The sequence below is a fragment of the Caproicibacterium sp. NSD3 genome (assembly GCF_053613275.1).
Map to the genome: position 1 here is coordinate 686,826 of NZ_CM132119.1, position 57,123 is coordinate 743,948.

Genomic DNA, 57,123 nt, shown 5'->3' on the forward strand with positions numbered 1-57,123 from the left:
TTCTTCCATGGAAATGCTGGGATGATCCAAAAGTCCGATTACGGATTCTTTTAAATCAGAAAAATATTGTGAACAGGTCTCTTTGCGCTGAGGGGTAATTCTTAAGGGCAGGGAATGAATAAAAACACCCAGAACATTTTGAAGTGCGGGATCAGGCCGGTTCGAGACCGGAGTACCAACTAGAAAATCTTCTGTTCCGCTCCATTTTGAGAGCAGAATCCCATAAACTCCAATGAAAAAGGTGAAGAAAGAAAGATCGTTTTTCTGACAATATTTTTGACACTTCTCGCTGAGATCATGACTGAGCGAGAATTCGATAGAGTCTCCACAATAGTCAAACTGTTTTGGACGTGCAAAATCCAAAGGAATATCCAGAAAATCCGGTACGCCTGAAAGTGCTTTTTCCCAGTAGGAAAAATGTGCGGAGCTGGACGGCTTCTGATTTTCCAGCAGATAGGCATAGTCTTTATAGAAGATTCTCTGTGGCTCTTTTGGGTCCCCACAGTAGCGGGCGTTGAGACGCTGCAAAAGAAGCGGCGTGCTGAGGGCGTCTCCGATAATGTGATGCGAATCGATAAAGAGAATCCATTCGCTTTTTGGAGAATTCCAGAGTGCAGCACGGAGAAGAGGCGGTTTATCAAGCTCGAACGGATGGACAAAATGGTCGGCCGCCTTTTGGAAGGTTTCGTCCTCCAGATGCTGTAGACGGAAAGGAACATCTTCCAGGATCTTTTGACGCGGTTCTGACTCATTCATATAAAAAGCAGTTCGGAAGATCTCCTCGTCGGCAATTAGTTCGCAAAAAGCGTTTTCGAGCAAGGATTCATCCGGCTTTTCGAAGAAAAGAAAAGCACCCGGCATATTGTAAGAAATCTTCTGAGGATCGAGCTGAGACTGAAAATAGAGACTTTTCTGCGCCGGAGAAAGCGGATAACTCTCATAAAGCGGCGCCGGCTGAATCTTTTGAGAGACCGAAATCCCGCATTGGGAGCGCTCTTCCTGCACTTTCTTTTCCAGACGACGTACCGTGCGAAAAGCGTAAAGATCTGAAATCTTTAGAGAGACTCCCAGTTGATCGTGAATTTGACAAAGAGTTCCCATCGCGTTGAGAGAATCTCCGCCTGAAAGAAAATAGTCGCTGTCAATGTTTAAAGATTCCTGCTTCAGCACATGGCTGAAAATTTGCAGCAGCGTTTTTTGTACAGCAGTTTCTGCCAAAGCATCTCCCGCTTTTGCTTGCGGCTTTGGCAATCGCTTCTCATCTACTTTTCCATTTGTAGTGAGCGGAAGAGCGGACATTTTTATAAATACTGTGGGAATCATTGGAGCGGGCAGATAGGAAGCCATATAGGAGATCAGTTGCGTTTCAGATAAATCGGAATCCGAAGTGTAATAAGCCGCAAGATAAGAGGCTTCTCCCTGATGAAAAAGGCGCAGGGCGGCTTCCTTTATTTGTGGGTGAGAAGTTAGGCAGGAAATAATTTCTTGCGGTTCCATCCGATAGCCGCGAAGTTTAATTTGTTGATCTTTCCGGCCATCTAAGATGATTTTTCCATCGGCAGTAAAATGGGCAAGATCGCCTGTCTTATAAAGCCGTTCTCCCGGCACAAATGGATTTTTGCAGAAGGCGGATTCGGTCAGATCTTTTCTGCCGCGATAGCCTCTGCTTAGGCATACCCCTCCGATAAAAAGTTCTCCGGAAACGCCGATCGGTAAAGGCTGTAGATGGGAATTCAGAATATAGAGAGAACAGTTCTGCATGGGGGTTCCCGCAGTGAGAATGCTTTCTGAATTTAAGAGCTGCAGACTGACTCCGATAGTGGCTTCGGATGGACCATATTGATTGTAAATTTTGGCATGGGTTTTAGACTTTAGTGTTTCGATGAGTTCCCATGGAATCGATTCTCCGCCGCAGAGGATTCCTTCCAGCCCCGAAATAGAATCTGCAAATGTCTGATCTTGCAGATAGGCTGCCAGACGGGATGGAGTCGTTGAAAGAAACGATACGTTTTGAGTAAGAATCAATCGGGCGAGTTCATCTGGATTTTCCTGCTCTTTTTGCGTTGCCAGAACGACGGTGCATCCATTTAAAAGAGCACAGATGCTTTCGAGCAAAAAAGCGTCAAAGCCGATATTGCAGATTGATAAAACGGTTTTTCCCTCATAAATCGCTGCCATTCCAGATGCAAAATTAAGGAGGCTCTTCTGCTCGATTTCTACTCCTTTAGGGGTACCAGTGCTGCCGGAGGTATAAACCACATAGGCAAGCGAATCCTGAGAAACTGGTAAAGCGGAAAAGAAAGCTTCTTTTAAAGAAACTGCTTCTGCGGACAGAAAAGGGATTTTTGTCAGCATAGGGGCTTTTCCCAGATTTGTTTCGTCGCAGATCCAAAGAGCGGCTCCGCTTTCCTTTAAAAGAACTTTCAGACGTTCGGATGGAAATTCCTGAGGGAGCAGGACCCACGCATTTCCGGATTGAGCAATTCCAATCATGGCGGCAATTAAGAGGAATCCTTTCGGGAGGGTGACAGCAATCAATTCATGGCCATTTGGACAAAATGAATGAATTGCAGATGCAAAATTTTCTGCAATCGAAAATAACTGCCCAAAAGAAAGTTGGGTATTTTCACAGATCAGAGCGGCCTTTTGCGGAGTTCCTTCGGCTGCTTTCAAAAGATTTTCATAGAGACTGCCCGGCTTTATCGGTGCCTGATTTTTATTAAATTGAAAAAGAATTTTTTCCTGTTCCGCTTTTGAAAGAATCGGAAGCTGAGCGAGTACTTTTTGCGGCGATTCGATTGCTGCTTTTAAAATCTCTATCAAAGATTCATGAAGATTTGTGATTTCTTTTTCAGAAAAAAGCTGTACCCTGTAATCATAGTCGATAGAGAGGCGGCTCCCTACCTTTAAATTGCCTAAATGAATGACCAAAGCTTCTGCCTGACAGCCGCTGTAAAACCAGTACCCGGAAAAATTCAGAGAAGAAGATTCGGCAGAAATAAGATGAGTATCCTGGTAGGAGAGCGCCACTTGAAAAATTCGATCGGTTCCGGAAATTGATTTTCTGAAAAGTTCTGTGATTTTCTGAAAAGGATATTGTTGGTGACGCAGTAAATCATACCAGGATATGGCAAGATTTTGAATCAATTCTTCAAATGTCTCGGATTCGTCTATTTCAAAAACAAATGGGAGGGTGCTGACAAACATGCCGGTCATTTGTTTTTCCAGAAAGGTTGGGCGGTTTAAAATTGGGACTCCAATGCAGATATTTTGGGAGTCGGATATCTTTTGCTGATAAATTGCAAGTGCCGCGTAGAAAAGCAGAAATGGAGCAATATGATTTTGCTGACAAAATCCTTTTAAAGTTTTGTCTAATTCATCAGGGAGGACAAAAAATTTTCGGTTGCCCACAGTGCTTTTTGCAGAAAGAGTCTGCTTTTTTAAAAAGTTGCTTCCTTTAAAAAGAGAAGCTTGCTTTTTCCAGAAAACTTCATCCGATTTCTGTATTTCAGAATCCAGATACATCTGTTCCCGCTTTAAATGTTCCGAATAGTCTGGAAAAGAGGTTTTGGGGAGGGCTTTTCCATTTAAAAGTGCCTGATAAATGGAAGCGATACGGTTGGCGATCAGCGTTTGAGACCACCCATCCGAAATCAGATGATGAATTTTAAAAAGCACACCACCGCTTGTCTCTCCGGTTTTAAAAACAGAAAAATAAAAAAGCGGGTGGTCATTGATCGGAAATGCTTCATGAGCCACTGCTTTTTCCCAGGATAAAAGTCCCTCTTTTCCCGTTTGTGAAAAATCAAATACTGGGATCAATGGCTTTGTATATGGAGAGACTCTTTGAATAGGAGTTTCGTTTTTTTGATGAATTTGAATGCGTAGAGCAGAATCACTTTTTAAAACAAGTTGAATTGCCTCTATCAAAAAAGGAATTTTAAAAGATCCATTAATGGAAAGAGAAGTCGTAATAACGTTCATTGGAGTGCCAGAATAAAGTTGCTCTAAGTTCCAGATGTTTTTCTGACTCGAGGAGAGAGCAAAAATAGGATAGGATTGCAAAGTGGAAAATTCATTTTCGGGGGAATTCATTTAATTGCCGCCTTCCTTAAAAAGAATTTTACAGAAAAAGAAAAGGCCTCTTTCTAGCTAGAGCAATTCAACAGTTCAAAATGCAACTTTTCCTTTTTTATACATATGTACTCATTATAAAAGTCATTTTTACAAAATTCAATGAAAAGATACATTTTTTTACACTTTAATTTAGAAGCTTTTTACAGATTAAGAAACACAATATTAAAATCTGGAGCATAAGTTTAAGCATTTATTCTCGACGGATTAATAGAAAAAATGGAACATTTTGACGTTACAAAACGTTCATTTTATAAGTCTTGCATTTGAAATTCATTTTGTATATACTTAATAAGACTGTAAATATTGGTTGAATTATGTGAATTATGAAGTTTAAGATAAAATTTTCACACGAATTTCAGGACCTGCTTCCGATGAAGAATCAGGGGAAGGGTGTTTTCATGTACCGATATTCCGTTGGGATTGTCACTTATAACAGTAAAAATGAAATTGGACGGCTGCTTTCTCAGCTGACTTCTTTTTTTTCACCGGAAGAATGTCAAGTGGTCATTTTGGACAACTGTTCCACAGATGGCACGGCAGAGTGGATTGAGCAGCATTATCCAACTGTAACGGTTTTGCGTTCCAAAGAAAATAAAGGCTTCGGCCACGGACATAATCAGATTATCGAGAAAATTGATTCTCAGTATCATGCGATTGTCAATCCCGATATCAGCGTTCGGGAAGATTCGATTCCAAAGCTTTGTGAATATCTGGACAACCATCCGGAGGCAGTTATGGTAACGCCGCAGATTTTAAATGAGGATGGGTCGGAGCAGTTTCTGCCCAAACGCCGCCCGAAAATCCGCTATTTATTGGGCGGTAGACTGGAAAGACTCGGGGGGCCATTTCCCAAGTGGCGTGCAGAATACACCATGAAAAATGAAAAGCTGACAGAGCCGACCCCGATTGATTTTTGTACGGGGTGTTTTTCTGTGATCCGTACGGATATTCTAAAAAAGCTCGGCGGTTTTGACGATGATTTCTTTATGTATTTTGAGGATGCCGATCTTACCAGAAGAGCCCAAAAGTACGGAGAAGTTTTGTTTTGCCCGTTTACCAGTGTAACACATCTCTGGGAGCGTGCCAGTTCCAAAAGCTTTCATTTTTTGAAGATTCAGATTTCTTCGATGCTTTTGTATTTTAAAAAATGGAGAAATGATCCGCAAAGGGCATCGCTTCCATCAAACAAGGATTCGTAAAATAAGCACTTTTATAAAATTTAAAGCTCAGAGAAAAAATAAGAAAGGGGCTTTTTTCTGATGAAAGGAATTATTCTTGCAGGGGGTTCCGGTACGCGGCTTTATCCGCTTACGATGGTTACTTCCAAACAGCTGCTTCCAATCTATGATAAACCAATGATTTATTATCCGCTTTCCACCTTAATGTTGGCGGGAATTCGTGATATCCTTATTATTTCTACGCCGCAAGATCTGCCGAATTTTGAACGGCTTTTAGGGGACGGCTCCAAATACGGGGTCCATCTTTCTTATAAAGAACAGCCCTCTCCCGATGGACTTGCCCAGGCATTTCTTTTGGGAGAAGAATTCATTAATGGGGACTCTTGCGCAATGGTGCTGGGAGATAATATCTTTTATGGAAGCGGACTGGGAGACCATCTGCGCAAAGCAGCCGCTCAGAAATCCGGCGCGACGGTTTTCGGCTATTATGTGGAGGATCCGGAGCGGTTTGGAATCGTTGAATTTGATGAGGAAGGACGGGCTGTCTCTCTGGAAGAAAAGCCAAGCCATCCAAAGTCCAACTATGCGGTAACTGGGCTCTATTTTTATGACAGCCATGTTTGCGAATACGCGCACCGCGTAAAGCCTTCTGCAAGGGGCGAACTGGAAATTACTGATTTAAATAAAATATATCTGGAAGAGGGAACTCTGAATGTGGTAACACTTGGGCGCGGATATGCCTGGCTTGATACCGGCACAATGGACGCGCTCAATGAAGCTTCTGAGTTTGTCAAAGTGATTGAGACTCGTCAGGGCATTCAAATTTCCGCTCCGGAAGAAATTGCTTTCCGTAACGGCTGGATCAGTCCGAAAGAACTTTTGGACTCTGCCAATCTTTACGGAAAGTCTACGTATGGGGTGCATTTAAAAAAAGTGCTAGAAGGAAAAATTCGGTATTGATTTTGGAAAGGAACCGATTATGAAAGTATTGGTAACAGGCGTAAAAGGTCAACTTGGCTATGATGTGATGAAAGTGCTCAAGAGCAGAAAGATGGACTGCATCGGTGCTGATCTGGAGCAGTTTGATATTACAGACTTAGAGGCAACAGAAAAGTTTATCAAAGAATATCATCCGGATACCGTGATTCATTGTTCCGCGTTTACGGCGGTGGACCGTGCGGAAGAACAGCTTGATCTTTGCCGCAAAGTCAATGAAGAAGGGCCGCGAAATATCGCAAAGGTCTGTAAAGAACTCAATGCAAAAATGATTTATATCAGTACGGATTATGTCTTTCCGGGCGTGGGAGATCATGCTTATGAGCCAGACGATCCTACCGGTCCGCTGAGTGTTTACGGCGAAACAAAACTGGAAGGTGAAAAAGCGGTACAAGCGCTGCTTAATCGCTATTTTATCGTCCGAATTTCGTGGGTGTTCGGCAAAAATGGGAACAACTTTATCAAGACAATGCTGCGCTTGTCCGAAACACATGATGAAGTTTCGGTCGTTTGCGATCAGATTGGTTCTCCTACTTATACAGCGGACTTGGCGCCGCTTCTCTGCGATATGGCCGAAACGGAAAAATACGGCGTTTACCATGCAACCAATGAGGGTTATTGCAGCTGGTCGGATTTTGCCAAAGAGATTTTTCGTCAGGCCGGACGTTCTACAAAGGTGAATGCAATTCCAAGTGATCAGTACCCGGCAAAAGCACATCGTCCGGAAAACTCCAGAATGTCCAAAGATAAACTGGTGGAAAATGGGTTTCATAGGCTGCCAGCATGGCAGGATGCCCTGAGCCGCTATTTGACTGAAATCAACGAAAAAGCTTAAAAGAAATGAGAGGGATATGAATGAAAAAAACCTATTTGGTAACCGGCGGCGCCGGATTTATCGGTTCGAACTTTATTCATTATATGCTAAAAAAATATGACGATATTTCGATCATTAATCTGGATAAATTAACGTATGCAGGAAATCTGGAAAACCTCAGAGAGATTGAAAATGATCCGAGATATTCTTTTGTGCAGGCCGATATTCGTGATAAAGAAGCAGTAACAAATGTTTTCAAAGAGCATCAGATCGATTATGTCGTCAACTTTGCGGCAGAAAGCCATGTGGACCGCAGCATTTCCAATCCGGAAATTTTTGTGGAGACCAATGTGCTCGGTACGGTTAATCTTTTGAACTGCGCAAAAAATGCATGGCTGATCGGAGACGATCAGTATCGTGAAGGGGTCAAATATCTGCAGGTTTCGACAGATGAGGTATACGGTGCTCTGGGCAAAGAAGGCTTCTTTATGGAGACGACACCGCTTTGCCCGCACAGCCCGTATTCTTCCAGTAAAGCTTCAGCAGACCTTTTTGTGAAGGCCTATTTTGATACCTACCATTTCCCGATTAATATTACCCGCTGTTCTAATAACTACGGGCCTTATCAGTTCCCGGAAAAATTGATTCCGTTGATTATGAATAATACCCTCAGCCATAAAGAGCTTCCAATTTACGGAGACGGCATGCAAGTTCGTGACTGGCTTTATGTAGAAGATCACTGCAAGGCGATTGATATGGTCATCAACGGCGGCGTTTTGGGTGAGGTTTATAATATTGGCGGCCATAATGAGCGGCCGAATATCTTCATTGTTAAGACCATTATTGGGTATATTAAAGAACATGTCGACGATACAGTAAGCGAAGACCTGATTCGCCATGTGACGGATCGTAAAGGGCACGACCGCCGCTACGGAATTGACCCGACCAAGATTAAAAATGCACTTGGCTGGTATCCGGAGACGACGTTTGAGGTCGGCATTAAAAAGACGCTTCAGTGGTATCTTGATCATGAAGACTGGATGAAAAATGTGACTTCCGGTGACTATCAGAATTATTATAAAAGGATGTACGCAAATCGATGAATCCCAAAATTGCCGCGGGAATTGTTCTCTATAATTCGGAACTTTCCCGTTTGGAACAGAATCTGAAGCATATTTCTCCACAGGTGGAGCATTTATATCTTGCGGATAACGGTTCTGAAAATTTATCTGCTGTACAAGACTTTTTATCTTCTTTTAAGAAAGTCTCGCTGATTCCATTGGGAGAAAATAAAGGAATCGCCGCAGCGCTCAATGCTTGTATGGAGATGGCCGAAAAAGATGGTTTTGAGTGGGTCATAACGTTGGATCAGGATTCTGTCTGTGAGGAAAATTTGGTCGGTGCTTATCTTTCGCAGATCGAGCAGAAAAATGTCGCAATTTTCACGCCGGTGATTCTCTATGAAAAAAAAGGAGAATCTCTTTCCTTACCGGAATTGAAAGAACCTTTTACAGAAGTAGAACGCTGTATTACTTCTGCCGGGATGACTTCAATAAAAGCATGGAAAGAAATCGGTGGATTTGATGAGCGCCTTTTTATCGATTATGTGGATTACGATTTTTGTATTCGCCTGAAAAAGCGCGGCTATCGAATTTTGCGTGTCAATTCCGTTTGCCTTCACCAACAGCTCGGCAGGGCGGATGAAGTTGATTTTTTAGAGAATCTCGGAAAGCTTCTGCATATCAAAAGATTGCAGAAGAAAATTTATGTTTATAATCATTCTCCGATGCGAACCTATTACTATGCAAGAAATTCCGCTTATTATATTCGGAAGTATGCAGAGGATCTTTCCGATCTTTCGCAGGAAAAGCATGAGGTAAAGCATTGGCTGATGATGAAAGTCCTGTTTGAAAAGCAAAAATGCGCAAAGATTCGCGCGATTGTGCGCGGACGGCGGGACAGTAAAAAGCTTTAATTTTTGGAGGCAGAGTCAAAATGGGAAAATTTCGTTTTACAGAGACTGACATTTCAGGTGTTTATATTATTGAGCCGACTGTTTTTGGCGATTCACGCGGCTATTTCATGGAGACCTATGAATATGAAGAGTTTAAAGCAGCAGGCCTTGGTATGACTTTTGTGCAGGACAATCAGTCCAAATCCACAAAGGGAGTTTTACGCGGGCTTCATTTTCAAAAGAATCATCCGCAGGGAAAGCTGGTCCGAGTCGTTTCCGGAGAAGTTTTTGACGTAGCGGTCGATCTGCGTGCAGGTAGTGATACTTACGGCAAGTGGACCGGAGTGATCCTGTCGGCTGAAAATAAACGTCAGTTTTATATTCCGCGTGGCTTTGCTCACGGATTTTTGGTGCTCTCTGATGAAGCGGAATTCACCTATAAATGTGATGAATATTATCACCCTGAAGATGAGGGCGGCCTTAAATGGGATGACCCCGCTGTTGGAGTGAAATGGCCGATCTCTAAAGATATGAAGCTTCTTTTGAGCGATAAAGATCAAAAACATCCTGATTTTAAACATTTAGGAGTTCAATTTCATGTCTGAAAAACGTTCCGGCATTAAGGCCGTGATGCACAATCTGATTTATGCGTTTGCGGTTCAAGGAATTTCTCTTTTGCTGAGCATGATGATGTCTCTGGTCGTTCCAAAGATTCTCGGGGAAGAACAGTTTAGCTATTGGCAGCTCTTTCTGTTTTATGTTTCCTATGTGGGCTTCTTTTCGTTCGGCTTTATCGATGGCATCTATCTGCGTTACGGAGGGAAACGCTATGAAGATCTAGACGATTCTTTGCTTTGCACAGAATTTTGGATTTCAGCAGTGTTTCAGATCATTCTGACAATTTTCGGTGTTATCTATACGATGACGCAGATTTCTGATCCGAATCGTCAGTTTGTCCTTTATATTACGTTTGCCTATATGGTCGTAGGCAATGTAGGCGGAATGCTTTGCTATGTCTTTCAGGCAACGAATCGGGTAAATGTTTATTCCACCTCCGTCCTGATCGATAAGATGTCCTTTATTGTTGCAGTTTTAGTGCTGCTCTTTTATAAAGAACGCAGTTTTGTTCCTTTTATTTTGCTGTATTTGACCGGTAAGACCATCAGCTTTATTTATACCGTGATCAAGGGCAGAGATATGGTTTTCCATAAAGGAGTTCCGATTGCTCAGGCAATGCCGGAAGTGAAGATCAATGTATTTACCGGCATTACGCTCATGCTTTCCAATATTGCAAGCATGCTGATTTTAGGCAGCGGGCGTTTTGTTGTGGATAATCTCTGGGGAATTAATGCTTTCGGAAAATTTTCTTTTTCGGTTTCTTTGGCAAACTTTTTTCTGCTCTTCATTTCACAGGCCAGTATGGTGCTGTTTCCGGTTTTGCGGCAGGCAAATGACAAGAACCTAAAAAAGTTTTATTCGTTGGTTCGGGACCTTCTGGATTTGGTTTTGCCGGGGGCATTCTTATTCTACATTCCGGTGAAAGTGATTCTGAGCAGATGGTTACCGCAGTATGAAGAGAGCCTCACCTATCTGGTTCTGCTTTTGCCGCTGTGTACCTTTGACAGCAAGATGAATTTGCTCTGCACCACTTATATGAAAGTGCTTCGTCTCGAGCGGACACTTTTATGGATCAATGGAATCAGCTTTGGAGTGAGCATTGGATTGAGCTTGTTGGGAGGATATGTTTTCCACAATATTTACCTGATTATTGTATTTATGGTGGTTTCAGTGGCATTCCGTGAGATCCTCTCTGAATTGGTACTGTCCCGTTTCTTGGAATTGTCGTTTTTGCGCAGCGTTCTCACCGAAAGTATTCTTTCAGTGGGATTTGTCTGTTTTACATGGCTTTTGCCTTCAGCGGTGGGATTTGCTTGTTATGCAGCACTTTATGGCGGCTATCTGCTCATCTTCCGCAAGAGTATCCGTTCTGTCCTGCACGAGAGCCGACGGGTATTCCGCGGCAAATAAAATTTTAGGGGGATTTTATGGCTCAGGTAGATGTGGTCGTGCCGGTTTATAATGTAGAAAAATTTTTGCCGGCTTGTGTGGATTCTATTTTGCAGCAGACATTTTCCGATTTTTCTTTGTTGCTGGTAGACGACGGTTCCACCGACAAAAGCGGGAGCTTGTGCGACCAATATGCAAAAAAAGATTCTCGTATTTCGGTGATTCATAAAGAAAACAGAGGCCTTTCTCATACGAGAAATGTTGGGATTGATCATGCAGACGCGCAATATCTTTTGTTTGTGGATTCTGATGATTTTCTGGAACTGGATACACTGGAACAGACCGTTTCGGCAGCACAGGAAAGCGGAGCGGATCTAATCCTTTTCGGGTATTATGTCGATGTGGTGAAAGACGGAAAACTGGAAGACCGTACCTGCAATCTTCCGGAAAAAGCGTTTTTGTCGGATCCAATTCAGATTGCGGAACGAATGGTTTCCCTCAAGCGGAATTTTTTGTTTGATCCGGCGTGGAATAAATTATATCGGACAGAGATTCTGAAAAACAGTCAAGTCAGAATGCCTGAGGGCGAAATATTCGAGGATACGGCATTTAATCTGTCGCTGCTTCCTTTTTTGTCATCGGTTGACTTTTTAAATAAATGCTTTTATCATTATATGCAGCGTGACGCAAAGCGAATTACGAATTCTTACCATCCGGAGAAACCGGTATTTCTGAAAAAAAGGCATTTGAGCCTGATGAAGTATCTGGAAAGATTCCCGCAGATCGGAAAAGAAACGGTCGCAACGGCGAATTTTATTTACATTAAATATGTCTTTTCGGGATGGATTGACCTGTTTTTGCCGGAATGCCACCTGACAGCCGAAAAACGGCTGCAGCTCATTCAAAAAGATTTGGAAGAGCCGGTCTTTCAAAAAGCTTTGGCAGATGCAGGCGGTACTTCTAAGATGGAGAATTTAGTATTAAAAATTGCGAAATCTAAAAATCCGAAAAGGATTGCGTTGTTTGCAAAGATTTTGTATCGGATGAAATATCAAAATAAGAAGTTATTTTTCTTTTTAAAGCGGAAAAATATGGGAGAATAAGAGGGGAATTTTTTTGACAGAAAAGACCGACCATTTACAGCGCACATGGAATATCAGCCGAGCAGTTACAAACTTTATGCTGGTATTTTTCGTTATTTATTATGTCCTGCAATGTACAGCAATTAGCTTTCGCTTATCTAATCTGTTTATCATTGCGGCGTTTTTTGTAGTGCTGTGTATTCATATTTTTATTACATTGAAATACAAAAACATTCAATTTTCTTTGAGAAATCGTCATGACCCTAAAAGTCTGGGACATTATATCGGAAAATTGGACCTCGTTTTATTTATCTTTTTGTTAATTAACAGTATTTGGCTGCTGATTATTCCAAAAATGAATGGAGGTTCCATTTCTCAAGCGGTTTCAGAAGCGGGCATGCTTTTGGTATTCGTTTTGTATTTTCCACTGGCAGTTTTGATTCGTATCAAAGAAATTCAATTTGAGACGATCTTAAAAATCTTTTTCCGCACCATCGTTGTTTTGGCTGTGATCCATATTGGTCTTTGGATTTTTGAGACCGGCCATAAAAATGGCGTGCAGGGGATTTTGAATTACATAGGCGTTCATTTTGGCAAGATTTTTCGGACGGCAGATTTGATCTCCGGATGGGGAATTGTACGGATTGTATTTTCTAATTCTTTGCTTTTGGGAATTGGACTTTTAATGCTTTTCCTTAAGGCAGGCAGCTTTAAGCCGTTAGATTATGTTCTTGGAGCGGTTTTGACCTTTGGCGTTATTTGCCCGGGCCTTCGTTCCCTTTGGGGAGGAACTGCCGCAGGATTCGGGATTATGGCAATTTATTTTGTTTTTGCTGTCTATAAAGGCCGCAAGAAAGTTTGGAGACAAATGCTCGCATTTGTTGTGGTAGTGGCGGCTACGATTTTGCTGCTCAACGGAACTCTCTTTCATGGAACAATTTTAAATCGCCTCATGAATACGTTTAATGGAAATGCGGTGACTTCTTCGGATCTTTCTGCATCGCCGAAGAGTGCTTTCGATGAAGATATTGATACGATCGGAACCGCAGTTTCTAACACCTATAAGAAGGAAGAATCTGAAAAACTGATTCATGCTTGGCTGCAAAAGCCGATTTTAGGCAGTGGTTATGGCGGGAGTATCGAAGGATATCCCGGAAAATCTGCTCCTTATGCTTATGAGATGACCTCTCTTTCCCTGCTCTTTAAAATGGGAGTGGTAGGGTTTGCTGTATGGGTGCTGTTAGTAGTCAGTATAATGATTCATGCAATTCGAAATTGGAAAAAGAAGCCGTGGAGATTGGCGGTTTGGTTCGCAACTTTCACATGCTTTTTCCTGACGATTCAGACAAATCCATTGCTCTTTACGGCGAATGCCCTGAGCTTTATTATGTATCTTGCTTTGGCAACGGTTGGCGCCGAGCAACCCGAACAAGAAAGGCTGGAAAAATAAAAATGATTTCTGTTGCAATGGCAACTTATTGCGGAGAAAAATATATTTTACAGCAGCTGAATTCTATTTTGCATCAGACACGTCCTGTTGATGAAGTAGTGATCAGCGATGATGCTTCGAAAGATCAAACCGCACAAATCGTCACGCGGTTTATTAAAGAAAATCATCTGGAAGAAACCTGGCATCTGATTGTGAATGAACACAATCTAGGATTTAATGGAAACTTCTTTTCTGCATTGGATCATACGCACGGAGAGATCGTGTTTTTGAGTGATCAAGATGATGTATGGCTTTCGAACAAAGTGAAAATCATGACAGAATATATGGAGCACCATGCGGAATGTATGGCGCTTTCTTCCGCATATACGCTGATTGACGGCAATGGAGATCCGTTTTCCGAAGAAAATAAAGTTTTAAATGCGATTACAGATCAGAGCGGCAACATAGAGCCGGTTTCAGTTGACAGCCAGATCGTTTGCTCTCGTATTCGAGGGTGTGCGATGTGTTTGCGGCGCCCGGTAATCCAGAAAGCAGATCGGGAGCATTTAAGCCCTATTTTAGGGCATGACTGGACACTTAATATGATGGCTGCCCTTTTGGGAGAAAATCAAATTTTACATCAGCCTCTTTTTCAGTATCGCTTTCACGGAGATAACACTTCTCTTTCTGCAGTTTCCCGTAAGACCCTAATCGATGATACGGAAAAAAGAAAAGCTGCTCTCCAAAAATCGATAGAAGCGCATGAATGGATTTTAAAAACAAGAGACCAATATCCATGCCTTACCGACCGGGATACCGAAGAAATTCGAAAAGCAATTGCATTCGAAAAAAAGAGACTGGCCTTTCTTTCTAAAAAACATTTTTCTTCCTGGCTTTCTTTGATAGGAAGCTTAAAAGAATATGAGCGATATTACCATACCACAAAGGGAGCATGGAAAGTGTATTTTGGAGATCTGTGCTATGCTTATCAAATTAATTTTAAAATTCGTTAAGGAGGTATCCCCCCTTGAAACACAAACAATTTGGAATGATGTTGATAACGGCATTATTGGGAATTGGGACTGCTTTGACTCCGATATATGCTGCAGAACCGACTTCATCATCTGAAAATGCACTTTCTTCTTTTTCGCAGGAGCAAGCAGAATCCCAACCTGTTTCAGAGAGTAATAGTCAAGTATCCTCGACATCTTCAACATCATCGGAATCAGCGATAACATCTGATTCCAGCTCTTCTGTTTCCTCGGCTCCTTCGAGCGAGGCGGGAAATCCCGCATCAGATTTAGGGGGGACTACCTCTTCAACAGCATCGCTGCAGACAGTGACACCGCCTGTTTCCGATGGCTGGGTAACGGAAAATGGAGCTGTCTATTACTACAAGAATGGAGAAAAGCAAAAGGGTTGGCTGCAGCTGGATGGAAAGCAGTATTATCTGGATTCTGAGACGGGGGTCAGAAAGACAAGCAAACTGTTTCAGACAGAAAAAGGGTTTAGCTATGCCCAGGCAGATGGGACGATTCTGAGCGGGGGCAAGCAAAAGGGGGACGACGGGAATCTCTACTTAGCAAGTAGCGATGGTATTTTGCGAGATCCCGGTTTTCTGGTAACCCCGGATTATGACGGCTATTGGGCACCGTATTATATTGACCCTAACACCCATGCAGTCAAGACAGGACTTTTCAGCGTAAACGGTACCTACTATTACGGTCGAGAAGATAAAGGCTATCTTGCCTGCGGAAAGTATAAAGCGCCGGACGGAAAAACTTACTTAGCCAATAGCGATGGCACTTTAAGAGATTCCGGCTTTCTGGTAACGCCAGATTATGACGGCTATTGGGCGCCGTATTATATTGACCCTAATACCCACGCTGTTAAGACTGGGCTTTTTAGCGTAAACGGAACTTATTATTACGGCCGGGAAGATAAAGACTATCTTGCCTGTGGAAAGTACAAAGCACCGAATGGGCAGACTTACTTAGCCAACAGCGACGGTACTTTACGAGCCCCTGGCTTTCTAGTGACCCCAGATTATGATGGTTATTGGGCGCCGTATTATATTGACCCTAACACCCATGCAGTTAAGACAGGACTTTTCAGCGTAAACGGTACTTATTATTATGGTCGGGAAGATAAAGGCTATCTTGCCTGCGGAAAGTACAAAGCGCAGGATGGAAAAACCTATTTAGCGAATAGTGACGGCACTCTAAGAGATCCCGGCTTTCTGGTAACGCCAGATTATGACGGTTACTGGGCGCCGTATTATATTGACCCTGAAACCCACGCTGTCAAGACAGGACTTTTCAGCGTAAACGGTACCTACTATTACGGTCGGGAAGATCAAGGCTATTTTGCCTGCGGAAAGTACAAAGCACCGAATGGGCAGACCTACTTAGCAAACAGTGACGGTACTTTGCGAGATTCTGGCTTCCTAGTGACCCCAGATTATGACGGTTATTGGGCACCGTATTATATCGACCCTGAAACTCATGCAGTTAAGACAGGCCTTTTCAGCGTAAACGGTACATATTATTACGGCCGGGAAGATCAAGGCTATTTTGCCTGTGGAAAGTACAAAGCACCGGATGGAAAGACATACTTAGCAAATAGTGACGGTACTTTAAGAAACCCTGGCTTCTTAATCACACCAGACTATGACGGTTACTGGGCACCGTATTATATTGATGCGCAGACTCATGCGGTTAAGACAGGACTTTTCAGCATAAACGGTACTTACTATTATGGCCGAGAAGATGAAGGGTATCTTGTCTGCGCAAAATATCAAGCCCCGGATGGAACTTTCTATCTTGCAAATAGCGATGGAACCTTGCTCACTCAAACCGGATGGCTTGAAACGAGCCAATATGATGGGGTTACAGAGCGCTATTATCTGAAAAATCCAACCGGAAACTATTCGATTGTTAAAACAGGAAAATTTAGTGTGGACGGCTATGACTATTATGGCCGGGAAGATAATGGATCTCTTGTGGTTGGCATCTATTATGCTCCGGATGGAACCCGTTATTATGGAGATCAAAATGGAATTTTGGGAGCAATTCCCGATACGGCATGGATTAATGTTCCATATTTGAGCCAGGAGGGAAATCTTCCCACTGGATGCGAATTAGTGAGTGCATATATGGTGCTGCAGTATTATGGAGTCCCTATTTCTGAGGACGAATGGGTTTCTCGTATCCCATGTACAGATTTGAGTTCTATTGATTCGTGGACGGGGCTTGCTGGTCCTAGCCCAGACGAATGCTTTGTTGGGAATCCATATCTTCCAGACGGATTTGGGTGCTTTCCACCTGTCATTGTAAATGCAATGAATCAGGTTTTGCCGGAAGGGCATAGAGCAGTGATCACAACTGGAACTTCTTTACAGGAGTTGGCAGAATCGTATGTATCGGTTGGAAAACCCGTTCTTGTTTGGGCAACAATTAATATGCTTCCTAGTTATCCCTCCCAGACATGGATGATTACAGATCCCGGAATTCAATCTGTAGATTATTATGATTACGGGGATTCTGTTACCGGCGAAATCTTTACATGGCCTGCTAACGAGCATTGTTTGGTTTTAGTCGGGTATGACTCAGACTATTATTATTTCAATGACCCCTATGATGGGAATGGAGTAAAAGCTTATGACCGCGCCCTTGTGGAAAGCCGTTTTCTGGGCCTTGGGTGTCGAAGCGCAGTCGTTTTATAAAAAGAATTTTTTTAGAAAGGAGATCAATTACTTTGGTCGTACATAAAAGAAAGCTTAGCTTTTTAGGAACAATTTTGTTTGGACTTGCCTTGTGTACATTCCCTGTTAATGCACAAGAAGTCAGCAGTTCGGAACAACCTTTTCAAAATCAAGTGTCAAGTGTGCAGTCGGCTTCTGCTTCTTCTGCAAATGTTACATCAAGTGCAGTAGAAAGTTCAGCATCAAGTTTATCTTCCTCTTCTGAGAGCACAAGTGAACAAAATACGGTTTCCTCGGCTCCTTCGAGCGAGGCGGGAAATCCCGCATCAGATATAGGAGGGACGACCTCTTCAACAGCATCGCTGCAGACAGTGGCGCCTTCAGTTTCCGATGGCTGGGTGACGGAAAATGGAGCTGTCTATTACTACAAGAACGGAGAAAAGCAAAAGGGCTGGCTGCAGCTGGATGGAAAGCAGTATTATCTGGATTCTGAAACAGGAGTTAGAAAGACAAGCGAACTGTTTCAGACGGAAAAAGGGTTTAGCTATGCCCAGGCAGATGGAACGATTCTGAGTGGGGGCAAGCAAAAGGGGGACAATGGGAACCTCTATTTAGTAAGCAGCGACGGGATTTTGCGAGATCCCGGTTTTCTGGTAACGCCAGATTATGACGGCTATTGGGCACCGTATTATATTGACCCTAATACCCATGCAGTCAAGACCGGACTTTTCAGCGTAAACGGTACTTATTATTATGGTCGGGAAGATAAAGGCTATCTTGCCTGCGGAAAGTATAAAGCGCCGGACGGAAAAACCTACTTAGCCAATAGCGATGGCACTTTGAGAGATCCCGGCTTTCTGGTAACGCCAGATTATGACGGCTATTGGGCGCCGTATTATATCGACCCTGAAACCCACGCAGTTAAGACAGGACTTTTCAACGTAAACGGGACTTATTATTACGGCCGGGAAGATAAAGACTATCTTGCCTGCGGAAAGTACAAAGCACCGGATGGAAAAATCTATTTAGCGAATAGTGATGGAGCCTTGCGAGATCCTGGCTTAGTTGTAACGAATCAATATGATGGCTATTGGGCGCCGTATTATATTGACCCTAACACCCATGCAGTCAAGACAGGACTTTTCAACGTAAACGGTACCTACTATTACGGTCGGGAAGATCAAGGTTATCTTGCCTGCGGAAAGTACAAAGCGCCGGACGGGAAAACCTATTTAGCCAATAGCGACGGAACTTTACGAGGCACTGGCTTTCTAGTAACCCCGGACTATGACGGTTACTGGGCACCGTATTATATTGACCCTGACACCCATGCAGTCAAGACAGGACTTTTCAGTGTAAACGGGACTTATTATTACGGCCGGGAAGATAAAGACTATCTTGCCTGCGGAAAGTACAAAGCACCGAATGGGCAGACCTATTTAGCGAATAGTGATGGTACTTTGCGAGATCCTGGTTTCCTGGTGACCCCAGATTATGACGGTTATTGGGCACCTTACTATATCGACCCTGAAACTCATGCAGTTAAGACAGGACTTTTCAGTGTAAACGGGACTTATTATTACGGCCGGGAAGATAAAGGTTATCTTGCCTGCGGAAAGTACAAAGCACCGGATGAAAATTTTTATCTTGCTCAGAGCGATGGAACTTTAAAAGCTTCCGGATGGGTTTCTACATCTGATTATGATGGCAGTTTGCAGATGTACTATGTTGACGCAAATACTCATGCAGTCAAGACGGGAATTTTTATGGTGGATGAGAAAAACTACTATGGTCGAGAGGACTATGGCTATATTGTTCGAGGCACCTATACCAATCCGAACGGAGATGTTTATACTTCTGGGGATGATGGCGTTTTGAATGATAAAATGCTTGGAGTTGATGTTTCCAAATATCAGGGAGTTATTGATTGGAACAAGGTCAAAAATGCCGGAATTTCCTTTGCAATTATACAAGCGGGTCATGGGGATGTCTCTGACCAAATTGATCCGTATTTTATTCAAAATATTGAAGGGGCTCTGGCAGCGGGAATTAAAGTTGGTTCCTACTGGTTTAGTTATGCCACAAGTGTTGAGGATGCTAAACTGGAAGCTTCTATTTTTGCAAACACATTGGCTCCTTATAAAGATCGTTTAACTTTCCCAGCATTTTACGATTTTGAATATGCTTCTTACAGTTATTATCAAAAAATCAACAAAGTTGAACCGACCAAAGAAAATATTACCGATATGGCGGTTGCGTTTATCGAAGCGATGAAATCCGCGGGATATATTGCTGGAAATTACACGAACTTGGATTATTATCGGAATTATTTTGATTATTCTAAACTGGAGCAGTATCCAATTTGGTATGCTCAATATGAAGTTGCTTCGCCAGATGTAAAGACTTCTCTTTGGCAGTACAGTTCTAAGGGAGCGATAGACGGGATTAACGGAAATGCAGATTTGGACCGGTATAACACAGCCGGAATCCCTGAATCGACGAAGACAGGAATTTGTACGGCAACTGATGGATCTGTAAATGTCAGACAGACGGCTCCGAATGGAGATCCAATTGGTCAAATGTTCCCCAATGAAGAGGTTGTTGTTTTGAACCAACAGCTTGTAAATGGTGCTGTTTGGTATCAGATTCAGAAAACAGATGGGACAGTTGGCTGGGTCTATGGAGAATTCCTGAGAGTTCAATAAAATTCATAATGAAACAAAAAAAGATTGCAAACCTAGAAAATAGTGGGTTTGCAATCTTTTTTTATATTGTATAAAAATAAAAAGGAAAACATATAAATGAACTTGGCTATCTATACAAATTTTAGAAATTTTTATAAAATGATTTTGTAAAATTTTTAAATATATGCTAAAATATTTATATTATAAAAGAGAAGTAGGGAAAAGTGATGAAAGCATTCAAAAAAATGCTGTGCGTAGTTAGCATAGCTACCTTTACCGTTGCAGCGGTGCTTCCTTTCGCTTATGCACAGGAAGAAGGAAGCTCTAAAGTAGAAACTACAGTTTTACAACCGGTATCTTCCATATCGAGTACAGTAGAAAGTTCAGCATCAAGTTTATCTTCATCCTCTGAGAGCACAAGTGAACAAAATACGGTTTCCTCGGCTCCTTCGAGCGATACAGGAAATCCCGCATCAGATATAGGAGGGACTACCTCTTCAACAGCATCGCTGCAGACAGTGACACCGCCTGTTTCTGATGGCTGGGTAACAGAAAACGGAGCTGTCTATTACTACAAGAGCGGAGAAAAGCAAAAGGGCTGGCTGCAGCTGGATGGAAAGCAGTATTATCTGGATTGTGAGACAGGGGTCAGAAAGACAAGTGAACTGTTTCAGACAGAAAAAGGGTTTAGCTATGCCCAGACAGATGGAACGATTCTCAGTGGGGGCAAGCAAAAGGGGGACAATGGGGACCTCTATTTAGTAAGCAGCGACGGGATTTTGCGAAATCCCGGTTTTTTAGTGACCCCGGATTATGATGGTTACTGGGCACCTTACTATATTGACCCTGTAACCCACGCAGTCAAGACAGGACTTTTCAGCGTAAACGGTACTTATTATTATGGTCGGGAAGATAAAGGCTATCTTGCCTGTGGAAAGTACAGAGCACCAGATGGGAAAACCTACTTAGCCAATAGCGATGGCACTTTGAGAGATCCCGGCTTTCTGGTAACGCCAGATTATGACGGCTATTGGGCGCCGTATTATATCGACCCTGAAACCCACGCAGTTAAGACAGGACTTTTCAACGTAAACGGGACTTATTATTACGGCCGGGAAGATAAAGACTATCTTGCCTGCGGAAAGTACAAAGCACCGGATGGAAAAATCTATTTAGCGAATAGTGATGGAGCCTTGCGAGATCCTGGCTTAGTTGTAACGAATCAATATGATGGCTATTGGGCGCCGTATTATATTGACCCTAACACCCATGCAGTCAAGACAGGACTTTTCAGCGTAAACGGTACTTATTATTACGGCCGGGAAGATAAAGGCTATCTTGCCTGCGGAAAATATAAAGCATCGGATGGAAAAACCTATTTAGCGAATAGTGACGGAGCCTTGCGAGATCCTGGCTTAGTTGTAACGAATCAATATGATGGTTATTGGGCGCCGTATTATATCGATCCTAACACCTATGCAGTCAAGACAGGACTTTTCAGCGTAAACGGTACTTATTATTACGGTCGGGAAGATCAGGGCTATCTTGCCTGTGGAAAGTACAAAGCGCAGGATGGAAAAACCTACTTAGCGAATAGTGACGGTACTTTACGAGGCACTGGTTTTCTAGTAACCCCAGATTATGATGGCTATTGGGCACCGTATTATATCGACCCTGAAACTCATGCAGTTAAGACAGGGCTTTTCAGCGTAAACGGTACATACTATTACGGCCGGGAAGATAAAGGTTATCTTGCCTGCGGAAAGTACAAAGCACCCGACGGAAAGACATACTTAGCAAATAGTGACGGTACTTTAAGAAACCCTGGCTTCTTAATCACACCAGACTATGACGGTTACTGGGCACCGTATTATATTGACCCTGAAACTCATGCAGTTAAGACAGGCCTTTTCAGCGTAAATGGAACTTATTATTATGGCCGCGAAGATGAAGGGTATCTTGTCTGCGGAAAGTACAAAGCACCAAACGGGCATTTCTATCTTGCAAATAGCGATGGTACTTTAAGAAACGCAGGTATGGTTGTAACGAATCAATATGATGGCTATTGGGCACCATATTATATTGATTCTGAGACCCACGCAGTCAAGACAGGCGTTTTCAGCATAAACGGGACTTATTATTACGGCCGAGAAGATGAAGGGTATCTTGTCTGCGCAAAATATCAAGCCCCGGATGGAACTTTCTATCTTGCAAATAGCGATGGAACCTTGCTGACTCAAACCGGATGGCTTGAAACGAGCCAATACGATGGGGTTACAGAGCGCTATTATCTGGAAAATCCAACCGGAAATTATTCGATTGTTAAAACAGGATTTTTTGATTTAGATGGATATTCCTATTACGGAATTCCAGATGAAGGGCATGTTTTAAGAGGGAAAAAAGTAATTAGTGGACAGATGTTCCTTGCAGATCAAAATGGTTATTTGCAAGAGACAACCGGTTGGCTTATCACATCGGAATATGATAATGGAACTTTGCAGCGCTATTATTTAAATGATTCTGCAGTCTCGGGACACCCTGGCGCCGTCATTGGGTCGTTTACCGCAGATGAAAAAAAGTATTACGGCCGAGAAGATACAGGATATGAAGTACGCGGAACTTATCGTGCCCCCGACGGTACCATTTATTATGCGGATAATGATGGCGTTTTGGTGGATGTACCGCCTGAAATTGCAGAGATGGAAGAGCGGGCACAAGGATATAGCAGTGATACCAATTATTTGATTCTTGTGAATACAAGTGTGCATAAAGTTTCTGTGTTTTATGGATGGTCCGGAAACTGGAACCGTCTTTATACATGGGATTGTGCAAATGGAGCGCCGGGAACCCCTACGATTACCGGAGAATTTTCGACGTCGTCTAAGGGATATTATTTTGATTCCGGTTCTGCGAGATGCTTTTACTATACGCAGTTTTGTGGGGATTTTCTGTTCCATTCCACTTTATATTATCAGTATCCGACGCCGGATTACCCAATGGATAATCGAGTCGGAATGGCACTTTCGCATGGATGTGTTCGCTTAAGATTGGAAAATGCAAAATGGATTTATGATAATATTCCATATGGAACTAAGGTTGTTTCTTACTGAAATGTTGGTTTTTGCCGCCAGAAATCAAATTTCTGGCGGCAATTTTATCTTAAAAAGTGTCTTGCAAAAACACGTGCGAATCAGTATGATATTTAGGTATGATAAAAGAAAGAGGAAGCCGTCATGGAGAAAGCAAAAAGTATTAAAGAAATTGCCAAATTGGCCGGCGTTTCTACGGCAACCGTTTCGCGTGTGATCAATCAGAACGGTCGCTTTTCAAAGGAAACGGAAGAACGTGTGCGCCGTGTTATCCGAGAAAACGATTACATTCCGAATATGAGTGCAAAAGGATTGCGAACCAGCCGTACCCGTGTAGTAGGGATCATTGTACCGGATATTACGAACCCGCATTTTGCAAATTTGGTCCTTCATTTGGAGATGGATTTGTTTCGAAGAGGATATTCCTGCCTGATCTGCAATACAAATGAATCCGAAGAGCTGGAAAGTAAGCACATCCAGTCCTTAACAGCACAAAATGTCAGCGGAATTGTGCTGATTTCCGGAATGAGAAATTATGAGGAACTTGGGGATTTGCCGGTCGTCTATGTGGACCGCCCTTCCAATAGTCAGGACAAAGAAGAAGTAATGATTGAATCTGATAATGAAGAGGGCGGATATCTCGCAACAAAGGAACTGATTCAATCCGGATGCCGTCATATTTTGATTTTGAAAAGCCTAGGAAACGATTCCAATCAGTTTGCCCGATATTGTGGATTTCGGCGTGCATTGGACGAATTCAAGATTAAAGAGGAGCGTTCTTTGTGTATTAATCTGAAGGCTGTTTCGATGGAAGAAGCCAGAGAATCCATTTTATTTATGCTGAATCGAGAAGCAAAGTTTGATGGAATTATGTCAACTACAGATACGTTGGCTGCCGGCGCAGTGATCGCTTTGCGTGAGCGTGGATTAGAGGTTCCAAGAGATATTTTAGTAACCGGATTTGATGACTGCCAAATAGCGGCAGCATGTGGTCCGGGAATCACCAGTGTGCATCAGGATATCGACCAGATGTCTCGGATGGCTGCAAAGCTTCTTTTTGAGATGATGCATGATGGAAAACAAATTCACCATCATTATCGTCTTCCCGTTAGCTTAACGGTGCGAAATTCAACTTGTCGCCCAAATTGATCACTTTTTAAATAAACGAACAAAATTCCCTGATTTTTTCCAAAATCAGGGAATTTTGTTCAATTTGCAACTTGATTGTGATTGTTTTATCTTTCACAATGAGCAATTTGCACAAATTGCGCAAACGATTACTCAACATTCATCCGAAAAAGAATTCATGTATTGACTTATATTTGGCACAATAGTATATTGTAAATGAAAGTGGGAAATCGATTACATTCTATGGTTTCCCGAAAATATCCGAATTTGTATCGGAACAAAATTTAGGAGGAAGTTTAGTATGAAAAAAATGAAAGCTTTTATTGCAGCAGTTATGGCTGCTGCAATGAGCCTGAGCATGGCAGCCTGCGGGTCGTCCAGCTCATCATCCACAGCATCTACGGCAGCATCCAGTTCTGCTGCCAGCACTGCAGCAGCTTCAGGAGAAGCTCAGTATGCGGTCATTCTGAAGGTCTTGTCCAGCCAGTTCTGGCAGAGCATGCGGGATGGAATTCAGGCAGAAGCTGATAAACTCGGCGTCAAAGTTGACATTTATGCCGCAAATACTGAGGATGACGTCGAAGGTCAGGTTTCTCTACTTGAAAACGCAATTTCCAAAGGAACTTACAAAGCAATCGGCGTTGCTCCAATTTCCGATGTAAACCTGAACAATGCAATTGCAGATGCAACTTCCAAGGGAATTAAAATCGTTGATGTTGATGAAAAAATCAACATGGATGCACTTTCTAAGTTAGGCGGTTCTTGCTATGCTTATGTCGCAACCGATAACAAAGCAGTCGGCAAGATGGGCGCAGAAAATCTGATCAAGCAAATCGGTGGTTCCGGCGAAGTCGCTATCGTTGAAGGCAAAGCCGGTGCTGTTTCCGGTGAAAATCGCCGCGATGGCGCAAAAGCCGCTTTTGAAGCAGCTGGCTTGAAAATTGTAGAGAGCCAGCCTGCTGATTGGGATCGTACCAAGGCATATGATGTTGCGACCAACTATATCACTGCTCACCCGGACCTGAAAGCAATTTATTGCTGCAATGATACGATGGCAATGGGCGTTCAGGAAGCTGTTGATGCTTCCGGAAAGAACGTCAAGGTTTGCGGAACCGATGGTAATGATGATGCAATCCAGTCTGTAGCGGATGGTAAACTCGCAGCTACTGTTGCACAGGATCCTGCTTCCGTCGGCGCAAAGGGACTTGATCTGTTGGCTGAGGCTGTTCAGAAAGATGCAAAGCCCCAGGTTGGTGCAGATGTTCCGGTTTACAGCATTGACGCAATTCTGATTACCAAAGATAATGCTTCTCAGTATCTCAAAAAGTAAGATCATTTTTTAAGAAGCATTGCAAACGGCGCCTCTGCAAGGAATTGCAGCAGGCGCTGTGAGCGGTAGGCACTGCAGAAAAAGCAGAAAACTTGAAGTGCCTGCCCTGCTGACAGCGTCTGGCCGAACCGAATCTTTAGGATATCTTTAGAATCGGATTTTACTTTGAAAGGAGAGAATACGTTTGGAACCAATTGTTCAAATGAAGAATATCACCAAGCGTTTTCCAGGGGTTGTAGCACTTAACAAGATTAATTTTGATGTGTGTCCCGGCGAGGTGCATGTTTTACTTGGAGAAAACGGCGCAGGAAAATCAACTTTGATGAAGGTACTTAGCGGTGCTTATAAGCCAGATGAAGGCAGCATTGTACTCAACGGAAAAGAGTACGACAGGTTGACTCCGCATTTGTCATCCGAAGGCGGCATTAGCATTATTTATCAGGAACTTAGTGTCGTTAACTGGCTTGATATTCGTGAAAATCTCTTTATGGGGCGGTTGCCGATGAAAAAGGCAGGCCCTGTCTCTGTTGTTGATTATGCAACAATGAATGCAAAGACAAAAGAACTGCTCAAGAAAGTGAACCTTTCCCATTGTACGCCGACTACCAACGTAGGAGATTTGAGCATCAGTGAAAAGCAAATGGTCGAAATTGCAAAGTCAATTGCGTTCAATGCGAAAGTTATTGTGATGGACGAACCGACCTCTTCTCTTACAGAAGACGAAGTGGAAAAGCTTTTTACGATTATCCGTCAGCTGAAAGCAGAGGGACGCGGGGTCGTTTTTATTTCTCATAAGCTTTCCGAAATTTCAAAAATTGGAGATCGAATCACGATCTTAAAAGATGGTGGATATGTAGGGACTTACAATGTTTCTGATCTGACAACTGATGATATGATCCGAAAGATGGTTGGCCGTGAGATTAAAGGAACCTATCAGCATTTGCCGGAAGAGCATTATCAGTTCGGCGATGTGATGTTTTCCTGTAAAAATCTTACCCGTAAAGATCATTTAGTCGAAAATATTTCTTTTGATCTTAGAAAAGGGGAAATCTTAGGATTTTCAGGATTGGTCGGAGCAGGCCGCAGCGAGACAATGTGTGCGATTTATGGAGCTGCACCAAAAACTTCCGGCGATATTTTTTTGAATGGTAAAAAATTAAAAATTAAAAATCCTTATGACGCTTTGCGGAATGGAATCGGAATGGTGACGGAAAACCGTCGTGAGACCGGATTCTTCCAAAATTTCAGCAATCAGCGAAATATTTCGATTGCGCGGCAGCTAAAAGAATCTAAATTGGATGGCTTAATCGGACTGACCAATGAATTAGAAGAAAAGAAAATGGCAGACGAAGAGCATGAAGCAATTCGAATTAAGTGGACTTCGCGTGAGCAGCTTACCTCGCAGCTTTCAGGCGGAAATCAGCAAAAAGTGATTCTGGGCAAATGGATGGCTGCCAATGTAAAGGTTTTGATTTTTGATGAGCCGACAAAAGGAATCGATGTCGGAACCAAGAGTGAGATTTATAAATTAATGCGCAGACTCGCAGATAAAGGAATCGGTGTAATCGTTGTTTCCAGTGAAATGCCGGAGCTGTTGGGACTGTGTGACCGGATCATTATCATGGCGAATGGTCGGATTACAGGCAGTTATGATATTACAGAAGCGACGGAAGAAAAGCTGGCAAAGGCAGCCACCAGCGAGATGGCATAATAACGGGAGGAAAGTAAGTTGAACACGAAGACGATTGAAAAAAAGAGATTCACTTTCAGCGATTACTGGGATCGCTACAGTACGATTACGATTCTTGCAATCATGATCGTTGTATTTGGAGTATTGCGGCCTTCCAGTTTTTTGACGACAGGAAATCTAGTTAAGATTATGGAGCAAAGTTCCATTACGATTCTTTTGGGTCTTGGAGAATTCTTTGCTATTTTGCTTGGCGGAATTGATTTGAGTGTCAGTTCGATTATGGCACTTTCCGGTGCAATGACCGCAAAACTGATGATTAATGCGGGATTCGATCCATGGTTGGCCATTCTGGTCGGCATCGTTTTCTTTGGCCTTTTTGTTGGATTGGTCAACGGCGTTTTGGTGACGGCGACAGGTCTTCCACCTTTTATCATCACTTTGGGCACACAGGCGATTCTTCGCAGCCTTGTTTATATCGTTACAGATGCGCGTGCGGTATCTGGGTTGCCAGCCTCGTTTTCTACCAGTATCGGCGGAAAACTTTTCGGCGTAGTTCCAGTTCCGATCATTGTAGCGCTGGTTGCAGCAGCTGTTTTAACTTTCTTTACAGTAAAATGTCAGTCCGGCCGTAACCTCTATGCACTGGGTGGAAACACACAGTCCGCATGGTATGCCGGCATTACAGTTAAAAAACATACGATTATTGCTTTTGCAATTTCCGGACTTTGCGCAGCTTTAGCTGGAATGGTCAACATTGCAAGACTGGCAGCAGCAGAGCCGAATGCGGGCACTGGTTACGAAACGTATGCAATCGAAGCGGTCATCATCGGCGGTGCTTCTTTCTTCGGTGGAATCGGCAAGATCCCGAAGGTGATTATTGGTGGTTTAATTATCGGTGTTATCAATAACGGCCTCAATATGGTGGGCGTTTCCAGCTATTATCAGCAATTGGCGATGGGCTGCCTGCTGATCATTGCCGTAACGTTGGATCGTTTCTTCGGAGCAAGCCGCAAGAGCTGATTTTCAAGAATAAGTAAAAACTCTGGAGGAAAAGAAAAAATGAGACCTAAATTTTCAGTTAGCTTAATGTGTATGGATTTTCTGGATATGAAAAACCAGATCAAAATCTTGGATTCCAATATGGATGGATACCATATCGATATTATGGATGGTCATTATTGTAAAAACATTACCCTTAGCCCCGACTTTATGCGTGCGTGTTCCCGCGTCGCGAAAAAGCCAATGGATGTGCATTTGATGACAACAAATCCAAATGATTGGATCGATGCCTGCGCAGAGGCTGGAGCCGCAATGATCAGTCCGCATGCAGAAACAATGAATACGGATTGCTTTCGGACTCTCAACCATATTGCACAGGTTGGCTGTAAGTTAGGTGTAACACTGAATCCGGCGACCCCGCTCTCTTATTGCAAACACTATCTCAATCGTATTGATGTTCTGACTTTGATGACGGTAGATGTTGGATTTGCAGGTCAGCCGTTTATTGAGGAAATGCTTGATAAAATCAAAGAAGCGAAAGAGCTGCGTGAGAAAAATGGGTGGCACTATCAGATTATGATTGATGGTTCCTGCAACCAAAAAACTTTTGGGCGCTTATATGAAGCGGGAGCAGATGTTTTTGTGCTTGGTTCTTCCGGACTTTTTAGCTTGGATTCCGATCTGGAGACAGCCTGTCAGAAAGCGAAAGACAATTTCCAAAAGGAAACTGGAGTAAAATGTCTATGAACGGGGGAGGTACCATGACAATTACAGAGCAGCTTGTGCTCGGAATTGATATCGGCGGTACCAATATGCGATTGGGTTTGGTGAATGACGCGTTGGAATTAACCGCTTTTGAGCGACTGAGTACGAGAGAAATATTTGGGGTTGAGTGTGACCCTGCTCAAAGACTGGCGGATTGTATCAAAACCTATTGTGATCGCCATATAGAAGGGAAAATGCCGAAAGCAGTTTCGATCGGTTTTCCTTCTACTATTAATAGAGAAAGAACCGTTGTTGTGCAAACCCCCAATATTAGCTGTATTTCAGATAATTTGGCAATTGTAGATGTGCTGGAAAAGACTTTAAAGATACCGGCCTTTATTAATCGTGATGTCAATGACCTCTTGCTTTTTGATCTGGAAGATTTAGGGGTCACGGATCAAGGCTGTGTGGCTGGAATTTATTTTGGCACCGGAATTGGGAATTCTGTGATGGTGGATGGCAAAATCCTGTTGGGGCACAATGGAGTTGCCTCGGAACTGGGACATTTACCTATCTATGGAAACCATCGAATTTGCATGTGTGGAAATGAAAGCTGTTTAGAAACGCTTGTTTCAGGAATTGCTTTGGAACGGATTCAGAAACAAGAGTTTCCGGATACGCCGATCCGTGAATTGTTTGCAACGAAAATGGATACCTCTATTATGAGAGACTTTTTAACAGGAATGGCTCAGACGGTAGCTGCAGAAGCGAATCTGTTTGATCCGGACTGTCTGATTATTGGCGGCGGGCTTTTGCAGATGAGAGATTTTCCACGGGAGCTCTTTGAAAAAGAAGTGCATCGCTTTGCGAGAAAGCCATATCCGGAAAAGACTTTGGATATTCGTTATTCCAGACCCAATCAGGAAAATGGGGTGGTAGGCGCCGCTATTTATGCACAAAAGCGCATGCAGGACTTAAATTATTTATGAGTGATAAAATAAATCAGTTTGTTAAGTGAAAAAACGAAAGCTGTCGTTTTATGAAATTTAGTTGTAATCGGAGGCAATTATGAAATTAGCAATTGGAAATGATCATGTTGCAGTTGAGATGAAAAATCAAATAAAGGCTTATCTGGAAGAAAAGGGGATTGAAGTGATCGATGTTGGCACAAACAGCACCGAGCGCTTTAATTATCCAATCAGCGGATATAAAGTAGCGAAGCTGGTGGCATCTGGAAAGGTAGACGGCGGCGTACTGATGTGCGGAACCGGAGTCGGAATTTCTCTGGCAGCAAACAAAGTAAAAGGCATTCGTGCATGTGCTTGCAGTGAGCCTTATTCCGCAAAGCTTTCTAAGCAGCATAATAATTCCAATATTATTGCATTTGGTGCCCGCGTTATTGGAATCGAAACAGCAAAAATGATTGTTGATGAATGGCTTGGAGCAAAGTATGAGGGTGGTCGCCACCAAGTACGAATTGATATGATTTCTGAAATTGAAAATACCGGCCATTTGAAAGCGGCCGATGAAGATTAATTAATTTTGCTTTTGTCTGATATTGGAAGCAGCGTAATAGGGAGCATCATTGATTGGCAGTAAGAAAATAGTTTGCAGCTTTTGTTGGGAGACTGTAAAGAGAACCTGTTTTCTTAATCGGTGCCTTTGCGATGATCGAAAGATGCAGAAGACTAATCTCATTTTGGAGATTAGTCTTTTGCGTTTTTTAGAAGAATATGGTATACTTTCCACACGCAGTTTTAGTGGTTGAATCTGCAAAACAGGGGGATTTCATATGATTAGAAATATGATTTTTGATATGGGAAATGTACTGCTGGACTATAATCCACAGGACTATGTAAAAGCATTTTTGCACTGTGAAGAAGATCAGGATATGGTGTTGACGGCTCTATTTGGTGGGCAGGAATGGCTTGATCTGGACCATGGCCTTATTACAGAACGGGATGCTTTAAAAAAGATGCTTCAAAAGCTGCCTAAGCGTCTCCACCAGGAGGCCAGTGCACTTTTTTATGGGTGGCAGAATTATACACGCCCGATTGAGGGCGTTAATTTACTGGCGATTAAGCTTCATCAGGCAGGCTATCACCTCTATCTGCTCAGCAATACGGGGGTGCGGCTTCATGTTTATGCGCATCGCCTTCCGGCATTACAGTATTTTGATGGAGTGGTTATGTCTGCGGATGTTCAGCAGGTAAAGCCGGAACCGCAGATTTATCGGATCCTCTTTGATCGTTATCATCTGGATCCTAAAGAATGCTTCTTTATCGATGATTGTGAGCAAAACCTAAAAACGGGAGAACAGTTTGGAATGCGCGGCTATTTGTTTGACGGAGATGAGGAAAAATTAGAGTCCGCCTTGCATGAAGAAAAAGTCAACTGGTAAAAAAACGACCTGAAATCTTGCGAAAAGATTCCAGGTCGTTTTTTTTATTTTAGACAGTGATAGAAAAAAGTCCGTGTCGGTTGCAGAAAGCATAAAAAGTTCCATGTCCGCGAATTTTAAAGCGGGCTTCCGCATTTTGCTCTGGATAAAGTTTGATCATTTGGAGTTGCCCGGCGGAAAGATAAGCGAAAAAAGAAAGATAATGCTCCTTTTCCATAGGATGATGGCACGAAACTAAATATTCATCTTCTATTCGTTCTGCTTTCAAAGGATGTTCCGAATCGATCGCTTCAGCCTCAAGAGGAGGAAGCGTGATTCCGCAGCAATGAAAAGAACCGTTTCCAACCGCATAAATAATATTTCCGCAGACCGGGCAAACATAAAAGCTTCCCTTCCTTAAATTTGCAGAGCGGTTTTCGTTGGAAAATAATTGTCCCGATAAAAGCTCTCCAATTGAAACGCCAAGCGTTTCTGCCAGCGGTTTTATCAGTGTGATATCCGGAAGCCCCTTTTGCGTTTCCCATTTTGAAATTGTTTTATCGCTGACTGCTAAAAGTTCTGCCAATTGCTTTTGTGTTAATTTTTTCTTTTCACGCAGAGCCTTGATGGTAGAACCTGTTACATATTGATCCAAATAAATCCCTCCCATATTTTTTCTGCTTTCAGCATAACGCAGATTGAAGCCTCATACAACCTACGTTTCGCAGAGTCCTTATAAAAGCATTGCTTTAAGAAAAATAAAAATATATTTAAAAATATTGAAAAAAGTCTTTACATTTTGAAAACGAAGTAGTATTATAAAAACAAGAAAAGTAATCATTATTAAATTTGTTTTACAGCCCTTGCCCTTTACAAATGCCAAAAGATTTAGTAAAGTAAATTAAGAACAAATATTATAAATTATTGGGGACATGGACTATGGAAAGAAAACAAAATTACAGCCGAAAACGAGAAGCGATTCTTACCGCTTTACAGAAAACGAAAATTCATCCCACAGCGGAATGGGTTTATCAGGAGTTGAAAAATGAATATCCTGATCTAAGTTTAGGAACCGTCTATCGCAATCTTCGCCTTTTTAAAGACGAAGGCGTTATTGCTAGCGTAGGCGTCGTGGATGGACAGGAACGTTATGACGGGGATATCACACCGCATTCTCATTTTGTATGCACAAATTGCGGAAAAGTAATCGATGTTAATGACGAATTTGTCGATCCGGAAGCAGATACAATGGTTGCACGAAAATGTAGAGTGAAAGTGTTAAGCCATTCTGTTTGTTTTAATGGAATTTGCATGGAATGCCTGGAGGCTTTGAAAAAAGCTGAAACAGGTTCCAAATAAAATTATTTGCAATTAAATTTTTTCAAGGAGGAAGTAAAAATGAAAAAGTGGGTTTGTTCTGTATGTGGTTATGTGTATGAGGGCGAAGTTCCGCCGCTGTTCTGCCCCCAGTGCAAAGCACCTCGAGAGAAATTTGTAGAGCAGGTTGAAAGCCAGGGCTTTGCATGCGAGCATGAAATTGGCGTTGCACAGGGTTGTGATCCTGAAGTTTATGAAGGCCTTGTCGCAAACTTTAACGGAGAATGCAGCGAAGTTGGCATGTATCTTGCCATGAGCCGTCAGGCAGAGCGCGAAGGATATCCGGAAATTGCAGAGGCTTTTAAGCGCTATGCGTTTCAAGAGGCTGAGCATGCTTCAAAGTTTGCAGAGCTTTTGGGCGAAGTCCTTACGAAGAGCACCAAGAAGAATCTTGAGATGCGTGTAGAAGCCGAGGCTGGCGCATGTAAGGGTAAGCTTGACCTTGCAAAGAAAGCCAAAGCACTTAACTATGACGCTATTCATGATACCGTGCATGAGATGGCGAAAGATGAAGCTCGGCACGGATGTGGATTCCAGGGCCTTTTAAAGCGTTATTTCTAATTGGCATAAAAAGAGAAGAAATGGAGACGACCATTTTTTCCTTTCCATTTATGTAAATTTCATTTCCATCGTTACCCATGTCCTACTTTTTAGCAAGCGGGAAATTGTATAGTTGTGGCATAGATAAAAAGGGGTGCAGTCATTACGATTGCACCCCTTTTTCTTGATCGTTTTTTAGTGTGCCGCAGCAAAAACTGTTTATAATTGCAAAAAATTACTTCGTCAGATTTGGCCCCTTAATTCTTCTAAAATTCTCCCAATTTATTTTGTATGATTGACTTTATAAAACAGCAAAAATACAACTTTCCTTTTTACGACACTTTGACGATTTTGGGTAGCTTCGTTTGGGGGTTTTGTATTGATTTATAAGAATCAAAGTGTTATACTCAACAACATAGAAAATCAGTATGATGAACAGTTAGTTATAAATGTTCAAGTACAAGAAGTTTGAGGAGGCTTTTATTTATGGATAGCATTACACATGCAATGCAGCGAAAAGCGTTTGAAGTGGCAATCGATGCTGCAATCAAATATACCAATCATGATCGCTCCAAAGCTTTGCTGCAACTGGTCGATCTGACACAGAAAATACTTGGTGATGTATGGAAGCCGGAAGCTTACGCTCAACTGCGCAATATTTTTAGTAATCCAGACAGCAAATGGATGAAATTTGCGAATAACCTCCTGGATAATACAGACCCGAAGCTGATTAAAATGTCCATGCTGAATCTTGGCTATGAAGCAGGTTTTCGTGGGTTCCATATTGCAGAAGAGAACTCCAAAAAATATGGCTGTGCGATTCCGTGGATTATTCTTTTTGATCCTACCAGTGCCTGCAATTTGCACTGCACCGGTTGCTGGGCTGCCGAATATGATCGTCAGCTGAACCTTTCCTTTGAAGATATGGACAGCATTGTAACACAGGCCAAAGAGCTTGGAATTCATGCGTTTCTTTTGACCGGCGGTGAGCCGCTTGTTCGCAAAAAGGATGTCATTCGTCTGTGTGAAAAGCACAATGACTGCGCTTTCCATGCTTTTACAAATGGTACGTTGATTGATGACGACTTCTGCAAGGAAATGCTTCGCGTTGGGAACTTCGTTCCTTCTGTCAGCTTGGAAGGATTTGAAGAAGAAAATGATGCAAGACGTGGTAAGGGCGACTTCCAGAAGGTCATGCAGGCACTTGATCTGATGAAGAAATACAAGCTTTTGTACGGCACTTCTATCTGCTACACCAGCCAGAACTACAAGACTGTGACTTCTGATGAATTCTTGGATATGATTATTGGAAAAGGCGTTACTTATACTTGGTACTTCCATTACATGCCTGTCGGAAATGACGCTTCTACCGATCTGCTTTTGACACCGGAACAGCGGGAATATATGTATCATCGTGTGCGTGAGATTCGTGATTATGAAGGCGGCAAACCGATTTTCGCAATGGACTTTCAGGACGACGGAGAGTTTGTCAATGGCTGTGTAGCTGGAGGAAAAGAGTATTGCCATATCAACCCGAATGGTGATGTGGAGCCTTGTGTCTTTATTCATTATTCCAGCGCGAATATTCATGACAAATCTTTGATCGAATGCCTGCAGCAGCCGCTCTTTAAAGCTTATCAGGCAGCACAGCCGTTCAACGACAATATGCTGCGTCCTTGCCCGATGCTTGAAAATCCGGAAATACTCCAGCGCTTAGTAACGGCAACGGGTGCAAAATCCACGGATATGGAATCTCCGGAAAGCTGCCAGCATCTTTGTGGAAAATGTGTTCACTATGCTGAAGAATGGAAGCCTACTGCTGAGAAGCTTTGGCTCAAGGGACATCCAACAGGACAAAAAGATTCTCGTGTGGACGAACTAAATAAATAATTAACTTTTGCTAATTTATAAACATAAAAGTCGGCATGCTATCACATCTTATGATAGCGTGCCGACTTTTTCTATTTTTATAAAAAGAGTTTCAAAATGAAAACGCTGTTAACCTGTAAAAACCATTTTATAACAAAGTAAAATGGTTTTTTTGAAATGAAATTACGTTGTCATTTCTTAATTTAGACAATTCTGCAGACATTGCACTTCTCTCGACAGAAAGATAATCTGCAAGCTCCTGACGGTTAAATGGAATGCTAAAATGGTTGCTTTTTGCTTTATTTGCTTCAGCGGAAAGATAAGCCAAAAGTTTTTCACGGGTGGTACGTTTTGATGTAAATTCAATTTTCTGCGTAAGCGCAATGTTTTTCATGGAAACGATACGCAGCATGTTCTGAATCAATTTGCTGTGAAAAGCACAAGCCTTCGCGCATGGAATCGCCAGTTTGCAATAGTGGATCAATAGAAGCTCACTTTCAGTTGTCGCAATTACACTGACCGGCAGCTCTTTTACATTCGCACAGGCAAAAGATTCTCCAAATAAATTTCCTACGCCGATTTGTGAAAGGATACTTCTATTTCCGTAATAGTCATCCTGAACGATCTGAACTTGGCCCGCTAAAACAATGCCGAACCGGTCTGCACCCTCGCCGCTAAAAAATACAGTTTCTCCTTTTTTAAAATTAATTTTTTTCGTACCTAAGCATGACAAAAGTGACCGTAAATCCGATTCTTTTATGTCTTTAAACAGTTCCACTGTTTTTAGTATCTCTAAATAATTTTTCATAAAGCCCTCTTGTGTTGGAATTCCAACAGATTTATTAGCTTGATTATAGTAAACTGAAACCGAAAAATCAAGATAGTAGGAGTGAAAATAATGATTAGAAAAATAATTAGGATTGATGAAGAAAAATGTAACGGTTGTGGACTCTGCGCAAAAGCTTGCCATGAAGGTGCAATCGGAATGATAAACGGCAAAGCAAAACTTTTAAGGGAGGATTGCTGCGATGGTCTGGGGGACTGTTTGCCTGCCTGCCCTGCAGGGGCAATCAGCTTTGAGGAACGCGAAGCGAAGAAGTACGATGAAATTACTGTTGGAAAAAGTAAATTGGGAAAACAAAAAGAGATGCTGGATTGTGGGTGCCCTGGAACACAATCCAGAGCAATTTGCCGCGAAACTGAGGGGGAGTTTGTTTCTTCCAATAGGAATGAAAATAAAAGTCAGCTTTCTCAGTGGCCTGTTCAGATCAAGCTTGCACCAGTAAATGCACTGTATTTTAATGATGCAAACCTGCTGATTGCCGCTGATTGTACCGCTTATGCTTATGGGGATTTTCATAATCGGTTTATCAAAAATAAGATTACTTTAATTGGCTGCCCAAAATTGGATGAAGGGGATTACAGCGAGAAACTGACAGAAATCATCAAGAATAACCAAATTAAAAGTGTTACGGTTGTCAGGATGGAGGTGCCTTGCTGCGGCGGAATTGAAAACGCAGTAAAAAGAGCACTCCAAAACAGCGGAAAATTCATTCCATGGCAGGTTGTTACGATTTCGACCGATGGTAAAATTATGGATTAAAATTTTCAATACAATTTTAAATTTTGCTTTGGCTTTTAGACAATTTTAAATTTTGGTTGTAATTACAAAAATATTTGTTACAATAATGGTGAAATCTGGAATAGTTTGCGAAATGTATTTTAATAAGGACAAAAATCTTTCTTTAAATAGGCAGATACATGAATTGTAAAGCAGAGATCCGGGAATTACTAGATTGTTGGAATTAATTGGACTTTTGAAAACTCCATGCATGGATATTCGCAGCATCGGATAGTTTGTGACACAATAAATAAAATGAGCAAACATTTTATTTATAAGGTTAAGGAGAAATTTACATGAGTGAGAAAATCAACAATCGAGAATACCGCCAAAAGATTTTGAAAGAATTGATCACGCAGATGCACAACGGCAGTTATTGGCCGAAAAGTTTCTAACTGCCACCCCGGCAAGTGTGCATATTGTCGAAAAACTTGTGGAGAATTTTAAAGCTGGTCGAAAAGACAGTGAGGATTTCTGAATCAATATGGGCGAAAAATATATTTTCATTCGGTATTTTGCCGTGCACAGTGAAAAAGGTGAATATCTTGGTGTGCTCGAAGTGACTTAGAACATCAGACATATTCAGGAGATCAAAGGAGAAAAGCGTTTGGTTTCGGAGTGACGGAAAAATTTTGAAAAGGTGGTTTAGAGGATGGGGATACATTATTTAAAAAATATTGAGTTTGAGAGTGCGCTGGAGTTGCCCTTGCTGGTGGAATATCAGCAGGGGCAGGTCGTGAGCCGGACTCTTGTGCAGAATAAAGCTGTGAGTATTACCCTGCTCGCGTTTGATGAAAATGAAAAAATAAGCTCACATTCTTCAGATGGAGATGCAATGTTGACGATTCTTGAAGGAGCGGCCCATATTACAATTGGAAATGAGGAGTTTTCGCTTAACGAAGGAAAGACCATTGCGATGCCCGCGGGAATCCCTCATGCTGTGGCGGCGGATGGAAAATTCAAGATGCTGCTGACAGTTGTATTTCCTCATTAATAAACATGTTTTTATATTGAATTATACCATGGAAAGGAGGGGAGTTTTATGAAGGCAAAACTAGACAGAAGTGGCTGTATTTCCTGTGGACTCTGTGCGGAAACATGTCCTGAAGTTTTTCGCATCGCCAATGATGGAGTTGCTGAAGTTTATCAGGAAGATGTCCCAGCAGAGATAGAAGATAAAGCGGTTAAAGCACAGAAAGGATGTCCTGTTTCGGTCATTACAGTCGAATAATCATTTTTCATTGAATACCAAAAACAAGCGGTGGCCTCTATAAAAGAGTGTCGCCGCTTGTTTTTTAAGTTTCACTGTTTCGTAAAGTACAATAACATTTTTGCTTAAAAGCATAACCACCAGCTGCTGCTGCAAAAAAGTTTCAGTAACGGCTATTTTCGGTGCTTAAAGAGCGAATGAAAAATGAATTGATATTGCTCTAAAAAACCAATACGATTTTACGCATCGGTTTTAAGGTTTATTGCTTATTCGTTTGAAAATAGCAAAAACGTAAAAATTATTTTAATGACTAAAAAAGAAAAGCCGCACAAACTCAGCGTTCATGCGGCTTTGGCGGAGAAAGTGGGATTTGAACCCACGCGCCGGTTACCCGACCTACTCCCTTAGCAGGGGAAACAAAAATCCCGGTGTAAAGCCATTTATTACAATAATAGTGGGAATAGGGTGGGAATAGAAAAAATTAAATCTGGTTTGCGGCGTCTATTTTGGACTGTAAAGATAGGCGATTATAGTTATCGATCGCTGTTTTATACTGTGCATGACCGCCCATAGCAGCGATCAGTGCAGGGTGTACTTTGTGTTCTGCAAGCAGGGTAAAGTAGGTGTGCCTGCATGTTTGAGGCGGTAACTTGCGGATTTCGAGCCGGGATATGGTATCCCAATATTCAGAGTAGAATGTATCAAGATTTTTTTCAATGAGTCTTTCTTTTCCCATAAGGTAAAATTTTTGTACGATAGGAAATATAAAATCATTGATTGGAATTTCTCTGTCACGGCCGGCGGAAGTTTTCTCGCCGCCTACCATATAGCGTTTGTCTAAATAGACATGATCCTTTTTAATCCCAAATAATTCGCCGACTCGCATTCCGGTATAGATCATAATTAAGATGTATCCCGAGAAGTCATGGGCAACAGCTTTTCCTTCCGGGCATTGGCCATTATAATCGTCCCAGAATTTTGCAATATCCTCTTCGGAGAATGTTTGACGCTTTGCAGTAGGAGCGTCGGGCAATTCAATGTACTCGGATTTATTAGAGGATTCAATTTCGGATTTTATGGCGATCTCATACAGATGAGAAAATAAGACTTTGATATCTCGTGCCGGATAATAGGATTGTGTGGTAGCATCGATGATGTCCTGCATTGACTTTACAGTGAGATCCGATATCTTTGTGAGCTGCATTTGCTCGATCTTATTCCAGGCAAATTTCATCTTGTCTTTTTGCGATTGACTGAGCTTATCATATTTTTTAGTATCTTGATATTCCTTGTACAGATCAAAGAGAGTCATCGATTTTTTATGATCTGTGGAATGCTTTAATTTTTGGATGGCGAGTATCGCATCTTTTTTCTTTTTGCAGGTAATGGTTTTCCTTCGCTTTTTGGAGATTCCATTTTCTTTGTAATAGCCGATTACGACTTCCACTTTATAGTTTCCATTAGGAAGCTTATAAATGGTTCCGGTGCCGTTTCCTCGTTTCTTTACATTATGCTCAATATTTAGAATTCGCTTTTTACCGCAAAAAGGGCAAAAGGTCCAGTCGTCGGATAGAATTTGATTACAGTTGCTACAGCGCATAGTATCACCTTATGAAATAGAGATTGTTAATTAATAACAAGATATAATTTTGTTTAGTATAAGCTTTTTTTAAAAAAATGAAAAGATATGTTTGTAAAATCACAGAAGTCGGGGCTTAATTGAACTTAAAATAAAATTTTTATAAAAATAAACAGTCATATTGATGATTTATATAAATAATAAAGTAAAATTTGGTCGAAACATGAAATAATAAGATAATAATAACGATGGGGTGGTTCACACAAAAATTTTTATTTTGGACATTGGAGGCTTTTACATGAACGGTATTAATTCTGGCGACATCGCGTGGATGCTGACTTCTTCGGCGTTGGTCTTAATTATGACCCCAGGGCTTGCTTTTTTTTATGGCGGTATGGTCAAAAGAAAAAATACCGTCAATACGCTGATGTCTTCTATATTTGTAATGGGACTAGCATCCCTTATGTGGGTTCTGATCGGTTTTTCATTGGCTTTCAGCGGTGGAAAAGGCGGAGTGATTGGAAACTTGGATTGGTTTTGCCTGAATCACACGGAAGGAACGGCGAATTCCGTTTATTCACCGACCACATTATGCTTCGCAATTTTTCAGATGATGTTTGCCATCATTGCACCGGCTCTAATTACCGGTTCTATCGTGGGGCGGATGCGCTTTTCAGCGCTTTTTATCTTTGTCGGTGTTTGGTCGCTTATCGTATACTATCCGATGGCTCACATGATGTGGGGAGGCGGTTTGCTTCAGCAGCTTGGGGCGATCGATTTTGCAGGCGGCTATGTTGTACATATCAGTGCTGGTGTCAGTGCGCTTGTGGCTGCTCTCGTCGTTGGGAAAAGGAAGAATTACGGAAAAGAGTCTTCCAAGCCGCATAATATTCCCTTTGTAATTCTTGGCGCATCTCTGCTGTGGTTTGGCTGGTTCGGGTTCAATGCAGGCAGCGCGGGTGCGGCAAATGCGCTTGCAATTCATGCTTTCATGACTACGAATACGGCTGCCGCTGCGGCCATGCTTTCCTGGATGCTGATTGAAAAGATCCGGAGCGGAAAGCTGACGAGCGTCGGTGCTTGTACGGGGTTTGTTCTCGGCCTTGCGGCCATCACTCCCGCTGCGGGATATGTTCCAATTTGGTCATCTATTGTAATTGGTGCGCTGATAAGCCCCATTAGCTATTTTTTCATCAAGGTCGTGAAACCGAAATTCGGGTATGACGATTCACTGGATGTGTTTGGCTGTCATGGGATAGGCGGAATCTGGGGAGGCATTGCCACTGGCCTTTTTGCAACCAGAGGAGTTACCAATCTCGTCGGTAATTATGATGGCCTTATCTATGGTCAATGGCAGCTGTTCGTTCGTCAGCTGATTGCAGTCGGAGTCACCGTTGCCGTCGCTGTCGTTGGCACTTTGATTGCGCTGGGGGTAACCAAACTTTGCGTACGGAATCTCCGAGTTTCCAGCGAGGATGAAGTTATTGGTCTGGATATGTCGGAGCACGGAGAATCCGCTTATTCATTGTCTGATGACAAGGACTAAACTTTGTCTTTTTAGGGCTCATATTTGATGGAATGATTGCAATTACTATAACGTAAAATGCCACCTTGCTCGGCTAACAATTAAGAGTCGGGCAAGATGGCATTCTTTATAGTTTAATCGTTAAGATGCTAAGTTATGTAGCCTGCTTCTGTCTGTGTGAATTTTCTTTGATCAATTTTTATTATTCAAACTTTCTAAAAGTTCGATTTCTTTTTCTTGATTTCTAAAATGTAGAAATCTTAGATATTGTGATCAGGTATTGGAAAGCAAAAAGCCGTGAGTACCAAAATGGTACTTGCGGTCCTATGCTCTCCATTAGTGGGGTAACTCTTTCGATTTGCTAATTAGGAAATCATCCATCACCCCTTTTGTCGTTATTTTTGCTTTTCGAGCTTAATCGTTGTAGTCGTTCCCATTGCGGAGGCTTCATAGCTTAACACGCCGTTTTGGTATGTTATGGTTTTAGTATCATCACTCGACGCGAGTATAGCGCTTTTAGTTTTGCTATGGTCATTATTTGAATCCCATTTATATGGTTCGTCAGCAACAGTCGGAGCAACAAAAGTTCCAGCCCAATAAAGTGATTTTGTGTCGCCGTTATCACTTACCCAATAAATTTCAATCGTATCGCCACTAATTGTCGCAGCTTGGTAGGAGCTATCGGATTTACTGTTTGTTTGTTTCCAATTGCCCGTCAGGTCAGGCGCTTGGATTTTTTTGCTTTCGACTGAGCTTGCTTGTGTACTGTCGGTGTTATGTGAGTTTGCAGATGTGGAGCCACACCCAGGAAGCACAGTGATGAGCAGAGCCGCGCAAAGGGTAATGATTGCAAGTTTTTTCATTTTTGTTACACTCCTAAATAGTATTTTTGAGTTTAGCGTCTTTTTCTATACGCTTCATAATATGACATGTAATTTTCGCGAGGGCTTTTGCTATGTTGTTCAATGATATAAATTTTTCAGAAACTATTTTTATGGGGATACCTTAGCTGCAGTGCTTGCAGTCTTTGAAGAATCGGACGAACTTCCACACCCGGAGCATATACATACATCCATTGTTGCGGCCATCAATATGGCCAAAATCTTTTTCATAAAATTTCCTCCTAAACTAATATAAAAGTACATGCCAAAAACTAATATATACCAATATATTCCAAAGTTCAACATATTAATCCTAATTATTATATTGCTTTGCTAGTCATGTCCCATTTTTGGGACATGAGATTTAAAAAAGCATATTTATTATATTTTTATAGTTGATTTGCGCGAATGTATGTTCTATAATAAAAAAGCTACCGGAACGAATGTGCGGATTCTTGGAGATGGAAATGCATGAACTATCAAAACGAGATTGTGTGGATGATGTCGACGATGAGTAATTGGAAATTACATAGGTTATGGAAACTGGCAAAATATTTATTTTTGAAGTAAAAAAGAGAGACCCAAAAGGGTCTCTCTTATTTTTTTAGAGTGTCAATAAACTTTTGGACGGTTTTCCAATCTTCTTCGCTGAATTCTGTAAAAGCTCGAAAAACTTTTTTCGCAGTTTCATTATCTTCTAAAAGGTCATCAATCATTCCAATAATGCTTTTTTCCTCATTTGGAGGATTCATTTGGCCTTTTCCGCTCATGAGCCATCCATAATTAATATTGTAGGTAGCACAGATAAGTCTGAGAATTGCGCCACTAGGCTCTACTTTATTATATTCAATATTTGCAATAACACTTCTACTTACCCCAAGAGACTTTCCAAAAGCCTCTTGGGACATTTTTTTATTATCAACAACCTGATTTTCTCTGATTCTCTTTACTCTTGCACCGACTGTTTCATCCATGGTGTCACCTTCTTTCTTTTGATTAGCTTTATAGTATCACAGAATAATGTATTGGTCAAGACAAAAAAGTAATGAAAATGTATTGACAAGCACAACTATAAGATATAAAATGTATTCATCAAGACAAAGGAGGCGAAAAAATGAGCGAACTTACATATGATACCGCAAAAGAAACCATTAGCAAGTTTTTAACCAAAGATAAGCGTAACCAAGATATGGCTTTGGGATTTGTGCTTGGCCTAATGGGGCGGGTCGCAATGCAGGAAATAAAGCCGGAACGAAAGTCCGCGTAACGGCGAACCATTAAGAGAAAGGAAGTGAAAAGATGAAAGATGCTGAAAATGCTATCAAAATCGACATGGATTTATCGGATATTGATGAAGCTATAAAAAAAGTAAACCAGCTCAAATCACTTTTACTGGAAGTGAGTGAACTGGTTACGTCTTTAAAAGTGAGCATTAAGTTAAATTAAGGCTAAAGCCCAAGCTGCTTTGACATCCATTCGTTAGCTGCAGATTGTTGCATATCTTTCCATGAGTCAAAATCAGTGCTTTTTTTAATAAATTTATCAAGTTCATCATTAGGGATTTTTTTAAAGCTTTCACGATCAGTATTATAACCACCTGATTTTAACAGTTCTTCAAGACTTGAAAAGGTTGAATGTTCATGAACAAATGAATTATTAAATAGTTCTTCGAAAGAAATAGTATCACTGATATTACTTGCCCTTTCAAGTCTTTCTTGCAATTCATCTAATCCACTACTGTTGAAAGTCATTTTCATGTGTATCACCTCCCTTCTACCAGCATCTTACGACAAAAGGAAAGTATTTACAACATAGGAAGTGAAAAAATGAAATCTTTTATGAACTTGCTGGGCTTTGTGCTTGGCGCTGTCATTACATATTTTGTAATAACAAAAATGATACTACCGTAACCAAAACACCGGAAGCAAATCCGGAAATGAAATTAAAAAAATGCTCTTTTATAAATAATATTTTTTCATCGTGTTTATCTGAAAAATATGTAATTCCATCATTACTGATAACGGTATAAAACTCGTTATCTCCAGCTAAATGTAAATCAATTAATCCTTTGGCCTTTAAAAATTTTAAGTCTTGTATATCAAGCAATTTGTTAGACGAATCAGAAGTGACAAACACAAAATGTTCATTTGATAAGTCAATTAATTTTTTTAGAGTGCGTTCATAAGATTTCATTTTGATTCCCCCAATTACCATAATTGTATATCGGTAATTGGAAATTTGCAACGAAAAAGGAAGAACATTAGAAGAAAAGGAAGTAAAAAAATGACGTTATCAGAAATTGCAAAAATACCAAAACAGACCCTTACAATTGCGCAAGTCTCAGATGTGCTTGATGCTGCTCCGCAGTTGCTAAGACTTCAAATCCGGGAAGACAAAGAAACCGGAATCAATAGCCTTGGATTTCCCACCATTGTGACCGGGACCAGAATTAAAATTCCAAAGATTCCGTTTCTGGAATTTATGGGTTGGAAAGATCCATAAAAAAGATATTGCTGTGACTAAATTAGTTGGAAAGCCGGACAATCCGGTCTGCATAAAAATGTAGAACGATCAAAAAAGGAGATTAGAAAAGAATGATTGAAATAGAAAGTGAAAATCAGATGAAAATGAGAAAAAGTCTTGAAAAAATTGTAGAACTGCTTGACCATATCCGAATGCACGAAGGCTGCGAGAGTCTCACGGTAGAAGTAACCAGGAATAGTGCAAGTGTCATGATGCGTGAAGGAACCAAACATAAGGAATATTTTGATTTAAAAGAGGTAGACAAAGCTAGAAAATCCGTTGATGAGTTGATGCTCAGTTTGGAAACAGCCAGGGCGATAGCTGTCACATTGAATGAGCAGCTATGGTGCCTGAAGAAAGAGAGAATTATTAGATGAGTCTGTTGTCAATAGCAATTATAAAAGGGATAACGATCGCAGTTATCGTGTTTGCATTAACTGAAATGGCAGTGTTGCTGTATCGAATATGGAAGGATTGATTATGACAGCGATCTATAACATTGGTTTGCTTACAATCGTTCTGCTGGTGACTTATGTAATTGTTTGGGCCGTCAAGCGAGCGTGGAATGATTATAAGCAGGAAATCAACAACCGTGAAAGAGTCCGGGACAATCGGCAGAGTATGCGTCCTGGAAAATATTATTAGAGGAGGGCAGCCAAGGATGGACATGTCGAAGTACGATTATCATCCGGTGAACGGGAATCCAAAGAATGGGTTTTATGCAGTGCCTCTCGGAAGAGGAGAGTATAAATGGGACGGTTCAAAAATTGTAAAAAAAGAAGAAAAAGGCAATGAAAAATAAAGTGCCGGATCCGTGCATCCCGTGCCGGTGCCGAGAACGTCATCATTGCCCCGGAGCGGTTGACACATGCGGAAAAGTGAGAAGATATAAAGAAAATCGTATAAAAGTAAATCTGATTAACTATGCAGGAGAACAAATTGAAAAATACAGGAGAGCAATCAATAGAAGAGTAAAAAATTAGCGCCTGAGTGTCCACAAAACACTCAAGCGCTCGCTTGTACAGAAAAATAACTTACATATTTATTTTACCGTACAAGCCGAAAAAAGTCAAGTATCGCGGGGCCTAAAGCGCCCCGTTGACTACTTGTTAAAAGTATTAACTTGTCGACCAAAAAGGACGAAAAAAGAAAGGGCTGTACGAAGTGCCGTATATCAAAGAGACGTGTTATTCCGGAAAGGTGATTGAGGTGGTGAAAAAGTTTTCCTCCAGATATCATAAGCCGGGAATCAAGCGCGGGAAAAATAGAAAGCCAACGACGGAAGAAGTCCAGAATATTAACAAGCGGAATGCTGAGACGAAATTAAGACGGACTTTCAATACAAATTTTAGGCCGGGAGATTATCACATTGTTCTGACCTATAAGCCTCAGGAACGTCCAGACCTTGAAGGTGCAAAAGAATGTATTTCAAAGTTTCTCAGGAAAATGAGGATGAATTATAAAAAATCCGGTAAAGAGCTTAAGTACATAGTGGTAACAGAGATCGGAAAGAAGGGGGCCATTCATCATCATTTAGTGATCAATGCCGGAAGCGGAAAAGAGATTAGAGAAGCGTGGCCATACGGAGGAGTACATATTACCCTGCTGGACAATACCGGACAATACGGCTTGCTTGCAGCTTATTTGATAAAGCAGGTGGACAAGCTGATTCGGGAAAAAGAATATCCATGGGGAAAACGATGGTGCCAAAGCAGAAATTTAGAGAAGCCGAAAGTAGTAACGGAAATAGTCAGTGCCAACAGTTGGAGAAAGCCTCCAAAGGCAAAGCAGGGTTATTATCTGGAAGATGAAAAAATCAGAAGCGGAGATTGTTTCGGATATGAGTATCTTTTTTACAGCATGGTGTTTCTGGAAAAGACGGGGAGGAGAAGACTTTGAAAAAGGACGAGCTAAAAGAGATCGTGAACGAATCAATGGAGCGGGCGATAGGAGCGGCACAGTCTCAAAATCCGCTGGAAGCGTGGACAAAATTTATTGACACATTGGATTTATTCGGAAGAAAGCTAATTGGGGAACAGCTGAGGAAAGCTGAAAAGAATCAATATACGGGAGAAGAGATGATAACCGAAAATTGCACATTGACGATATAAGCTGCCTAGGGCCTGTTGTTAGAAAAGAGTTGGAGCGGCAGATAGCAGAAAGACAAAAGCAGCAGACCCAAAAAGAAAATTGCAGGAAAAAGCCGCAGAGTGATTTTGACAGCAAAGCGGAAGAGAATTTTTATTACAGTGATGTATGGCCAAAGATTCAGAAAAAAGAAATTGTAAACTGCGAGCTGCACAAAACGTTCCTTCTGCTTCCAAAAAGCGATTATTGCGGAATCAAATTACATAAGGCCGAGTATACGCCGGATTTTATCTTAACGTATAGAAACGGAATGGTAGAAGTGATCGAAGTAAAAAGCAAAGTGATCAGGAAACTGCAGCGGGATTACATATACAGGCGTCGGCTTTTTATCGATAAATATGCTCGGCCAAACGGATGGGCGTTTCGAGAGATCATGGTGAAGTGATGAAAAAGCAGTTAGAGAAAAAGGAAGTTGATCCCAATAGTCCGAATGCTAGGGCAGAAGTTCTTAATGGAATAGCAAGACAAAGATATCCGGATGTTTTGGGATTACCGAAAAATGAGCAGAAATATGTGAGTGAGATGAGCCGAGTAATGGTGAAATACCGGAGCGGCATTATTTGCGAAGAAGAGTTAAGGGCATGGCAGGTGATGGCACAAATATCACATCTGCAGAAGCCAATATGAATTATGGAAGAGAGGGCGTGACAAAATGGCCACAGAAGAGGACCAGGCAAAGAAGCAGTGGCTAAACAGATATAAATTAATAGGGGAGGAAATAAAAAGACTGGAAGAAGAAAAGCAAAGGTGGTTTGAAGTTGCGACGAAGCGGAACCAGGTGATTACCGGAATGCCGCACGGGAATAACGGAGAAAACAAATCACAGATCGCGCTCGATAAAATTTGGGAAATAGAAGTGGAGATCGATAAAAAAATAGATCAGCAGATCGACGCGAGGAAAGAAATAGAAAGAGCAATCGTCTCAATACCGGATGAGGTTCAAAGGATCATCATGCTGCACCATTACATAGACGCAATGACTTTTAGAGAGACCGGAGAAGAAATGCATTATTCGGAGCGGCACATAAAAAGACTGCATCAAAAAGCGCTGTATTCAATAAGATGTCCTTGAATGTCCCTTTTTCAGTGCGTTATGATGTAAGCTGGAAATAAAAGGGAGGTGAGAGAAATGGATATCTCACAAGAGAAGCTCGATTGGCTAAAATCAATCGGTGCAAAAAGATTTGAACATCCTATGACTTGGGTTGCAAATCACGGCACTGTACTATATTCAGACGAATGTCTCGCCGAAACTCCGTTGAAAGTTTTGAAAGCAAAGTATGTAAAGTTTGTTGAATAAAAGAGTAGCCGCCTCATGCTGTCGCGAGGCGGCTATTAGCTATTTGAGTGCTGAGATTGCTTCAATTACTTCTGATAATCCTTTTTTGAATCGGTTTTCCATGTAGACAATCGCATCGTCAGTTAGGGTAACTTCACGGACATGATTATCGGAATTGAGTGCAAAGATAAATTTGTTGTGCCAAAGTTCACAAAGGGTTTCTTCTACGTCTTCGACAAGCAAATTTGGAAAGTATTGTTGCTGGACGTTACTATAATCGCCAATGTATTTGGCATCAGCTTTCGAAGTGCCTGTTTTGCGCTTTTCAAGGTAGGATTTGTAAAGAGTACAGAGCATTCGGTTGGCGTCTTTGGTTATAGGCTTCTCAAACATCTTTTTCGTCTCCTTTCGCCACAATATTACAACAACAGCAACGAGAAAGCAACAAGACAGGATCGAAGTTTTATTCCGATCCTTATTTTCCATAAGACTGCAATGCAGATCTGTTTCGAAAAGTTCAGGAGATCATTATGACGAACCCATTTTATTTATCGTCTGCATGGCAGCACAAAAGGAAACAGATTCTTCGGAGAGATCACAACGAGTGTGTGATCTGCAAGAGCAAGGGACAGCATAGCCGGGCGGTGATCGTGCATCATGTGAAGCATCTGGATGAGCATCCAGAGTTGGCACTGTCCGATTACTATCAGGATCCGGACGGAACTCTTCACAGACAGCTGATATCGGTATGTAGATTTTGTCACGAGACAGTTTGCCATCCGGAGCGGATGCCGGTGCGCAAAAGCAAACCGCTGACAGAGGAAAGATGGTGACCCCCCGTCAAATAAATCGCGTTTTAAGATGTCGATTCCTACTCGCATAAGGGTTCAAGACTTTTTGGGAATTCACGCGCGCGTGAGGAAAAAATTGAGGCAGAAAGGAAGTGACCGCATGAGCGTTAAAAAAATAAAAGAGTCGCTGATCCAGCAATTACAGCTATTTGGAGCGGATGTTGATGTGTATAGATCAATGGTGGATGATTATTGCTGGCTATGGAAACAAGAGCATGAAATGCAGGCAGATATTAGGGAAAAAGGCCGCACTTATACGGCTACATCTGCCGCCGGAAAAGAATACGACAAGGAAAATCCATCCGTAAAAAACGCGCTGCTGTATAGTAAACAGATGGTGGCAATTCTAAGCGCATTAGGCGTTAATCCTAAAATTGTAGATTCACAGCAAGATGATGAAGATGAGTTGTAACAAGATCAATCCGCATGTTTCAGCGTACATGGAGGAAGTTGAATCCGGAAAGATCAGGGCGTGCAATGAACAGCATTTGCTGATCAAGCATATCAGAAAATGCTTTGAAACCGAGGATATTTATATCGACGATGAGCAGCTGGAACACTATCTGCACCAGGCGGTTTACTTCCCGTTTGAAAAATTGTTTCCATGGGAGGAGTTTATAACTGGTCTGCATCTGTGTACCTACTGGAAAAGCAACAAAATGCCGAGGTGGCCGGATCTGTTCTGCCTGATCGGCAGGGGAGCGGGAAAAGACGGCTATATCGCATTCGAAAGTGACTGCCTGACGTCCCCCTATAACGGAATTCATGCGTATGATGTTGATATCTGCGCAAACGATGAAGAGCAGGCCATGCGCCCGGTAAAGGATATTGTAGATGCGTTTGAAAATCCCAAATACATCAAAAAGCTCAAACGATATTATTACTGGACAAAGGAAAATGTGATCTGTCTGAAGACAAAGTCTCATATTACCGGGCATACGAGTAATTTTAAAACCAAAGATGGACTGCGATCCGGAGCGGTCATTTTGAATGAGATCCATCAGTACGAAAATTACAAGCTGATCGCGGTGTTTACGACCGGACTCGGAAAGAAAAAGCATCCGAGACGCGACTATTTTACGACGGATGGAAATGTAAGAGACGGTCCTCTTGACGATCTCAAAGAAAAAAGTGAATTGATTTTAACTGGGGAGCGGCCTGATAATGGCTTGCTTCCTTTTATTTGCAAATTAAACAAGAAGTCGGATGTCGATGATCCGAAAAACTGGGAAATGGCGAATCCCTCTCTGCCGTACCGCCCGGATCTGATGATGGAGATCCAGAAGGAATATAGGGACTGGAAAGAGCGGCCGTATCAGCTCTCCGACTTTATGACAAAGAGAATGAATCTTCCGCAGTCGGCGGAAGCGGCCCCTGTAACAGAGTGGGACAATATCAGTGCGACCAATCGACCGCTGCCGGATATGACCGGCTGGCAATGCACAGTCGGGATCGACTATGCATCTTTGAGAGACTGGGCGTCGGTCGACTTCCATTTTAAGAGAGACAACTTAAGGTACGATATCAGCCATTCATGGATCTGTTTACGCTCCCCGGAACTTAATCGGATACGCGCTCCGTGGAACGAGTGGAGCGAAGTAACGCCTGTTGATGAGGTGGAGATTTCTCCGGATCTGCTCACGGAATACATTGCAGAAACGGGGAAAAAGTATTACATCAGAAAGCTTGCATGCGATAACTTTCGCTTTGCACTGCTTAAAAATTCACTTCTGAAAATCGGATTCGATACGAAAAATCAGAAGAACATTTATCTTCTAAGGCCGAGTGATGTCATGAGAGTACAGCCGGTAATCGACAGCTGCTTTATCAATCACTTGTACACATGGGGAGATACGCCATCGCTCAGGTGGGCGACAAATAACGCAAAACTTGTCAGATCTGGCCGTAAAGACGGAACAGATACTGGCAATTTTTATTATGCAAAGATCGAGGCAAAGAGCCGGAAGACGGATCCGTTTATGGCGCTTGTTGCATCGATGGCGGTTGAAGATGAAATTCAGCCGCCGATTCCAAAGAACGCTCCAACACTTGGAGTCATTATAGGATAGGAGGGAAATAATGGCGTTTAACTTTTTTAAGTGGCTGTTCGGGAGCAGAGATTCTCCGCAGCCGGTAACAGGAGATGAATTTTTTGACCTGCTTTCTGACAACTATATCCGCGAGCTGGCGTTTGAATCCTGTGTCAACCTGGTTGGAAATATCGTCAGCAAATGTGAGATCAAGACCTATTCCGGAGGAGAAGAGGTAAAAGGCCCCGAATATTATCTCTGGAATTATGCGCCCAATCAAAATCAGAACAGCACTTCCTTCTGGCATAAGCTGATCTATCAGCTCTACCATAACAGGGAAGCTCTGGTGATCGAAAATGACGGAAAGCTTTATGTAGCGGACAGCTATAACCGGAAGAAGTATGCACTCTACGATGATGTGTTTTCTCAGGTGGCGATCGATGATTTCACCTTTAATCAAACGTTCACGGCGTCAAATGTTTTGTTCTTTGAGCTGACAAATCAGAATATGAAGCAGATCGTCGATGGATTATATCAGTCATACGGAAAATTGATTCAGTATGGAATGAAGGGTTATCAGAAATCACGCGGAGAAAAAGGTACGCTGGAACTGGATGCGACGGCTGTCGGAGATGTGAAGTTCATGCAGACCTATGAAGATATTAAAAACAAAGGATTTAAGACCTTTGCAGAAGCAGAAAATGCGGTATTGCCCCTTTATAAAGGGATGAAATATACACCTACTTCCAATAAAACATACAGCTCTGACACGACGCGGGATATCCGCGCAATGATTGACGACGTGACGGACTTTTATGCGAGGGGATTTGGGATTCCGGCTCCCCTATTAAATGGAAGTGTGCAGGACGTGTCCAGTGCTACAGACCAGCTTTTAACGTTTTGTGCGGACCCATTGGCGGATAATCTTGCGGAAGAGATCAACCGAAAACGGTATGGTGTCTCTGATTTTCAGAAAGGAAACTATCTGAAAATTGATACCAGCTGTATCAAGCACATTGATCTGATTGAATCCGCAGCCAATATCGATAAGCTGATGGGCTCTGGCGTTCTGTGCGTGAATGATATTCGCGTGCTGATCGGACAGCCGATCATTCCCGAAAAATGGGCGTACCAGCATTTCATTACAAAAAATTATTCTGCCATTGTAGATGCTTTGACAGAGCTTTCAGGAGGTGAAAAGGAATGAAGAAGTATTATTCGCTTGTGTCGGACGACCAGAGCGGGGCAGCAGATCTCTATATCTTTGGGGATATTGTAGACGCATGGAACACTGGGCTTGATGAAGCGTGGGATATGGATCTGGGAGAAGTTTCCGGACTGTCTATCGTGAAAGAGCTCAAAGAACTAAGCGCCAGTCAGATCAACGTTCATATCAACAGCTGCGGCGGCTACACGTCGGAAGGCTTGACGATCTACAATGTCCTAAAAAATCATTCGGCGAAAATCATCACCTATTGTGATGGATTTGCGTGTTCGGCGGCCTCTTTGGTGTTCATGGCTGGTGATGAGCGTGTCGTGGGAGATGCATCTGTATTGATGATTCACAACGCATGGAGCGACGTGCAGGGGAATGCAGCACAGCTCAGACAGCAGGCAGATATTCTCGAACAGATTTCAAAAGCTGCCGGGAATGCTTATGCCGGGAAAGTCAATATCAGCCGGGAAGAATTGGACGCGATGCTCGATGGAGAGAATCACGAAGGAACCTGGATCTTGCCGGAGGATGCGGTAAAAATGGGCTTTGCGACAAAAATTGCAGAGGAAGATTCTAGTAATATCGCGAACCAGTCCGTTATGAAACAGATCATGCAGAAGGTAACTAAAAAGCCGCAGCAGAAAGAAGAACCCATAACATTTGATTATGACAAAATGGCGGAGATCGTTTCTGCAAAGCTGATCCAAAAATCAAAGCAGGAGTTTACTGCAAATTCCCCCAAAATGGGGATCTCAAATTTTTTAAATGCGCTTTCGCGCAGAGAGGAGCAAAATAAATGAAAAATCTTGATGCAAAACAGGAGAACCGGAATAAGATTCTCCAAAAAATGACCGATGCGATTCGTGCAAACGATGGAGCGGGTGATCCGGATGCTTTTAGCGAAGCATTTAACGAGCTGGCTTTGGATATCCAGAGCGGCCTCCATGATCAGATTGCGGAGCTGACAGCACGCAACGACCAGGCAGCACTTGCAGCTAGGGGAGTGCGCGTGCTAACTTCCGAAGAGACAAAATACTACAGTGCGGTGATCGAGGCCATGAGGGGTGCAGAGCCGCGCCAGGCAATCGCAAATATCAATGTCGTTATTCCGGATACGGTCATTAATTCCGTATTTGAAGATATCCAAAAAGATCATCCGCTTTTGTCTGCAATCAACTTTCAGAATACCGGCGCACTTGTAAAGATGCTGCTTTCTACCAATGAAGGAGTTGCGGCATGGGGTGCTTTGGGAGATTCCGTTACCAGCGAATTGTCCGCAAGTTTTGTTGAAGTGGACTTGCTGGCAGGACAGCTGACTGCATTTATTCCAGTCGCAAAATACATGTTGGAACTTGGCCCCACCTGGATGGATACTTATGTGCGCACGCTGCTGTCGGAAGCTATGGCGACCCAGCTCGAAGCTGGCATTGTAGATGGAACCGGCAAAAATCAGCCGATCGGTATGGATAGAAAGTTATCCGGCGCGACGGACAGCGTTTATCCGATGAAGACTGCGACAAAGATTACGGATCTATCGCCTACTACATTCGGCATGATCCTTGACAGCTTGTCTACGGATAAAAATGGTAAAAAGCGTGCGGTAACCAGCATTATTATGGTGGTGAATCCCTCTGATTATTTTACAAAGGTATTCCCTGCGACAACGCCGCGCACAACGGATGGAGGCTTTAATCACGATGTGTTTCCGTTCCCGACTACCTGTATTCAGTCCCCGGCGGTGCCTTCTGGGAAAGCCGTTTTTGGACTTCCTGAGAAATACTTTATGGGCTGCGGAATCGGCAATAACGGCGGTAAATTGGAATACAGCGATGATGTGAAATTCTTAGACCGTCAGCGGGTCTACCTTACCTATCTCTATGGCAACGGCCGCGCTCTCGACGAAAACGCTTTCTATCTCGCTGATATTTCCGGGTTGAAGCCTTATGTGAAACAGGTCGAAGTAACGAACACTGTCAGCACGAAATCATCTACCTGATAGGAGGTGTAACGGGTGAGTGAACCGATAAGAGACGCAAAAGAACTGCTCTCCGACACTGAAAACTATCTTGATATCACGTGGAGCGATGAAGAAACAGACAAAAAAGTAACTGGGATCCTCACCCGCGGGATGGCATATCTGGATCATGTTGCAGGATTAGAACTTGATTACGCTGAAGGAACTGCCGCAAGGCAGCTCCTTTTTGATTATGTCAGATATGTTAGGTCGGATGCGTTTCATGATTTTGCAGTGGATTATGGGCCGGAATTGCTTTCGCTCCATATCAGCGGTGAGGTGACACAAAATGGAAACACAAGTACTCAATGATGGGATCGTAACGATTTATCGGAGCGAAAATATTGCGGATGTGGGGGATATGCCGAAATGGAATCTGGTAAAGACCGGGGCGCTGAGATATCATCGCCGCACGATCGGTGTGCAGAGACTGTATCTTGCGAAGCAGGCGAATGCGCAGGTGGACTTGCTTTTAAGATGCCAGTACCGTCCGGAAGTGAAAGTAGGCAATGTTGCTGTGCCGACACAGGATGGGGAGAAATATAAGATTACGGTCATACAGATTCCGGAGGACATTTACCCGCCAGTCATGGATCTAACGCTTGAAAAGTTGGAAGGAGATGAGGAAAATGCTGGATAGAGTGAAAAATGCACTGTTGACAGTCTCAAAATCTGTTTATCACTATACCGGAAAAGGAGAAAAAGCACCTTATATCGTTTGGGCGGAAGACTCCCGAAAAGATCATTACTCCGAGAATCATCACGGAGAAAAAGCGTGGAGCGGAACCATTGATCTGTTTTCCAAAGATGAAGATGAGCCGCTGCGGGATCAGATCGAAGATGCGCTCGACGAAGCGGGAATCAGCTGGTATTTAAACTCTGTACAGTATGAGGACGATACCAAGTTGATCCACACCGAATGGGTGTTTGAGGTGAGCTGATGAAAATAGAGTTAAAAGGATTCGATGAGTTAGAATCAAAACTTGAAACCCTCGGGGAAAAGTCTGATGAGATCATAAAAAAGTCATTATATGCTGGAGCGGGCGTGATTGCAGATTCTGTAAAAAAGAACATTGAGTCCCTCCCGACGGAAGATGCTAGGTGGCTAAAAAATGGGGAGCGGTATAATGTCTGCACTTCCTCTCAAAAAGAAGCGATGGCGTCAAGATTTGGTATTTCTCATATGGAAGATAAAGGGGATTCTGTGGATGTCTTAATCGGATTTGATGATGCCGGATATATCGGGAAACCAACTAAAAAATACCCAAGAGGAATGCCGGTAAGAATGATTGCAAGATCAATCGAGAGCGGATCATCGGTCAGGCAAAAACATCCGTTTTTTAGGATCGCAGTTAATAACAGCAAGAAAGCCGCCGTGGAAAAAGAGAAATCGACGGCGAGCGAGGAAATACAAAAGATAATGAAAGGATGATATGAAATGCCTAAAACAGGTTTGTCGCGCCCATATGTGGCGTTACTGAATGATGCGTCCGGAAGTCCGAAATATACCGGACTGACACGCGCGGAGCGGGCTGTAAAATACAGTATTAAAACAGAGGCGTCGGAGAGTAAAAACAATAGCTTTTATTCCGATAATGTGATTTCAGAATCCGATGTTGGGACTGCGGTAGTGACCGGAGGAACTTTATCGCTGGACGTCGATGGTCTCGGCTATGATACTTCAAAATTAATTCTCGGCATCGACGAAAAATCCATCACGATTGCAACCAAGGAAATTAAGTATCAGGAATATAACGATTCCATGGTGACTCCATTCTTGGGATTTGGAATCATCGAACGTCACCAAAAAGACGGAAAGATTTCCTATGTGGCAGTGATCCTGCCAAAAGTCAAATTTTCGGTTCCGGATGATGCGGCGGATACAGCCGGAGAGTCTGTCAGCTGGCAGACGGATTCGATTGACGGTAAATTTTATCGCTGCGGATCGAATAACGCTTTTAAGATCAAGAGCCCCGCTTTTGATACCGAGGACGACGCCGACGCGTTTATTCATGCGATCTTAGGAGCTGCTTCCTAATGGATAGAGTGGTAACGGCGAAAATCGCCGGTGAGGAATATCCTCTTTGCCTAACGTGCCGCGCACAGCAGAAAATTGCAGAAAAGTATGATTCAAGCGGCAATTTTGGAGGAGGACAGAAGTTCTGCGATACGATAGCGGAATACATTCGCGTGATCAGTATTTTACTAAAAGGCGGAGCGGAATATGTTTCGAAACGGGATGGAACGGAACAAAAAGAGATTCCTTCCGAGGAGGATCTCCAAACGCTGACCCCAGCGGAAGTGATGTTCGTCTATCGGAAATGTGAAGAAGCGATCAAACTTGGATCGGAACCGACCATTCAGTTGGAACCGGGAAAAAAGGGAGCCGCATCTACAATCGCCCAGCAATGATGCAGATGTGGCGTGGGATCGTCAACATGCCTGCCGATGAGTTCTGGGCGACTCCGGTTGGGGAGTTTTGGGACGTTGTATCGTGTTACCAAGTGGGACACGGCGCGACACTCGAATCTCAGATCGTGGACGATTTGCTTTAAAAGGTGCAGCGGGAGCCTAAAATCCCGCCACCATAAATAAAAAGGAAAGGAGCTAAAAACATGGATAATATCGGTGTAAAGATGTCTGCTGAGGGATCAAGAGAATTCCAAAATTCAATGAGAGCGAATGCCTCCGAAGTAAAAAACCTTAACAGTGCCTTAAAGGAGCAGGCATCGCAGTTCGAAAAAAGCGATAAAAGCGCCAAAAATCTTACTCAACAGAATGAGACGATGTCAAAAGCGATTGAAGCTTATCAATCGAGAGTTGCGATGGCGTCTCAGGAGCTGGAAAAGCATCGTGCCAAGATGGAGGACTGCAAAAAGGCATACGAGGACGCGACAAAGGCAAACGGAGAAAATAGCGCAGAAGCCAAAAAAGCGGCAGATGCTTATAGTGCGCAAAATAAAAAAGTAAACGATCTGCAGGATCAGATCAATAAAGCAAATACACAGATCAATGGATTTACAACGAAAATCAAAGAAAATACGGCGGCAATGGCAGAATCCGAAACCAAGCTGCTGAAATATGGGCAAAACATGCAGAAGGCCGGAAAAGATATCCAGTCGGCCGGAGAAAAAGTCAGTAAAGCGGGGGATACC

Annotated in this window: 62 protein-coding genes and 1 pseudogene (2 of these 63 running past the window's edge); 54 read left to right on the plus strand and 9 right to left on the minus strand. The window is 42.4% G+C overall.

Features of this window, described 5'->3' with window-relative positions; all coding sequences use genetic code 11:
• A protein-coding gene (locus tag ACVS9P_RS03365) for an amino acid adenylation domain-containing protein (RefSeq protein WP_452104228.1) crosses the window boundary here: on the minus strand, window positions 1–4,095 show its 5' portion. It extends 3,351 nt beyond the left edge of the window; the window shows 4,095 of its 7,446 coding nt (coding positions 1–4,095); its start codon is at window positions 4,093–4,095; its stop codon lies beyond the left edge, outside the window.
• Between the two features lie 440 nt (window positions 4,096–4,535).
• Between ACVS9P_RS03365 and ACVS9P_RS03370 the strand changes: the two genes are divergently transcribed.
• From ACVS9P_RS03370 to ACVS9P_RS03470, 21 genes are all read left to right on the plus strand, one after another.
• Window positions 4,536–5,336, plus strand: coding sequence for a glycosyltransferase family 2 protein (locus ACVS9P_RS03370; RefSeq protein ID WP_452104229.1), 801 nt, complete (start codon window positions 4,536–4,538; stop codon window positions 5,334–5,336).
• 60 nt (window positions 5,337–5,396) lie between these two features.
• Window positions 5,397–6,275 carry a glucose-1-phosphate thymidylyltransferase RfbA gene (rfbA, locus tag ACVS9P_RS03375; RefSeq protein WP_452104230.1) on the plus strand — a complete coding sequence of 293 codons (879 nt, stop codon included), beginning with the start codon at window positions 5,397–5,399 and terminating at the stop codon, window positions 6,273–6,275.
• 19 nt (window positions 6,276–6,294) lie between these two features.
• Window positions 6,295–7,146, plus strand: a complete 852-nt coding sequence (gene rfbD / locus ACVS9P_RS03380; protein ID WP_452104231.1) for a dTDP-4-dehydrorhamnose reductase — start codon at window positions 6,295–6,297, stop codon at window positions 7,144–7,146.
• A 20-nt stretch (window positions 7,147–7,166) separates the two neighbouring features.
• Window positions 7,167–8,228: a dTDP-glucose 4,6-dehydratase gene (gene rfbB, locus ACVS9P_RS03385; protein ID WP_452104232.1), complete on the plus strand. Its 1,062-nt coding sequence runs from the start codon at window positions 7,167–7,169 to the stop codon at window positions 8,226–8,228.
• Window positions 8,225–9,100 carry a glycosyltransferase family 2 protein gene (locus ACVS9P_RS03390; protein WP_452104233.1) on the plus strand — a complete coding sequence of 292 codons (876 nt, stop codon included), beginning with the start codon at window positions 8,225–8,227 and terminating at the stop codon, window positions 9,098–9,100. The genes rfbB and ACVS9P_RS03390 overlap by 4 nt, the downstream gene beginning before the upstream one ends.
• Window positions 9,101–9,120: 20 nt before the next feature.
• On the plus strand, window positions 9,121–9,684 hold the full coding sequence (gene rfbC, locus ACVS9P_RS03395; RefSeq protein WP_452104234.1) for a dTDP-4-dehydrorhamnose 3,5-epimerase: 564 nt from the start codon (window positions 9,121–9,123) through the stop codon (window positions 9,682–9,684).
• On the plus strand, window positions 9,677–11,107 hold the full coding sequence (locus tag ACVS9P_RS03400; protein WP_452104235.1) for a hypothetical protein: 1,431 nt from the start codon (window positions 9,677–9,679) through the stop codon (window positions 11,105–11,107). Before rfbC ends, ACVS9P_RS03400 begins: the two co-directional genes overlap by 8 nt.
• Before the next feature lie 17 nt (window positions 11,108–11,124).
• The gene (locus ACVS9P_RS03405; RefSeq protein ID WP_452104236.1) at window positions 11,125–12,189 is read left to right on the plus strand and encodes a glycosyltransferase family 2 protein; all 1,065 of its coding nucleotides are present in this window, start codon (window positions 11,125–11,127) and stop codon (window positions 12,187–12,189) included.
• A gap of 13 nt (window positions 12,190–12,202) precedes the next feature.
• Window positions 12,203–13,618 (plus strand): O-antigen ligase family protein, encoded by a 1,416-nt coding sequence (locus tag ACVS9P_RS03410; protein ID WP_452104237.1) that lies wholly within the window; start codon window positions 12,203–12,205, stop codon window positions 13,616–13,618.
• 2 nt (window positions 13,619–13,620) lie between these two features.
• Complete coding sequence (locus tag ACVS9P_RS03415) at window positions 13,621–14,610, plus strand: glycosyltransferase (protein WP_452104238.1); 990 nt, start codon at window positions 13,621–13,623, stop codon at window positions 14,608–14,610.
• A gap of 14 nt (window positions 14,611–14,624) precedes the next feature.
• Entirely contained in the window at window positions 14,625–17,321 is a 2,697-nt protein-coding gene (locus ACVS9P_RS03420) for a C39 family peptidase (RefSeq protein ID WP_452104239.1), read from the plus strand.
• Between the two features lie 32 nt (window positions 17,322–17,353).
• Window positions 17,354–20,005, plus strand: a complete 2,652-nt coding sequence (locus ACVS9P_RS03425; protein WP_452104240.1) for a GH25 family lysozyme — start codon at window positions 17,354–17,356, stop codon at window positions 20,003–20,005.
• A 206-nt stretch (window positions 20,006–20,211) separates the two neighbouring features.
• On the plus strand, window positions 20,212–23,094 hold the full coding sequence (locus tag ACVS9P_RS03430) for a L,D-transpeptidase family protein (RefSeq protein ID WP_452104241.1): 2,883 nt from the start codon (window positions 20,212–20,214) through the stop codon (window positions 23,092–23,094).
• A gap of 123 nt (window positions 23,095–23,217) precedes the next feature.
• Window positions 23,218–24,222, plus strand: a complete 1,005-nt coding sequence (locus tag ACVS9P_RS03435) for a LacI family DNA-binding transcriptional regulator (protein ID WP_452104242.1) — start codon at window positions 23,218–23,220, stop codon at window positions 24,220–24,222.
• 280 nt (window positions 24,223–24,502) lie between these two features.
• Window positions 24,503–25,531 carry a D-allose transporter substrate-binding protein gene (gene alsB / locus ACVS9P_RS03440; RefSeq protein WP_452104243.1) on the plus strand — a complete coding sequence of 343 codons (1,029 nt, stop codon included), beginning with the start codon at window positions 24,503–24,505 and terminating at the stop codon, window positions 25,529–25,531.
• 184 nt (window positions 25,532–25,715) lie between these two features.
• The gene (locus ACVS9P_RS03445; protein ID WP_452104244.1) at window positions 25,716–27,242 is read left to right on the plus strand and encodes a sugar ABC transporter ATP-binding protein; all 1,527 of its coding nucleotides are present in this window, start codon (window positions 25,716–25,718) and stop codon (window positions 27,240–27,242) included.
• 18 nt (window positions 27,243–27,260) lie between these two features.
• On the plus strand, window positions 27,261–28,241 hold the full coding sequence (alsC, locus tag ACVS9P_RS03450) for a D-allose ABC transporter permease (protein WP_452104245.1): 981 nt from the start codon (window positions 27,261–27,263) through the stop codon (window positions 28,239–28,241).
• Window positions 28,242–28,280: 39 nt separating this feature from the next.
• Window positions 28,281–28,967, plus strand: a complete 687-nt coding sequence (gene alsE / locus ACVS9P_RS03455; protein ID WP_452104246.1) for a D-allulose 6-phosphate 3-epimerase — start codon at window positions 28,281–28,283, stop codon at window positions 28,965–28,967.
• A 14-nt stretch (window positions 28,968–28,981) separates the two neighbouring features.
• Window positions 28,982–29,914, plus strand: coding sequence for an allose kinase (alsK, locus tag ACVS9P_RS03460; RefSeq protein ID WP_452104247.1), 933 nt, complete (start codon window positions 28,982–28,984; stop codon window positions 29,912–29,914).
• Between the two features lie 79 nt (window positions 29,915–29,993).
• On the plus strand, window positions 29,994–30,461 hold the full coding sequence (gene rpiB, locus ACVS9P_RS03465) for a ribose 5-phosphate isomerase B (RefSeq protein ID WP_452104248.1): 468 nt from the start codon (window positions 29,994–29,996) through the stop codon (window positions 30,459–30,461).
• A 256-nt stretch (window positions 30,462–30,717) separates the two neighbouring features.
• On the plus strand, window positions 30,718–31,326 hold the full coding sequence (locus ACVS9P_RS03470; protein WP_452104249.1) for an HAD family hydrolase: 609 nt from the start codon (window positions 30,718–30,720) through the stop codon (window positions 31,324–31,326).
• A gap of 49 nt (window positions 31,327–31,375) precedes the next feature.
• On the opposite strand, the gene ACVS9P_RS03475 is transcribed toward ACVS9P_RS03470, so the two are convergent.
• A complete protein-coding gene (locus ACVS9P_RS03475) occupies window positions 31,376–31,960 on the minus strand; it encodes a helix-turn-helix domain-containing protein (RefSeq protein ID WP_452104250.1) in 585 nt (194 codons plus the stop codon).
• 284 nt (window positions 31,961–32,244) lie between these two features.
• On the opposite strand from ACVS9P_RS03475, the gene ACVS9P_RS03480 reads away from it, so the two are divergent.
• The 3 genes from ACVS9P_RS03480 (at window position 32,245) to ACVS9P_RS03490 (ending at window position 35,112) form a co-directional block, all read left to right on the plus strand.
• Window positions 32,245–32,664 (plus strand): Fur family transcriptional regulator, encoded by a 420-nt coding sequence (locus ACVS9P_RS03480; protein WP_452104251.1) that lies wholly within the window; start codon window positions 32,245–32,247, stop codon window positions 32,662–32,664.
• Window positions 32,665–32,703: 39 nt separating this feature from the next.
• On the plus strand, window positions 32,704–33,243 hold the full coding sequence (locus tag ACVS9P_RS03485; protein WP_452104252.1) for an NADH peroxidase: 540 nt from the start codon (window positions 32,704–32,706) through the stop codon (window positions 33,241–33,243).
• Between the two features lie 465 nt (window positions 33,244–33,708).
• Window positions 33,709–35,112, plus strand: coding sequence for a radical SAM protein (locus ACVS9P_RS03490; protein ID WP_452104253.1), 1,404 nt, complete (start codon window positions 33,709–33,711; stop codon window positions 35,110–35,112).
• A 127-nt stretch (window positions 35,113–35,239) separates the two neighbouring features.
• Here the strand turns inward: ACVS9P_RS03490 and ACVS9P_RS03495 are convergent, their stop codons facing one another.
• On the minus strand, window positions 35,240–35,899 hold the full coding sequence (locus ACVS9P_RS03495) for a Crp/Fnr family transcriptional regulator (protein ID WP_452104254.1): 660 nt from the start codon (window positions 35,897–35,899) through the stop codon (window positions 35,240–35,242).
• Window positions 35,900–35,989: 90 nt separating this feature from the next.
• On the opposite strand from ACVS9P_RS03495, the gene ACVS9P_RS03500 reads away from it, so the two are divergent.
• The 4 genes and pseudogenes from ACVS9P_RS03500 to ACVS9P_RS03515 all read left to right on the plus strand — a co-directional run bounded on the left by ACVS9P_RS03500 (window position 35,990) and on the right by ACVS9P_RS03515 (window position 37,943).
• On the plus strand, window positions 35,990–36,694 hold the full coding sequence (locus tag ACVS9P_RS03500) for an ATP-binding protein (protein ID WP_452104255.1): 705 nt from the start codon (window positions 35,990–35,992) through the stop codon (window positions 36,692–36,694).
• A 381-nt stretch (window positions 36,695–37,075) separates the two neighbouring features.
• Window positions 37,076–37,280, plus strand: a pseudogene (locus tag ACVS9P_RS03505) (PAS domain-containing protein); the annotation flags it as partial.
• 84 nt (window positions 37,281–37,364) lie between these two features.
• On the plus strand, window positions 37,365–37,706 hold the full coding sequence (locus ACVS9P_RS03510; protein ID WP_452104256.1) for a cupin domain-containing protein: 342 nt from the start codon (window positions 37,365–37,367) through the stop codon (window positions 37,704–37,706).
• Between the two features lie 48 nt (window positions 37,707–37,754).
• On the plus strand, window positions 37,755–37,943 hold the full coding sequence (locus tag ACVS9P_RS03515) for a ferredoxin (RefSeq protein ID WP_452104257.1): 189 nt from the start codon (window positions 37,755–37,757) through the stop codon (window positions 37,941–37,943).
• Between the two features lie 460 nt (window positions 37,944–38,403).
• Here the strand turns inward: ACVS9P_RS03515 and ACVS9P_RS03520 are convergent, their stop codons facing one another.
• The gene (locus ACVS9P_RS03520; RefSeq protein WP_452104258.1) at window positions 38,404–39,522 is read right to left on the minus strand and encodes a tyrosine-type recombinase/integrase; all 1,119 of its coding nucleotides are present in this window, start codon (window positions 39,520–39,522) and stop codon (window positions 38,404–38,406) included.
• A 277-nt stretch (window positions 39,523–39,799) separates the two neighbouring features.
• On the opposite strand from ACVS9P_RS03520, the gene ACVS9P_RS03525 reads away from it, so the two are divergent.
• Window positions 39,800–41,047: an ammonium transporter gene (locus tag ACVS9P_RS03525; protein ID WP_452104259.1), complete on the plus strand. Its 1,248-nt coding sequence runs from the start codon at window positions 39,800–39,802 to the stop codon at window positions 41,045–41,047.
• A gap of 374 nt (window positions 41,048–41,421) precedes the next feature.
• Here the strand turns inward: ACVS9P_RS03525 and ACVS9P_RS03530 are convergent, their stop codons facing one another.
• On the minus strand, window positions 41,422–41,889 hold the full coding sequence (locus tag ACVS9P_RS03530; RefSeq protein ID WP_452104260.1) for a hypothetical protein: 468 nt from the start codon (window positions 41,887–41,889) through the stop codon (window positions 41,422–41,424).
• 614 nt (window positions 41,890–42,503) lie between these two features.
• A complete protein-coding gene (locus ACVS9P_RS03535; RefSeq protein WP_452104261.1) occupies window positions 42,504–42,881 on the minus strand; it encodes a helix-turn-helix domain-containing protein in 378 nt (125 codons plus the stop codon).
• Window positions 42,882–43,021: 140 nt separating this feature from the next.
• On the opposite strand from ACVS9P_RS03535, the gene ACVS9P_RS03540 reads away from it, so the two are divergent.
• Both ACVS9P_RS03540 and ACVS9P_RS03545 read left to right on the plus strand, forming a co-directional pair.
• Window positions 43,022–43,174 (plus strand): hypothetical protein, encoded by a 153-nt coding sequence (locus ACVS9P_RS03540; RefSeq protein WP_452104262.1) that lies wholly within the window; start codon window positions 43,022–43,024, stop codon window positions 43,172–43,174.
• A 32-nt stretch (window positions 43,175–43,206) separates the two neighbouring features.
• A complete protein-coding gene (locus ACVS9P_RS03545; protein ID WP_452104263.1) occupies window positions 43,207–43,353 on the plus strand; it encodes a hypothetical protein in 147 nt (48 codons plus the stop codon).
• 2 nt (window positions 43,354–43,355) lie between these two features.
• Here ACVS9P_RS03545 and ACVS9P_RS03550 read toward each other — a convergent pair whose 3' ends face one another.
• Together ACVS9P_RS03550 and ACVS9P_RS03555 are read right to left on the minus strand one after the other, a co-directional pair.
• A complete protein-coding gene (locus ACVS9P_RS03550; protein ID WP_452104264.1) occupies window positions 43,356–43,664 on the minus strand; it encodes a hypothetical protein in 309 nt (102 codons plus the stop codon).
• A 115-nt stretch (window positions 43,665–43,779) separates the two neighbouring features.
• Window positions 43,780–44,100 carry a hypothetical protein gene (locus tag ACVS9P_RS03555; RefSeq protein WP_452104265.1) on the minus strand — a complete coding sequence of 107 codons (321 nt, stop codon included), beginning with the start codon at window positions 44,098–44,100 and terminating at the stop codon, window positions 43,780–43,782.
• A 90-nt stretch (window positions 44,101–44,190) separates the two neighbouring features.
• On the opposite strand from ACVS9P_RS03555, the gene ACVS9P_RS03560 reads away from it, so the two are divergent.
• The 10 genes from ACVS9P_RS03560 (at window position 44,191) to ACVS9P_RS03605 (ending at window position 47,878) form a co-directional block, all read left to right on the plus strand.
• A complete protein-coding gene (locus ACVS9P_RS03560) occupies window positions 44,191–44,409 on the plus strand; it encodes a hypothetical protein (protein ID WP_452104266.1) in 219 nt (72 codons plus the stop codon).
• A gap of 92 nt (window positions 44,410–44,501) precedes the next feature.
• A complete protein-coding gene (locus ACVS9P_RS03565; protein WP_452104267.1) occupies window positions 44,502–44,807 on the plus strand; it encodes a hypothetical protein in 306 nt (101 codons plus the stop codon).
• Between the two features lie 103 nt (window positions 44,808–44,910).
• A complete protein-coding gene (locus tag ACVS9P_RS03570) occupies window positions 44,911–45,075 on the plus strand; it encodes a hypothetical protein (protein ID WP_452104268.1) in 165 nt (54 codons plus the stop codon).
• A 16-nt stretch (window positions 45,076–45,091) separates the two neighbouring features.
• On the plus strand, window positions 45,092–45,232 hold the full coding sequence (locus tag ACVS9P_RS03575; protein WP_452104269.1) for a hypothetical protein: 141 nt from the start codon (window positions 45,092–45,094) through the stop codon (window positions 45,230–45,232).
• 410 nt (window positions 45,233–45,642) lie between these two features.
• The gene (locus ACVS9P_RS03580) at window positions 45,643–46,329 is read left to right on the plus strand and encodes a rolling circle replication-associated protein (protein ID WP_452104270.1); all 687 of its coding nucleotides are present in this window, start codon (window positions 45,643–45,645) and stop codon (window positions 46,327–46,329) included.
• A complete protein-coding gene (locus ACVS9P_RS03585; protein ID WP_452104271.1) occupies window positions 46,326–46,541 on the plus strand; it encodes a hypothetical protein in 216 nt (71 codons plus the stop codon). Before ACVS9P_RS03580 ends, ACVS9P_RS03585 begins: the two co-directional genes overlap by 4 nt.
• Window positions 46,523–46,963, plus strand: coding sequence for a DUF1064 domain-containing protein (locus ACVS9P_RS03590; RefSeq protein WP_452104272.1), 441 nt, complete (start codon window positions 46,523–46,525; stop codon window positions 46,961–46,963). Before ACVS9P_RS03585 ends, ACVS9P_RS03590 begins: the two co-directional genes overlap by 19 nt.
• Entirely contained in the window at window positions 46,963–47,205 is a 243-nt protein-coding gene (locus ACVS9P_RS03595; RefSeq protein WP_452104273.1) for a hypothetical protein, read from the plus strand. The genes ACVS9P_RS03590 and ACVS9P_RS03595 overlap by 1 nt, the downstream gene beginning before the upstream one ends.
• 25 nt (window positions 47,206–47,230) lie before the next feature.
• Entirely contained in the window at window positions 47,231–47,650 is a 420-nt protein-coding gene (locus ACVS9P_RS03600; protein ID WP_452104274.1) for a sigma factor-like helix-turn-helix DNA-binding protein, read from the plus strand.
• Between the two features lie 57 nt (window positions 47,651–47,707).
• On the plus strand, window positions 47,708–47,878 hold the full coding sequence (locus ACVS9P_RS03605) for a hypothetical protein (protein ID WP_452104275.1): 171 nt from the start codon (window positions 47,708–47,710) through the stop codon (window positions 47,876–47,878).
• Between the two features lie 39 nt (window positions 47,879–47,917).
• Here ACVS9P_RS03605 and ACVS9P_RS03610 read toward each other — a convergent pair whose 3' ends face one another.
• Window positions 47,918–48,250, minus strand: a complete 333-nt coding sequence (locus tag ACVS9P_RS03610; RefSeq protein ID WP_452104276.1) for a hypothetical protein — start codon at window positions 48,248–48,250, stop codon at window positions 47,918–47,920.
• Window positions 48,251–48,387: 137 nt separating this feature from the next.
• Between ACVS9P_RS03610 and ACVS9P_RS03615 the strand changes: the two genes are divergently transcribed.
• From ACVS9P_RS03615 to ACVS9P_RS03675, 13 genes are all read left to right on the plus strand, one after another.
• Window positions 48,388–48,690, plus strand: a complete 303-nt coding sequence (locus tag ACVS9P_RS03615; protein ID WP_452104277.1) for an HNH endonuclease — start codon at window positions 48,388–48,390, stop codon at window positions 48,688–48,690.
• Window positions 48,691–48,808: 118 nt separating this feature from the next.
• Window positions 48,809–49,120 (plus strand): P27 family phage terminase small subunit, encoded by a 312-nt coding sequence (locus ACVS9P_RS03620; protein WP_452104278.1) that lies wholly within the window; start codon window positions 48,809–48,811, stop codon window positions 49,118–49,120.
• On the plus strand, window positions 49,110–50,777 hold the full coding sequence (locus tag ACVS9P_RS03625; RefSeq protein ID WP_452104279.1) for a terminase TerL endonuclease subunit: 1,668 nt from the start codon (window positions 49,110–49,112) through the stop codon (window positions 50,775–50,777). Before ACVS9P_RS03620 ends, ACVS9P_RS03625 begins: the two co-directional genes overlap by 11 nt.
• Window positions 50,778–50,787: 10 nt before the next feature.
• Window positions 50,788–51,945, plus strand: a complete 1,158-nt coding sequence (locus ACVS9P_RS03630) for a phage portal protein (RefSeq protein ID WP_452104280.1) — start codon at window positions 50,788–50,790, stop codon at window positions 51,943–51,945.
• The gene (locus ACVS9P_RS03635) at window positions 51,942–52,754 is read left to right on the plus strand and encodes a head maturation protease, ClpP-related (protein ID WP_452104281.1); all 813 of its coding nucleotides are present in this window, start codon (window positions 51,942–51,944) and stop codon (window positions 52,752–52,754) included. The genes ACVS9P_RS03630 and ACVS9P_RS03635 overlap by 4 nt, the downstream gene beginning before the upstream one ends.
• On the plus strand, window positions 52,751–53,950 hold the full coding sequence (locus ACVS9P_RS03640; RefSeq protein ID WP_452104282.1) for a phage major capsid protein: 1,200 nt from the start codon (window positions 52,751–52,753) through the stop codon (window positions 53,948–53,950). Before ACVS9P_RS03635 ends, ACVS9P_RS03640 begins: the two co-directional genes overlap by 4 nt.
• 15 nt (window positions 53,951–53,965) lie before the next feature.
• Complete coding sequence (locus ACVS9P_RS03645) at window positions 53,966–54,280, plus strand: hypothetical protein (protein ID WP_452104283.1); 315 nt, start codon at window positions 53,966–53,968, stop codon at window positions 54,278–54,280.
• Entirely contained in the window at window positions 54,258–54,608 is a 351-nt protein-coding gene (locus tag ACVS9P_RS03650) for a hypothetical protein (RefSeq protein ID WP_452104284.1), read from the plus strand. The genes ACVS9P_RS03645 and ACVS9P_RS03650 overlap by 23 nt, the downstream gene beginning before the upstream one ends.
• Window positions 54,598–54,909: a hypothetical protein gene (locus ACVS9P_RS03655; RefSeq protein ID WP_452104285.1), complete on the plus strand. Its 312-nt coding sequence runs from the start codon at window positions 54,598–54,600 to the stop codon at window positions 54,907–54,909. Before ACVS9P_RS03650 ends, ACVS9P_RS03655 begins: the two co-directional genes overlap by 11 nt.
• Window positions 54,909–55,400: an HK97-gp10 family putative phage morphogenesis protein gene (locus ACVS9P_RS03660; RefSeq protein WP_452104286.1), complete on the plus strand. Its 492-nt coding sequence runs from the start codon at window positions 54,909–54,911 to the stop codon at window positions 55,398–55,400. Before ACVS9P_RS03655 ends, ACVS9P_RS03660 begins: the two co-directional genes overlap by 1 nt.
• A gap of 6 nt (window positions 55,401–55,406) precedes the next feature.
• The gene (locus tag ACVS9P_RS03665) at window positions 55,407–56,006 is read left to right on the plus strand and encodes a major tail protein (protein ID WP_452104287.1); all 600 of its coding nucleotides are present in this window, start codon (window positions 55,407–55,409) and stop codon (window positions 56,004–56,006) included.
• On the plus strand, window positions 56,006–56,380 hold the full coding sequence (locus ACVS9P_RS03670) for a hypothetical protein (protein ID WP_452104288.1): 375 nt from the start codon (window positions 56,006–56,008) through the stop codon (window positions 56,378–56,380). Before ACVS9P_RS03665 ends, ACVS9P_RS03670 begins: the two co-directional genes overlap by 1 nt.
• Before the next feature lie 203 nt (window positions 56,381–56,583).
• Window positions 56,584–57,123: the start of a phage tail tape measure protein gene (locus ACVS9P_RS03675; RefSeq protein ID WP_452104289.1), read on the plus strand. The gene runs 3,219 nt beyond the window's last position; the window shows 540 of its 3,759 coding nt (coding positions 1–540); it begins with the start codon at window positions 56,584–56,586; the stop codon falls past the right edge of the window.

Bases quoted from the DNA above. Each gene is read 5' to 3' on its own strand.
- ACVS9P_RS03370 (WP_452104229.1), top strand. From the start codon at position 4,536: ATGTACCGATATTCCGTTGGGATTGTCACTTATAACAGTAAAAATGAA.
- rfbA (WP_452104230.1), top strand. From the start codon at position 5,397: ATGAAAGGAATTATTCTTGCAGGGGGTTCCGGTACGCGGCTTTATCCG.
- rfbD (WP_452104231.1), top strand. From the start codon at position 6,295: ATGAAAGTATTGGTAACAGGCGTAAAAGGTCAACTTGGCTATGATGTG.
- rfbB (WP_452104232.1), top strand. From the start codon at position 7,167: ATGAAAAAAACCTATTTGGTAACCGGCGGCGCCGGATTTATCGGTTCG.
- ACVS9P_RS03390 (WP_452104233.1), top strand. From the start codon at position 8,225: ATGAATCCCAAAATTGCCGCGGGAATTGTTCTCTATAATTCGGAACTT.
- rfbC (WP_452104234.1), top strand. From the start codon at position 9,121: ATGGGAAAATTTCGTTTTACAGAGACTGACATTTCAGGTGTTTATATT.
- ACVS9P_RS03400 (WP_452104235.1), top strand. From the start codon at position 9,677: ATGTCTGAAAAACGTTCCGGCATTAAGGCCGTGATGCACAATCTGATT.
- ACVS9P_RS03405 (WP_452104236.1), top strand. From the start codon at position 11,125: ATGGCTCAGGTAGATGTGGTCGTGCCGGTTTATAATGTAGAAAAATTT.
- ACVS9P_RS03415 (WP_452104238.1), top strand. From the start codon at position 13,621: ATGATTTCTGTTGCAATGGCAACTTATTGCGGAGAAAAATATATTTTA.
- ACVS9P_RS03430 (WP_452104241.1), top strand. From the start codon at position 20,212: ATGAAAGCATTCAAAAAAATGCTGTGCGTAGTTAGCATAGCTACCTTT.
- ACVS9P_RS03435 (WP_452104242.1), top strand. From the start codon at position 23,218: ATGGAGAAAGCAAAAAGTATTAAAGAAATTGCCAAATTGGCCGGCGTT.
- alsB (WP_452104243.1), top strand. From the start codon at position 24,503: ATGAAAAAAATGAAAGCTTTTATTGCAGCAGTTATGGCTGCTGCAATG.
- alsE (WP_452104246.1), top strand. From the start codon at position 28,281: ATGAGACCTAAATTTTCAGTTAGCTTAATGTGTATGGATTTTCTGGAT.
- alsK (WP_452104247.1), top strand. From the start codon at position 28,982: ATGACAATTACAGAGCAGCTTGTGCTCGGAATTGATATCGGCGGTACC.
- rpiB (WP_452104248.1), top strand. From the start codon at position 29,994: ATGAAATTAGCAATTGGAAATGATCATGTTGCAGTTGAGATGAAAAAT.
- ACVS9P_RS03470 (WP_452104249.1), top strand. From the start codon at position 30,718: ATGATTAGAAATATGATTTTTGATATGGGAAATGTACTGCTGGACTAT.
- ACVS9P_RS03480 (WP_452104251.1), top strand. From the start codon at position 32,245: ATGGAAAGAAAACAAAATTACAGCCGAAAACGAGAAGCGATTCTTACC.
- ACVS9P_RS03485 (WP_452104252.1), top strand. From the start codon at position 32,704: ATGAAAAAGTGGGTTTGTTCTGTATGTGGTTATGTGTATGAGGGCGAA.
- ACVS9P_RS03490 (WP_452104253.1), top strand. From the start codon at position 33,709: ATGGATAGCATTACACATGCAATGCAGCGAAAAGCGTTTGAAGTGGCA.
- ACVS9P_RS03495 (WP_452104254.1), bottom strand. From the start codon at position 35,899: ATGAAAAATTATTTAGAGATACTAAAAACAGTGGAACTGTTTAAAGAC.
- ACVS9P_RS03500 (WP_452104255.1), top strand. From the start codon at position 35,990: ATGATTAGAAAAATAATTAGGATTGATGAAGAAAAATGTAACGGTTGT.
- ACVS9P_RS03510 (WP_452104256.1), top strand. From the start codon at position 37,365: ATGGGGATACATTATTTAAAAAATATTGAGTTTGAGAGTGCGCTGGAG.
- ACVS9P_RS03515 (WP_452104257.1), top strand. From the start codon at position 37,755: ATGAAGGCAAAACTAGACAGAAGTGGCTGTATTTCCTGTGGACTCTGT.
- ACVS9P_RS03520 (WP_452104258.1), bottom strand. From the start codon at position 39,522: ATGCGCTGTAGCAACTGTAATCAAATTCTATCCGACGACTGGACCTTT.
- ACVS9P_RS03525 (WP_452104259.1), top strand. From the start codon at position 39,800: ATGAACGGTATTAATTCTGGCGACATCGCGTGGATGCTGACTTCTTCG.
- ACVS9P_RS03530 (WP_452104260.1), bottom strand. From the start codon at position 41,889: ATGAAAAAACTTGCAATCATTACCCTTTGCGCGGCTCTGCTCATCACT.
- ACVS9P_RS03535 (WP_452104261.1), bottom strand. From the start codon at position 42,881: ATGGATGAAACAGTCGGTGCAAGAGTAAAGAGAATCAGAGAAAATCAG.
- ACVS9P_RS03540 (WP_452104262.1), top strand. From the start codon at position 43,022: ATGAGCGAACTTACATATGATACCGCAAAAGAAACCATTAGCAAGTTT.
- ACVS9P_RS03545 (WP_452104263.1), top strand. From the start codon at position 43,207: ATGAAAGATGCTGAAAATGCTATCAAAATCGACATGGATTTATCGGAT.
- ACVS9P_RS03550 (WP_452104264.1), bottom strand. From the start codon at position 43,664: ATGAAAATGACTTTCAACAGTAGTGGATTAGATGAATTGCAAGAAAGA.
- ACVS9P_RS03555 (WP_452104265.1), bottom strand. From the start codon at position 44,100: ATGAAATCTTATGAACGCACTCTAAAAAAATTAATTGACTTATCAAAT.
- ACVS9P_RS03560 (WP_452104266.1), top strand. From the start codon at position 44,191: ATGACGTTATCAGAAATTGCAAAAATACCAAAACAGACCCTTACAATT.
- ACVS9P_RS03565 (WP_452104267.1), top strand. From the start codon at position 44,502: ATGATTGAAATAGAAAGTGAAAATCAGATGAAAATGAGAAAAAGTCTT.
- ACVS9P_RS03570 (WP_452104268.1), top strand. From the start codon at position 44,911: ATGACAGCGATCTATAACATTGGTTTGCTTACAATCGTTCTGCTGGTG.
- ACVS9P_RS03575 (WP_452104269.1), top strand. From the start codon at position 45,092: ATGGACATGTCGAAGTACGATTATCATCCGGTGAACGGGAATCCAAAG.
- ACVS9P_RS03595 (WP_452104273.1), top strand. From the start codon at position 46,963: ATGAAAAAGCAGTTAGAGAAAAAGGAAGTTGATCCCAATAGTCCGAAT.
- ACVS9P_RS03600 (WP_452104274.1), top strand. From the start codon at position 47,231: ATGGCCACAGAAGAGGACCAGGCAAAGAAGCAGTGGCTAAACAGATAT.
- ACVS9P_RS03605 (WP_452104275.1), top strand. From the start codon at position 47,708: ATGGATATCTCACAAGAGAAGCTCGATTGGCTAAAATCAATCGGTGCA.
- ACVS9P_RS03610 (WP_452104276.1), bottom strand. From the start codon at position 48,250: ATGTTTGAGAAGCCTATAACCAAAGACGCCAACCGAATGCTCTGTACT.
- ACVS9P_RS03615 (WP_452104277.1), top strand. From the start codon at position 48,388: ATGACGAACCCATTTTATTTATCGTCTGCATGGCAGCACAAAAGGAAA.
- ACVS9P_RS03620 (WP_452104278.1), top strand. From the start codon at position 48,809: ATGAGCGTTAAAAAAATAAAAGAGTCGCTGATCCAGCAATTACAGCTA.
- ACVS9P_RS03625 (WP_452104279.1), top strand. From the start codon at position 49,110: ATGAGTTGTAACAAGATCAATCCGCATGTTTCAGCGTACATGGAGGAA.
- ACVS9P_RS03630 (WP_452104280.1), top strand. From the start codon at position 50,788: ATGGCGTTTAACTTTTTTAAGTGGCTGTTCGGGAGCAGAGATTCTCCG.
- ACVS9P_RS03635 (WP_452104281.1), top strand. From the start codon at position 51,942: ATGAAGAAGTATTATTCGCTTGTGTCGGACGACCAGAGCGGGGCAGCA.
- ACVS9P_RS03640 (WP_452104282.1), top strand. From the start codon at position 52,751: ATGAAAAATCTTGATGCAAAACAGGAGAACCGGAATAAGATTCTCCAA.
- ACVS9P_RS03650 (WP_452104284.1), top strand. From the start codon at position 54,258: ATGGAAACACAAGTACTCAATGATGGGATCGTAACGATTTATCGGAGC.
- ACVS9P_RS03655 (WP_452104285.1), top strand. From the start codon at position 54,598: ATGCTGGATAGAGTGAAAAATGCACTGTTGACAGTCTCAAAATCTGTT.
- ACVS9P_RS03660 (WP_452104286.1), top strand. From the start codon at position 54,909: ATGAAAATAGAGTTAAAAGGATTCGATGAGTTAGAATCAAAACTTGAA.
- ACVS9P_RS03665 (WP_452104287.1), top strand. From the start codon at position 55,407: ATGCCTAAAACAGGTTTGTCGCGCCCATATGTGGCGTTACTGAATGAT.
- ACVS9P_RS03670 (WP_452104288.1), top strand. From the start codon at position 56,006: ATGGATAGAGTGGTAACGGCGAAAATCGCCGGTGAGGAATATCCTCTT.